This window comes from Streptomyces sp. NPDC006326 (assembly GCF_040612915.1).
Lineage (GTDB): Bacteria > Actinomycetota > Actinomycetes > Streptomycetales > Streptomycetaceae > Streptomyces.
Map to the genome: position 1 here is coordinate 1 of NZ_JBEXRC010000056.1, position 46,431 is coordinate 46,431.

Annotated in this window: 39 protein-coding genes and 1 pseudogene; 11 read left to right on the forward strand and 29 right to left on the reverse strand. The window is 72.6% G+C overall.

Features of this window, described 5'->3' with window-relative positions:
- Window positions 1-94, reverse strand: a pseudogene (locus tag ABZ128_RS30970) (acyltransferase); the annotation flags it as partial.
- 10 nt (window positions 95-104) lie between these two features.
- Window positions 105-674, reverse strand: a complete 570-nt coding sequence (locus ABZ128_RS30975; protein ID WP_356852630.1) for a dienelactone hydrolase family protein — start codon at window positions 672-674, stop codon at window positions 105-107.
- A 50-nt stretch (window positions 675-724) separates the two neighbouring features.
- On the opposite strand from ABZ128_RS30975, the gene ABZ128_RS30980 reads away from it, so the two are divergent.
- Complete coding sequence (locus ABZ128_RS30980; protein WP_356852631.1) at window positions 725-1,798, forward strand: mechanosensitive ion channel domain-containing protein; 1,074 nt, start codon at window positions 725-727, stop codon at window positions 1,796-1,798.
- A gap of 48 nt (window positions 1,799-1,846) precedes the next feature.
- Here the strand turns inward: ABZ128_RS30980 and ABZ128_RS30985 are convergent, their stop codons facing one another.
- From ABZ128_RS30985 to ABZ128_RS31005, 5 genes are all read right to left on the reverse strand, one after another.
- Window positions 1,847-3,439, reverse strand: a complete 1,593-nt coding sequence (locus ABZ128_RS30985; protein ID WP_356852633.1) for a Na+/H+ antiporter — start codon at window positions 3,437-3,439, stop codon at window positions 1,847-1,849.
- Between the two features lie 80 nt (window positions 3,440-3,519).
- A complete protein-coding gene (locus ABZ128_RS30990) occupies window positions 3,520-4,005 on the reverse strand; it encodes a GNAT family N-acetyltransferase (RefSeq protein ID WP_356852635.1) in 486 nt (161 codons plus the stop codon).
- A complete protein-coding gene (locus ABZ128_RS30995; RefSeq protein WP_356852637.1) occupies window positions 4,002-4,943 on the reverse strand; it encodes an RluA family pseudouridine synthase in 942 nt (313 codons plus the stop codon). The genes ABZ128_RS30990 and ABZ128_RS30995 overlap by 4 nt, the downstream gene beginning before the upstream one ends.
- 75 nt (window positions 4,944-5,018) lie before the next feature.
- Window positions 5,019-5,561 carry a signal peptidase II gene (gene lspA, locus ABZ128_RS31000; RefSeq protein ID WP_356852695.1) on the reverse strand — a complete coding sequence of 181 codons (543 nt, stop codon included), beginning with the start codon at window positions 5,559-5,561 and terminating at the stop codon, window positions 5,019-5,021.
- A gap of 163 nt (window positions 5,562-5,724) precedes the next feature.
- Window positions 5,725-7,356 (reverse strand): TraR/DksA family transcriptional regulator, encoded by a 1,632-nt coding sequence (locus tag ABZ128_RS31005; protein WP_356852639.1) that lies wholly within the window; start codon window positions 7,354-7,356, stop codon window positions 5,725-5,727.
- A gap of 543 nt (window positions 7,357-7,899) precedes the next feature.
- Between ABZ128_RS31005 and ileS the strand changes: the two genes are divergently transcribed.
- Window positions 7,900-11,046 (forward strand): isoleucine--tRNA ligase, encoded by a 3,147-nt coding sequence (gene ileS / locus ABZ128_RS31010; RefSeq protein ID WP_356852641.1) that lies wholly within the window; start codon window positions 7,900-7,902, stop codon window positions 11,044-11,046.
- 292 nt (window positions 11,047-11,338) lie between these two features.
- On the opposite strand, the gene ABZ128_RS31015 is transcribed toward ileS, so the two are convergent.
- The 16 genes from ABZ128_RS31015 to rsmH form a co-directional block, all read right to left on the reverse strand.
- Window positions 11,339-12,520: a DivIVA domain-containing protein gene (locus ABZ128_RS31015; protein WP_356852642.1), complete on the reverse strand. Its 1,182-nt coding sequence runs from the start codon at window positions 12,518-12,520 to the stop codon at window positions 11,339-11,341.
- A gap of 82 nt (window positions 12,521-12,602) precedes the next feature.
- The gene (locus tag ABZ128_RS31020) at window positions 12,603-12,899 is read right to left on the reverse strand and encodes a YggT family protein (RefSeq protein ID WP_356852644.1); all 297 of its coding nucleotides are present in this window, start codon (window positions 12,897-12,899) and stop codon (window positions 12,603-12,605) included.
- A gap of 60 nt (window positions 12,900-12,959) precedes the next feature.
- Complete coding sequence (sepF, locus tag ABZ128_RS31025) at window positions 12,960-13,568, reverse strand: cell division protein SepF (protein ID WP_356852646.1); 609 nt, start codon at window positions 13,566-13,568, stop codon at window positions 12,960-12,962.
- Between the two features lie 152 nt (window positions 13,569-13,720).
- Window positions 13,721-14,440, reverse strand: a complete 720-nt coding sequence (locus ABZ128_RS31030; RefSeq protein ID WP_356852647.1) for a YggS family pyridoxal phosphate-dependent enzyme — start codon at window positions 14,438-14,440, stop codon at window positions 13,721-13,723.
- A gap of 3 nt (window positions 14,441-14,443) precedes the next feature.
- A complete protein-coding gene (pgeF, locus tag ABZ128_RS31035) occupies window positions 14,444-15,175 on the reverse strand; it encodes a peptidoglycan editing factor PgeF (RefSeq protein ID WP_356852649.1) in 732 nt (243 codons plus the stop codon).
- Window positions 15,172-16,380, reverse strand: coding sequence for a cell division protein FtsZ (ftsZ, locus tag ABZ128_RS31040; RefSeq protein ID WP_356852651.1), 1,209 nt, complete (start codon window positions 16,378-16,380; stop codon window positions 15,172-15,174). Before ftsZ ends, pgeF begins: the two co-directional genes overlap by 4 nt.
- 279 nt (window positions 16,381-16,659) lie before the next feature.
- The gene (locus tag ABZ128_RS31045; RefSeq protein WP_356852697.1) at window positions 16,660-17,361 is read right to left on the reverse strand and encodes an FtsQ-type POTRA domain-containing protein; all 702 of its coding nucleotides are present in this window, start codon (window positions 17,359-17,361) and stop codon (window positions 16,660-16,662) included.
- 190 nt (window positions 17,362-17,551) lie between these two features.
- Window positions 17,552-18,646 carry an undecaprenyldiphospho-muramoylpentapeptide beta-N-acetylglucosaminyltransferase gene (gene murG / locus ABZ128_RS31050; protein ID WP_356852652.1) on the reverse strand — a complete coding sequence of 365 codons (1,095 nt, stop codon included), beginning with the start codon at window positions 18,644-18,646 and terminating at the stop codon, window positions 17,552-17,554.
- Between the two features lie 6 nt (window positions 18,647-18,652).
- Window positions 18,653-20,077 carry a putative lipid II flippase FtsW gene (gene ftsW, locus ABZ128_RS31055; RefSeq protein ID WP_356852654.1) on the reverse strand — a complete coding sequence of 475 codons (1,425 nt, stop codon included), beginning with the start codon at window positions 20,075-20,077 and terminating at the stop codon, window positions 18,653-18,655.
- 72 nt (window positions 20,078-20,149) lie between these two features.
- On the reverse strand, window positions 20,150-21,577 hold the full coding sequence (gene murD, locus ABZ128_RS31060) for a UDP-N-acetylmuramoyl-L-alanine--D-glutamate ligase (protein WP_356852656.1): 1,428 nt from the start codon (window positions 21,575-21,577) through the stop codon (window positions 20,150-20,152).
- Window positions 21,559-22,629, reverse strand: a complete 1,071-nt coding sequence (gene mraY, locus ABZ128_RS31065; protein ID WP_356852658.1) for a phospho-N-acetylmuramoyl-pentapeptide-transferase — start codon at window positions 22,627-22,629, stop codon at window positions 21,559-21,561. Before mraY ends, murD begins: the two co-directional genes overlap by 19 nt.
- Window positions 22,626-24,044, reverse strand: coding sequence for a UDP-N-acetylmuramoyl-tripeptide--D-alanyl-D-alanine ligase (gene murF, locus ABZ128_RS31070; RefSeq protein ID WP_356852660.1), 1,419 nt, complete (start codon window positions 24,042-24,044; stop codon window positions 22,626-22,628). The genes mraY and murF overlap by 4 nt, the downstream gene beginning before the upstream one ends.
- A complete protein-coding gene (locus ABZ128_RS31075) occupies window positions 24,045-25,760 on the reverse strand; it encodes a UDP-N-acetylmuramoyl-L-alanyl-D-glutamate--2,6-diaminopimelate ligase (RefSeq protein WP_356852662.1) in 1,716 nt (571 codons plus the stop codon).
- Window positions 25,761-25,805: 45 nt separating this feature from the next.
- On the reverse strand, window positions 25,806-27,800 hold the full coding sequence (locus ABZ128_RS31080; RefSeq protein ID WP_356852664.1) for a penicillin-binding protein 2: 1,995 nt from the start codon (window positions 27,798-27,800) through the stop codon (window positions 25,806-25,808).
- 222 nt (window positions 27,801-28,022) lie between these two features.
- Window positions 28,023-28,556: a hypothetical protein gene (locus ABZ128_RS31085; protein ID WP_356852666.1), complete on the reverse strand. Its 534-nt coding sequence runs from the start codon at window positions 28,554-28,556 to the stop codon at window positions 28,023-28,025.
- Complete coding sequence (gene rsmH, locus ABZ128_RS31090; protein WP_356852668.1) at window positions 28,553-29,512, reverse strand: 16S rRNA (cytosine(1402)-N(4))-methyltransferase RsmH; 960 nt, start codon at window positions 29,510-29,512, stop codon at window positions 28,553-28,555. Before rsmH ends, ABZ128_RS31085 begins: the two co-directional genes overlap by 4 nt.
- A gap of 311 nt (window positions 29,513-29,823) precedes the next feature.
- Here rsmH and ABZ128_RS31095 point away from each other — a divergent pair, with 311 nt between their 5' ends.
- The 4 genes from ABZ128_RS31095 (at window position 29,824) to ABZ128_RS31110 (ending at window position 35,312) form a co-directional block, all read left to right on the forward strand.
- A complete protein-coding gene (locus ABZ128_RS31095; RefSeq protein WP_356852669.1) occupies window positions 29,824-30,375 on the forward strand; it encodes a carbonic anhydrase in 552 nt (183 codons plus the stop codon).
- A 136-nt stretch (window positions 30,376-30,511) separates the two neighbouring features.
- Window positions 30,512-31,522: a MoxR family ATPase gene (locus ABZ128_RS31100; protein ID WP_356852670.1), complete on the forward strand. Its 1,011-nt coding sequence runs from the start codon at window positions 30,512-30,514 to the stop codon at window positions 31,520-31,522.
- On the forward strand, window positions 31,522-32,889 hold the full coding sequence (locus ABZ128_RS31105; RefSeq protein WP_356852672.1) for a DUF58 domain-containing protein: 1,368 nt from the start codon (window positions 31,522-31,524) through the stop codon (window positions 32,887-32,889). Before ABZ128_RS31100 ends, ABZ128_RS31105 begins: the two co-directional genes overlap by 1 nt.
- Window positions 32,886-35,312: a transglutaminaseTgpA domain-containing protein gene (locus ABZ128_RS31110; RefSeq protein WP_356852674.1), complete on the forward strand. Its 2,427-nt coding sequence runs from the start codon at window positions 32,886-32,888 to the stop codon at window positions 35,310-35,312. The genes ABZ128_RS31105 and ABZ128_RS31110 overlap by 4 nt, the downstream gene beginning before the upstream one ends.
- Before the next feature lie 339 nt (window positions 35,313-35,651).
- Here the strand turns inward: ABZ128_RS31110 and ABZ128_RS31115 are convergent, their stop codons facing one another.
- From ABZ128_RS31115 to ABZ128_RS31125, 3 genes are read right to left on the reverse strand one after another with little or no spacing between them, the layout of a single operon-like run.
- A complete protein-coding gene (locus tag ABZ128_RS31115) occupies window positions 35,652-36,275 on the reverse strand; it encodes a TetR/AcrR family transcriptional regulator (RefSeq protein ID WP_356852676.1) in 624 nt (207 codons plus the stop codon).
- A gap of 28 nt (window positions 36,276-36,303) precedes the next feature.
- Entirely contained in the window at window positions 36,304-38,394 is a 2,091-nt protein-coding gene (locus ABZ128_RS31120; protein ID WP_356852678.1) for a YhgE/Pip domain-containing protein, read from the reverse strand.
- Complete coding sequence (locus ABZ128_RS31125) at window positions 38,366-39,238, reverse strand: ATP-binding cassette domain-containing protein (protein WP_356852680.1); 873 nt, start codon at window positions 39,236-39,238, stop codon at window positions 38,366-38,368. Before ABZ128_RS31125 ends, ABZ128_RS31120 begins: the two co-directional genes overlap by 29 nt.
- A 212-nt stretch (window positions 39,239-39,450) precedes the next feature.
- On the opposite strand from ABZ128_RS31125, the gene ABZ128_RS31130 reads away from it, so the two are divergent.
- From ABZ128_RS31130 to ABZ128_RS31150, 5 genes are all read left to right on the forward strand, one after another.
- On the forward strand, window positions 39,451-39,945 hold the full coding sequence (locus ABZ128_RS31130; RefSeq protein WP_356852681.1) for an SAV_6107 family HEPN domain-containing protein: 495 nt from the start codon (window positions 39,451-39,453) through the stop codon (window positions 39,943-39,945).
- A gap of 73 nt (window positions 39,946-40,018) precedes the next feature.
- On the forward strand, window positions 40,019-40,777 hold the full coding sequence (locus tag ABZ128_RS31135) for a methyltransferase (protein ID WP_356852683.1): 759 nt from the start codon (window positions 40,019-40,021) through the stop codon (window positions 40,775-40,777).
- A gap of 327 nt (window positions 40,778-41,104) precedes the next feature.
- Window positions 41,105-41,506, forward strand: a complete 402-nt coding sequence (locus ABZ128_RS31140) for a DUF3040 domain-containing protein (RefSeq protein WP_356852685.1) — start codon at window positions 41,105-41,107, stop codon at window positions 41,504-41,506.
- A 115-nt stretch (window positions 41,507-41,621) separates the two neighbouring features.
- Window positions 41,622-42,254: a DUF4126 domain-containing protein gene (locus ABZ128_RS31145; protein ID WP_356852687.1), complete on the forward strand. Its 633-nt coding sequence runs from the start codon at window positions 41,622-41,624 to the stop codon at window positions 42,252-42,254.
- A gap of 22 nt (window positions 42,255-42,276) precedes the next feature.
- On the forward strand, window positions 42,277-43,692 hold the full coding sequence (locus ABZ128_RS31150; RefSeq protein ID WP_356852688.1) for an NAD(P)/FAD-dependent oxidoreductase: 1,416 nt from the start codon (window positions 42,277-42,279) through the stop codon (window positions 43,690-43,692).
- Between the two features lie 44 nt (window positions 43,693-43,736).
- Here ABZ128_RS31150 and ABZ128_RS31155 read toward each other — a convergent pair whose 3' ends face one another.
- The 3 genes from ABZ128_RS31155 to thiE all read right to left on the reverse strand — a co-directional run bounded on the left by ABZ128_RS31155 (window position 43,737) and on the right by thiE (window position 46,388).
- Window positions 43,737-44,684, reverse strand: a complete 948-nt coding sequence (locus tag ABZ128_RS31155) for a hypothetical protein (RefSeq protein WP_356852690.1) — start codon at window positions 44,682-44,684, stop codon at window positions 43,737-43,739.
- Between the two features lie 51 nt (window positions 44,685-44,735).
- A complete protein-coding gene (gene metF, locus ABZ128_RS31160; protein WP_356852692.1) occupies window positions 44,736-45,653 on the reverse strand; it encodes a methylenetetrahydrofolate reductase [NAD(P)H] in 918 nt (305 codons plus the stop codon).
- Between the two features lie 90 nt (window positions 45,654-45,743).
- Window positions 45,744-46,388 carry a thiamine phosphate synthase gene (gene thiE / locus ABZ128_RS31165; protein WP_356852693.1) on the reverse strand — a complete coding sequence of 215 codons (645 nt, stop codon included), beginning with the start codon at window positions 46,386-46,388 and terminating at the stop codon, window positions 45,744-45,746.
- Window positions 46,389-46,431: the final 43 nt, after the last annotated feature.

Consider the following 46,431-nt stretch of genomic DNA (forward strand, 5'->3'; position numbering starts at 1 on the left):
ACGTCACGCCCCGGGCGACGACGAGCGCGAAGAGCGCGTAGAACTTCAGCTCGGCGAACAGGGTCCAGTAGGCGTCGTCGAGGTCGGGGATCCCGGGCGGGCGGTTACAGGCTGTCGAGGAAGGCGAGCGCCGCCTTCCAGGCCTGCTCCGCGGCCTGCGCGTCGTAGTCGTCCAGGTCCGGGTCGGTGAACAGGTGCCCGGCACCCGGGTAGCGGTGCACCTCCACGTCGGCGCCCGCCCGCTGCATCCGCAGGTACCAGGCGGTCAGCCAGTCGTGCGGCTCGAACGGGTCGGGGTCCGCGACGTGCAGCTGGACCGGCAGTTCGTCCACCGCGGCGTCCTCGTCGAGGTCCGCCGTCCCGTGCAGGAGCAGCAGCCCGCGCGCCTTCTCGTCGGCCAGGGCCAGGTGCTGGGCGACGGAACCGCCGAAGGAGAAGCCCGCGTAGACCAGGCCCTGGTCCGAGTACGGGGCGGAGGCCAGCACCGCACGCCTGAGCAGTTCGTCGCGGCCGATCTCGTCCCGGTGCGCCATGCCCTCCTCGACGGTGTCGAAGGTGCGTCCCTCGAAGAGGTCCGGCACCTGCACCTGGTGCCCGGCCGCGCGCAGCCGGTCGGCCGCCGCGTGCACCGCGGGCCGCAGCCCGTACGTCGAATGGAAGAGCATGATGTTCATCCCACCATCGTGCCAGTTTTCGCAGGCGGCTTCCGGTTACGTTGAAGTGCATGGACACAGAGACCTTTCTGCGCCCGACCGCCGTCATCGGCGGCTCCCTCCTGGTCACCCTCTTCCTGGGGTGGCTGCTCGACGTGCTGCTGCGCCGCGCCGATGCCCGGCACCACGAGACCCCGCTGTGGGGGCAGCTGCGCCACTGCCGCCTGCCCTTCCAGGTGGTCCTGTGCACGACACTCCTGAGAGGCTCGTACCGCGAGGCCCGGATCCTGCCGGAGCACGCGTTCGCGGTGGGCCGGGTGCTGACGCTCGTCCTGATCGCCTCGGCGGCCTGGCTGCTGGTGCGCATCGCGACGGCGATAGTCGACTCCTCGTACGCCCGCTACGCCGCCGGGAGCTCCAACGACGACCGGGTGCGCCGGGTGCGCACCCAGGTCACGCTGATCCAGCGGGTGGTCACGGCGGTGGTCGTGGTGGTCGCGGTCGCCGCCATGCTGCTCACCTTCCCGCAGATGCGCACGGTCGGTACCTCGATGCTGGCCTCGGCCGGCGTGCTCGGCATCGTGGCGGGCATCGCCGCCCAGTCCTCGCTGGGCAATCTCTTCGCCGGACTGCAGATCGCCTTCGGCGACACCGTGCGCATCGGCGACACCGTGGTCGTCGACGGCGAGTGGGGCACCGTCGAGGACATCACCCTGACCTTCCTGGTGGTCCTCACCTGGGACGAGCGCCGGATCACAATGCCTGTGTCGTATTTCACAGGAAAGCCGTACGAAAACTGGTCCCGCGGCGGCGCCCAGATGACGGGAACGGTCTTCTGGCACCTGGACCACAGCGCGCCCCTGGACCTGATGCGGGAGCAGTTCCAGCGCATCCTGAAGGAGATCCCGGAATGGGACGGCCGGGCCGGCGGCCTGGCGGTCACCGACACCACCCCGCACACGATCCAGGTCCGAGCGGTCGTGACGGCGAAGGACGCCTCCGACGTGTGGACGGTCCGCTGCGAGGTCCGCGAACGCCTGCTGAACTGGCTGGTGGACCACCATCCGTACGCCCTGCCCCGGATCGCCACCTCCCCCGCGCTCCCGTCCCCCCGGCCCCGGCGCTCCGGCCCCGCCGACTGGTGAGGCGTCCCTGCCGGGCGGCCCGCGCCGCCCGGCAGGGTACGGGTACCGCTACGCCCCGCGCAGGCTGCGGACGTCCAGGTGGCGCAGCACCCGGTCCACGATCTCCGGGTCCGCTCCCGGCTCGCTCCGGGCGGCCAGCACCTCGTGCCGGGCCGCCGACATCATCTCCCGCTGGATCCGCTGGACCTCCCGGATCCGCTCCACCCGCTTCGCGTACGCCTCCCGGCGTTCCTCGTCCACCATCTCCGGGCTGATGCGGGCGCCCACGTCGTACGCCCGCCGGTACAGCTGCTCCACCAGGTCCGGCGGCAGGTCCTCCGCGACCTCGATCTCCTTCAGGCGCCGCTTCGCGGCCTGCGCCGCGCGGATCGCCAGCTGCCGCTCCGTCTCCCGCTCCGCGTCGACGTCGGGCTCCACCCCCAGCCGGCGCACCAGCGCCGGCAGCGTGAGCCCCTGGCACACCAGCGTCACCATGATCACGGCGAAGGCGATGAAGACGATCTGGTCGCGCGCCGGGAACGGCGCCCCGCCCTCCACCTTCAGCGGGATCGCCAGCGCCAGCGCCACCGAGGCCACCCCGCGCATCCCGGCCCACCACATGACCACGCTCTCCCGCCAGCTCAGCGGGATCTCCTCGTCGTAGTCGCGCCGCTTGTGCAGCCGCTTGGCCAGCCAGCCGGCCGGGATCAGCCAGAGCAGCCGCACGCCGACCACCACCGCGGTGACCACCGCCGCCCAGCCGGCCATCTCCCACTCCCGGCCGCGCGCGACCCCGAACACGTGGTGCAGTTCCAGCCCGATCAGCCCGAACGCCACGCCCGTGACCAGCGTGTCGACGACCTCCCAGAAGGTGTGGCCGGCCAGCCGCCCCAGGACGTCGTCGGCGTCGGTCGCGTACTCCGCGAGGAACAGGGCCGTCGTCAGCACGGCCAGCACCCCCGAGCCATGGAACTCCTCGGCCAGCACGTACGCCACGAACGGCACCAGCAGGGTCAGCCCGATCTGCAGCGTGGCGTCGTCGAGCCGCCCCATCAGCGCATTGGCGGCCCACCCCAGGCCCAGGCCGACGGCCACCGCGACGACCGCCGAGAGGACGAAGTCCCCGAGCGCGTCGGGCCAGGAGAAGCTGCCGCTGACGGCGGCGGCGATGGCCACGTGGTAGAGCACGATGGCGGTGACGTCGTTGAACAGGCCCTCGCCCTCCAGGATGGAGACCATCCGGCGGGGCAGTCCGAGCGATCCGGCGACCGCGGTGGCCGCGACGGGGTCGGGCGGTGCCACGAGCGCCCCGAGGGCGACGGCGGCGGCGAGCGGCAGACCGGGCACGACGGCGTGCGCCACGGCGGCGACGGCCGCGGTCGTGACGAACACGAGGGCGACGGCCAGCAGGAAGATCGGCCGGACGTTGGCGGCGAACTGCCGCCAGGAGGTGCGCTGCGCCGAGGCGTACAGCAGCGGCGGCAGCACCAGCGGCAGGATGTACTCGGGCGGGATGTCGACGTTCGGCACGACCGGCAGCAGCGCGAGCGCCACCCCGCCGAGGGTCATCAGCACGGGCGCGGGCAGCCGGAGCCGGTCCCCGAGCGGAACGGTGACCACGGCGCCGAGCAGCAGCACGAACAACAGGGCAAGCTGATCCACTCCTCCACCCTGCCAGTCCGCTGCGCCCGGCCGGTGAGGGGGGAAGGCGTGTCGGCGCCGACGCGACCCGCCCCCGGCGGCTACGGCAGGGTGCGGCGCATGGAGCGGTGGGGGATGCCGGCCTCTTCGAACTCCGGGCCGTAGGCCACGTAGCCGAGCCGCTCGTAGAAGCCCAGGGCGTGCGTCTGCGCGCCCAGGTCGACCGCGGTCAGGCCCAGCCGGGCCGCCTCCGCCTCGATCGCCCGTACCAGGGCCACGCCGACGCCCAGCCCGCGGGCGGACTTGAGCACGGCCAGCCGGCCGAGCGCGCCGACGCCCTCGGCCCCGGTCTTGGCCAGGGCCACGCTGCCGTGCAGCAGCCGGCCGGCGCCGAGCGGCTCCCCGTCCGGCCCGACGGCCAGCACGTGCACCGCGTCCGCGTCGTACGCGTCGTACTCGATCGACTCCGGCACGGACTGCTCGACCACGAACACCTCCCGCCGCACCGCGAAGCAGAGCTCCCGGTCCTCCCGGGAGGTGGCGACGCGGGTCTCGAAGCGGGGACGGCCTGCGGCGGCGGGGCTCACTCGCTCTCGGCCCGGATCACGTCCAGCGCGTGCTGGAGGTCCGCCGGGTAGCTGCTCTCGAACTCCACCCACTGGCCGTCCGCCGGGTGCTCGAAGCCGAGCCGCACCGCGTGCAGCCACTGCCGGGTCAGGCCCAGCCGCTTCGCGACGGTCGGGTCGGCGCCGTAGGTCAGGTCGCCGACGCAGGGGTGGCGGTGCGCGGACATGTGCACGCGGATCTGGTGCGTACGCCCCGTCTCCAGCTTGATGTCCAGCAGGGACGCGGCGCGGAACGCCTCGATCAGGTCGTAGTGGGTGACCGACGGCTTGCCGTCCTGCGTCACGGCCCACTTGTAGTCCGCGCTGGGGTGCCGCCCGATCGGCGCGTCGATCGTGCCGCTCATCGGGTCGGGGTGGCCCTGCACCAGGGCGTGGTAGCGCTTGTCCACGACGCGCTCGCGGAACTGGTTCTTCAGCGAGGTGTACGCGCGCTCGGACTTCGCGACGGCCATCAGGCCCGACGTGCCGACGTCGAGGCGGTGCACGATGCCCTGGCGCTCGGCGGCACCGGAGGTGGAGATCCGGTAGCCGGCGGCGGCGAGCCCGCCGATGACGGTGGTGCCGGTCCAGCCCGGGCTCGGGTGGGCGGCGACGCCGACCGGCTTCATGATGACCACGACGTCGTCGTCGTCGTGGATGATCTCCATGCCCGGCACCGGCTCGGCGACGACCTCGACCGCGCGCGGCGGGGCGGGCATCTCGACTTCGAGCCAGGCGCCGCCGTGCACCCGCTCGGACTTCCCGACGACGCTGCCGTCGACCGACACCTTCCCCGCGGCCGCGAGCTCGGCCGCCTTCGTCCGGGAAAATCCGAACATGCGGGCGATGGCGGCGTCGACGCGCTCGCCTTCGAGGCCATCGGGAACGGGCAGGGTGCGGATCTCGGGAATCGTACTCACCCGTCGAGTATGCCGGACTCCGCTGCGGGGCCTTCCCGCGATCGGCCGTCGGCCGGCCGGGAACCGGCCGCCGGGTCAGTCCTTGTGGACGGTGCCGTCCGGGTCCAGGCCCCGGAACGACAGCAGGACGATCAGGATGCCGCCGCACACGATCGCCGAGTCCGCGAGGTTGAACACGGCGAAGTGGGCGGGCGCGATGAAGTCGACGACGGCTCCCCGGAACACCCCGGGCGACCGGAAGATCCGGTCGGTCAGGTTGCCGAGCGCGCCACCGAGCAGCAGGCCGAGCGCGATGGCCCAGGGCAGGCTGTAGAGCTTCCTGGCGAGGCGGACGATCACCACGATCACGGTGGCCGCGATGCAGGTGAAGATGATCGTGAAGGCCTCGCCGAAGCCGAAGGCCGCGCCCGGGTTGCGGATCGCCTCGAACTTGAGCAGATCGCCGATGATCCGGATCGGCGGCTGGTGCTCCAGCCTCGCGACGACCAGCATCTTGCTGCCGAGGTCGAGCAGGTAGGCGAGCACCGCCACCACGAGCAGCGCCACGATCCGCCGACGGCCCGTGGGCCCGGCGGACTCGGGCTGGGCGTCGTCCCCGACCTCCGGCGTACCGATGATGCGCTCCGCCTCTGTCACGTGAGTCCCTCGAACTAGCTCGAACCAGGTTTCCGGCGGCAACGGCACCGCCTGCCAGGCTCCTGGACCCTGACGAGACACGAGAGTACGTCAGGGCCCCCGCGGACCGCCGCCCGGCCCGGTCCGCGACCTGCCCTCCCGGCGGCTAGTGCCGGCGCTCCTGCTTCTGCTTGCAGTCGACGCAGAGGGTGGCCCGGGGGAAGGCCTGCATCCTGGCCTTGCCGATGGGCTGCCCGCAGTTCTCGCAGAGCCCGTACGTGCCGGTCGCCAGGCGCTCCAGGGCGCGTTCCGTCTGTTCCAGCATTTCGCGGGCGTTCGCGGCGAGGGCCAGCTCGGACTCGCGGGTGATGTTCTTGGTGCCGGTGTCGGCCTGGTCGTCCCCGGCGCCGTCGCCCGAGTCCCGCATCAGCCCCGAGATCGCCAGCTCGGAGGCCTCCAGCTCGTTGCGCAGCCGCAGTACCTCCTGACTCAGCTCGGTACGGGCCTCCGCGACCTCCTCAGGGGTCCACGGATCCTCACCGGGCCGTACGGCGAGCTCGCCGGGCTCGGTGGCCACCGCGGTGACCCGCGCCTTCGGCAGCCCGCTGGTGGCGGCCGCAGCCGTCTTCCTGGCCGTGCCGGTGCTCTTCTTGGCAACCACTTTCCGGGCTCCCGTCTGTTGCGCGGCCTGCGCCGCCCCCTCGGCCCCGGCCGCCTTGGCCGTGGCCTCCTTCGCGGTCGACGTCTCGACGGCGGCCGCCTCCTTGGCGTCCCCCGACTTCGCGGTCGTCTTCCGGCCAGCCGCCGACCGGGCGGCGGCTGTCTCCACGGGCGCCTTCCTGGCCGCCGTCTCCTTGGCGGGCGCCTTCCTGCCCGCCTCGTCCTGTACGGACGCCTTCTCGCCCGCCGCCGTCTCGGCGGACACCGCCACCTCGGCCGCAGCCTTCCTGGCGGACGCCTTCTTCCCGGGCGGAGCCTTCCCGGCCGCAGCCCTCTTGCCGGCCGCGCCCTGCCCGCCCGTGGCCCTCTCGGCGGCCACCGCCGGCTCGGCCGCAGCCTTGCCGACGGACGCCTTCTTCCCGGGCGCAGCCTTCTTGGCGGCCACGGCATCGCCGGCCGCGCCGCGCCCGGCCGAAGCCTTCTCCGCGGGCGCCGCCTTTTTGCGGGGCACCTCCTTCGCAGCCGCAGCCTGCTTGCCGGACGCCTTCGTACCGGGCGCAGCCTTCCCGCCCGGCGCCTTCTTGCCGGCCGCGGCACCGTCGGCCGCGCCGTGCCCGGCCGTGGCCTTCTCCGCGGCCACCGCCGGCTCGGCCGCAGCCTTGCCGGCCGACGCCTTCACCGCGGGCGCCGCCTTTTTGCGGGGCACCTCCTTCGCAGCCGCAGCCTGCTTGCCGGACGCCTTCTTGCCGGCCACGGCATCGCCGGCCGCGGCCTTCTTCGCAGACACCGGCTTGACCGCAGCCTTCCCGGCCGACACCTTCTTCGCGGGCGCAGCCTTCTTGGCGGCCACCGCCTCCTTGCCCGCGGCCTTCTTCTCCGCCGTCGTCGCGATCACCGACTTCTTCGCAGGCGCCTTCGTGACCGCTTCCTTCCCGGCGGGCCCCGCCTTCTCGGCCGCCGCCTTCTTCGCGGGCCGGGCCGTCGCCTCCTTCGCCCGGACGGAGTCCTCGGCCGCCGCCTTCTTCACCGGGACGGAGTCCTTGGCCTTCCTCACCGGGACGGAGTTCTTCCCCGGGCCCTTCTTCCCCACGGCGGCAGCGCCGTGGGCGGTACTCCCGGCGGTCTTGTTCGCCACCATGGCCGCGGCCCCTTCACATACTGTGATCTTGCTCGCGAATCGTGCCGGAACGATAAATCGGCTCCAGCCCCGCGGCAACGGGGCACGCATCCGGCGAGGCCAACCTGCATCCGTTGTGCCCAGCGGAGAGCCCGGTAATCCGCCACTCCCGTCACACCAGCGCCAAGAGCGACATATCAGAGCATTCGGGCCATACCGCCGCCCCGTCCCCGCCTCCCCCGCCCGCCGTAAACCGGTCTGCCGAGCTCGCCCCCGCCCCGTACACTGGGCCCAGCGAAAGGCATGGATGGGGACGAGTAGCGTCGGACGCAGCCAGGAGCGACCCGGGGACGGTGAGAGCCCGGGGGCGAGCGCGATGTGAAGGATCACCCCGGAGCCGCCGGAAGAAAGCCGTCACGACGGCCAGTAGAACCGGCTTCGCACCCCAATGAGGGGGCCACCGGCGCTGTCCGGCGGCCAAGGAGGGTGGTACCGCGGGAGCAGCAGACGGCTCTCGTCCCTCCGGACGGAAGTGACACCCCGCCGGAGGAAGAGTTCAGCCTCATGACCACACCGCCGCAGTACCGCCCGGTACCCGCCCAGGTCGACCTGCCTGCCCTTGAGCACGCCGTCCTCGACTTCTGGCGCGAGAGCAAGACCTTCGCGAAGACGCTGGAGCAGTCCGAGGGCCGCCCCGAGTGGGTCTTCTACGAGGGCCCGCCCACCGCGAACGGCATGCCCGGCGCCCACCACATCGAGGCCCGCGTCTTCAAGGACGTCTTCCCCCGCTTCCGGACCATGCGCGGCTACCACGTCGCCCGCAAGGCCGGCTGGGACTGCCACGGCCTGCCCGTCGAGCTCGCCGTCGAGAAGGAGCTCGGCTTCAACGGCAAGCAGGACATCGAGGCGTACGGCATCGCCGAGTTCAACGCCAAGTGCCGCGAGTCCGTCACCCGCCACACCGACGCGTTCACCGAGCTCACGACCCGGATGGGCTACTGGGTCGACCTGGACGACGCGTACCGGACCATGGACCCCGAGTACGTCGAGTCCGTCTGGTGGTCGCTGAAGGAGATCTTCAACAAGGGCCTGCTGGTCCAGGACCACCGCGTCGCCCCCTGGTGCCCCCGCTGCGGCACCGGCCTGTCCGACCACGAGCTGGCCCAGGGCTACGAGACGGTCGTCGACCCCTCCGTCTACGTCCGCTTCCCGCTGACCTCCGGTCCGCTCGCCGGCCAGGCCGCCCTGCTCGTCTGGACGACGACCCCCTGGACCCTGGTCTCGAACACCGCCGTCGCCGCCCACCCGGACGTCACCTACGTCGTGGCCACCAACGGCGAGGAGAAGCTGGTCGTCGCCCAGCCGCTGCTGGAGAAGGCCCTCGGCGAGGGCTGGGAGGCCACCGGCGAGTCCTTCACCGGCAAGGAGATGGAGCGCTGGACCTACCAGCGCCCCTTCGAGCTGGTCGACTTCCCCGCCCCCGCCCACTACGTCGTGAACGCCGAGTACGTCACGACCGAGGACGGCACCGGTCTGGTCCACCAGTCCCCCGCCTTCGGCGCCGACGACCTCGCGGTCTGCCGTGCGTACGGCCTGCCGGTCGTGAACCCGGTCCGTCCCGACGGCACCTTCGAGGAGGAGGTCCCGCTCGTCGGCGGCGTCTTCTTCAAGAAGGCCGACGAGAAGCTGACCGCCGACCTCGACGCGCGCGGCCTGCTCTTCAAGCACATCGCCTACGAGCACAGCTACCCGCACTGCTGGCGCTGCCACACCGCCCTGCTCTACTACGCGCAGCCGTCCTGGTACATCCGCACCACCGCCGTCAAGGACGCGATGCTGCGGGAGAACGAGAAGACGAACTGGTTCCCGGAGTCGGTCAAGCAGGGCCGCTTCGGCGACTGGCTGAACAACAACATCGACTGGGCGCTGTCCCGCAACCGCTACTGGGGCACCCCGCTGCCGATCTGGCGCTGCGAGGAGGACCACCTCACCTGCGTCGGCTCGCGCGCGGAGCTGACCGAGCTGTCCGGCACCGACCAGTCCGCCCTGGACCCGCACCGCCCCTACATCGACGACGTCACCTTCACCTGCACGCACGAGGGCTGCTCCCTGACCGCCGTGCGCGTGCCGGAGGTCATCGACGCCTGGTACGACTCGGGGTCGATGCCGTTCGCGCAGTGGGGCTACCCGTACAAGAACAAGGAGATCTTCGAGAAGCGCTACCCGGCGCAGTTCATCTCGGAGGCGATCGACCAGACCCGCGGCTGGTTCTACACGCTGATGGCCGTCGGCACGCTGGTGTTCGACAAGTCCTCGTACGAGAACGTGGTCTGCCTGGGCCACATCCTCGCCGAGGACGGCCGCAAGATGTCCAAGCACCTGGGCAACATCCTCCAGCCGATCCCGCTCATGGACCAGCACGGCGCGGACGCGGTCCGCTGGTTCATGGCCGCCGGCGGCTCCCCGTGGGCGGCGCGGCGCGTCGGCCACGGCACGATCCAGGAGGTCGTCCGCAAGACCCTCCTCACGTACTGGAACACGGTCGCCTTCCAGGCGCTGTACGCCCGCACGTCGAACTGGGCGCCGTCCGCCGCCGACCCGGCCCCGGCCGAGCGCACCGTGCTGGACCGCTGGCTGCTCTCGGAGCTGCACGCGCTGACCGCCGAGGTCACCGAGGCGATGGAGTCGTACGACACCCAGCGCGCCGGCAAGCTCCTGTCCTCCTTCGTGGACGACCTGTCCAACTGGTACGTCCGCCGCTCGCGCCGCCGCTTCTGGCAGGGCGACGCGGCCGCGCTGCGGACGCTGCACGAGGTGGTCGAGACGGTCACCCGCCTGATGGCGCCGCTGACCCCCTTCATCACGGAGCGGGTCTGGCAGGACATGATCGTCCCGGTCACGCCGGACGCCCCCGAGTCGGTGCACCTCTCGTCCTGGCCGGAGCCGGACGCGTCCGCGGTCGACCCGGTGCTGTCCCAGCAGATGCAGCTGGTGCGCCGCCTGGTCGAGCTGGGCCGGGCCACGCGTGCGGAGTCCGGGGTCAAGACCCGCCAGCCGCTGTCGCGGGCCCTGGTCGGCGCGGCCGGTTTCGACGCCCTGTCGGCGGAGCTCCAGGCGCAGATCACCGAGGAGCTGAACGTGTCCTCGCTGGCCTCGCTGTCCGAGGTGGGCGGGTCCCTGGTGGACACCACGGCCAAGGCCAACTTCCGGGCGCTGGGCAAGCGCTTCGGCAAGGGCGTGCAGGACGTGGCGAAGGCGGTGGCCGCGGCCGACGCGGCGGCGCTGTCGCTGGCGCTGCGGGCCGGCACCGCGGTGGTCCCGGTGAACGGGGAGGAGGTCACCCTCACCCCGGAGGAGGTCATCATCACGGAGACCCCGCGCGAGGGCTGGTCCGTGGCCTCGGACTCGGGCGCCACGGTCGCCCTGGACCTGGAGATCACTCCGGAGCTGCGGCTGGCGGGCCTGGCCCGTGACGCGATCCGGCTGATCCAGGAGGCGCGGAAGAACTCCGGGCTGGACGTCGCGGACCGCATCGCCCTGCGGTGGTCCTCGTCGGACCCGGAGGTCGTGACGGCCCTGACGGACCACGCGGCGCTGATCGCGGACGAGGTCCTGGCCACGGACTTCGCGTCGGGCGACGCGGACTCCACGTACGGTGACCCGTTCACGGACGAGTCCCTGGGCCTGACCTTCCGCCTCCGCAAGGCGTAGCCCCTCCGCCCCTGTGGCCCGGCCCCGCTCCACGGGGTCCGGGCCACAGCTGTTCTCGCTTCCGCCGCCCAGCCACGCCGGCGTTTGAGGCGCGGGGGTCCGGGGGCGGAGCCCCCGGGAACGCGGCCGGGGCGGAGCCCCGGTTTCGGGAAGGGGCGGGGCGGGGAGAGGCCCGCGCAGCGGCACCCGCACCCGCCGTACGCCGTACGCAAACGGGCCGGGCCCGGTGCCCCCGAAGGGGAACCGGGCCCGGCCCGTGACTGCTGCCGACCGCCGTGAGGCGAGGCGCGGCCTAGTTGTCGTCCTCGTCGATCAGGAAGCCCCGCATCGGCGACGGCGCCTGCATCGGCTGCGGCGCGGCCGGCCGCACCGGAGCCATCGGCTGGGTCATCGCGGGAGACATCTGCTGCTGACCACCGTACGAGGGTCCGCCCATCGGGGAGGGACCGCCCATGGGCGACGGACCGCCCATCGGGGACGGGCCGCCCATGGAGTGACCCATCGCACCGGCCGGAGCCATCGAGGGCGACGGCGACGCCGGCAGCGCGGGACCGGCCGGGTTGCGCGGCGGGGCCAGCGAGTCGTCCGCCTGGGTCTCCAGCTGGCGCAGCTGCGACTCCAGGTAGGACTTCAGACGCGTGCGGTACTCACGCTCGAAGCCCCGCAGGTCCTCGACCTTGCGCTCCAGCGTGGCGCGGGCGGACTCCAGCGACCCCATGGCGACGCGGTGCTTCTCCTGCGCGTCCCGCTCCAGCGCGTCGGCCTTGGCGCGGGCGTCCCGCTCCAGGCCCTCGGCGCGGCTGCGGGCCTCGCCGACGATCTTGTTGGCCTCGGAGCGGGCCTCCGCGATCGCCTGGTCGGCGGTCTGCTGCGCCAGCGACAGGACGCGTGCGGCGCTGTCGCCACCGGGGCCCTGCTGCGGGAGCTGCGGCTGCTGCTGGTGCATCGGCTGACCCATGGGCTGCATCTGCTGGCCCGGGCCCATCTGCTGCATCTGCTGGCCCATGGGCTGCATCTGCTGTCCGAGCGGGTTCTGGCCGCCCATGGACTGCTGGCCCATCTGCTGCTGGCCGCCCATGGTGTGCATGGGGCCGCCCATCGGGCCCGGACCCTGCGGTCCGTGTCCGCCGGGGCCGGCCGGCAGCTGCGGCTGGCCGCCCGGCAGCTGGGGCGGACCCATCTGCGGCGGGCCCTGCTGCACCGGCGGGCCGGATATGGCCGCGGGCACGGGGGCGCCGGGGCCGCGCTGGTCCTGGGGCTCGGGCTTGCGCATGCCCTGCTGCTGCTGGTTCTGCGCGGCGGCACGCGTGGCGGCGGCCAGCTTGGCGCGCAGGTCCTCGTTCTCGCGCAGCAGGCGCGTCAGTTCGGACTCGACCTCGTCGAGGAAGGCATCGACCTCGTCCTCGTCATAGCCTTCTCGGAGGCGGACGGTCGTGAACTGCTTGTTCCGCACGTCCTCGGGAGTCAGCGGCATGTCTTCTTCACCTCTACGTAGTCGTCGGCAGTCGGCAAGACCGTATCGGGACTGTCCCCGCGCGCGCGGAGAAGCTCATCGTTCACACGCTTCTCGCAGCGGTGCTCACGAAACTGATGAGGATGTAAACGATGATCATCAGAACGAAGAAGGACAGGTCGAGTGCCACGCCCCCGAGACGCAACGGCGGGATGAAGCGCCGGAGAAGCTTCAGCGGTGGATCGGTCACAGTGTAGGTGGCCTCCAGTACGACCACCATCGCCTTGCCGGGTGTCCATGAACGTGCGAACTGAAAGACGTAGTCCATGACCAGCCGGAAGATCAGCACGATAAGGAAGCACATCAGAGCGATGTAGACCACCTCTAGTGCGACGCCCATCCCGCGCTTCCCTCTCCCCTGCTCTCGCTCATTTCCCGGTCCCCCGTCTGACGGATCGGTCTAGCTTTGGTTGAAGAACCCGCCCTCCGCGATGCGGGCCTTGTCCTCCGCCGTGACATCGACGTTAGCAGGCGACAGCAGGAACACCTTCTGTGTCACGCGTTCAATGCTGCCGTGCAGGCCGAAGACGAGGCCGGCGGCGAAGTCGACGAGACGCTTCGCATCCGTGTCGTCCATCTCCGTGAGATTCATGATCACCGGAGTGCCCTCACGGAAGTGTTCCCCGATGGTACGGGCCTCGTTGTAGGTCCGGGGGTGCAGCGTCGTGATGCGGTACGGCTCCCGCTCGGAGACGACCTTGGGCATGATCACGGGGGCGTTCTTCTCCAGGTTCGAGCGTTCGGGTGTGATGGATGCCACGGGGGCAATTCGCGCGGGACGTCCGTTTTCCACGGGCAAGGGGATGGGATCCCGTTGCGCGGGAGGCTGGGCGACTCGCACCGGTTCGTCCGTTACGGGCGTTTGGTGTACGGGCTGGCGGCTCCGGCGGTCCCGCTCCGGCTCCGGCTCGGGTTCGAACTCGTCATCGGGGTCGTACCCCGGGTTGTCGTACCGGTCGTCCTCCACGAGGCCGAGGTAGACCGCCATCTTGCGCATCGCGCCGGCCATTCTCTGAGTCCTCCGCTCTGTGGTGGATCGCCCTGTCGCAGGTGTGTCGCTGTGTCACCAAAGTCACCAACTGCCCGCGATCCACGTGGTCTGTCCGCCCATCAGCGGGAATGACCATATTTTCTGCTGTGGTCCGACTTTTCTTCGCGACGTTACCCGAGCCGGGGTCTCGCGCCGAGTACCGCAGTGCCGACGCGTACATGTGTCGCACCGGCCGCAACGGCCTGTTCCAGGTCTGCGCTCATCCCGGCCGACACCATCGTGGCAGCCGGATGAGCCTCGCGCAGGCTGGATGACAATTCCATCAACCGCTCGAAAGCGGCCTGTTCGCGACCCGCGTACGGTCCGGCCAGCGGTGCGACGGTCATCACGCCGTCGATCCGCAGTCCGGGCGCCCCGGCCACGAGGTCAGCGAGTCCGGCGAGCTGCTCGGGGGCGGCTCCGCCCCGGGTCCCGCGCTCCCCCGACTCGGCGTCGAGGGCGATCTGCACGAGGCAGCCCAGTTCCCGCTCCTGCTGCACCGCCGCCGCCGAGAGGGCGGTGACGAGCCGGGGCCGGTCGACGGACTGCACCACATGCGCGTATCCGGCCACGGAACGGACTTTGTTCGTCTGCAACTGGCCGACGAAGTGCCAGGTGAGCGGCAGATCCGCGCAGGCCGCGGCCTTGGGGGCCGCATCCTGGTCCCGATTCTCCGCAACATGGCGGACCCCCAGGTCCGCCAGCAGTCGTACGTCGCTCGCCGGATAGGTCTTGGTGACCACGATGAGCTGCACCTCGTCCCGCCCGCGCCCCGCGGCGGCGCAGGCGGACGCGATGCGTTCCTCCACCCGCGCCAGGTTCTGCGCGAGCTCCGACTTACGATCCGTCATTCCTCAGTCCAACCAGACATATCCGGCGAGCCGCCCGGTCACCCGGTCGCGGCGGTACGAGTAGTGGTCCCGCGACTCCAGTGTGCAGACCGCCGAACGGTGCCGGTTCACCACCCCCGCCTCCGCGAGCTGGGCGTGCACCCCGGCCACCACGTCGACCGCCGGTGTTCCCCAACTGGTCTCGGCGCGGGCCGCCGGAACCACCTCGGCGACGGCGTCCCGCATCTGCGCCGGCACCTCGTAGCAGCGCCCGCAGACCGCGGGTCCCGTACGGGCGGTGATCCGGCCGGGTTCGGCGCCGAGGGAGACCATCGCCTCCACCGCGGCGGGCACCACTCCGGCGACCAGTCCGGGCCGCCCGGCGTGGGCGGCGGCCGCGACCCCCGCCACGGGGTCGGCCAGCAGGACCGGGGTGCAGTCGGCGGTGAGCACCGCGAGGGCCAGCCCCCGCCGGGCGGTCACCACGGCGTCCACCGACGGGATCGCGGCCTCGCTCCCCCAGGGACCGGAGACCACCGCCACGTCCTTGCCGTGGACCTGGTTCATCCAGACCACCTGGTCCGGGTCGATGCCCAGGGCCTTCGCCGCGATCGCCCGGTTCGCGCGGACGGCGGCGGGGTCGTCGCCGACCGCGCCGCCGAGATTGAGCTCCTCGTACGGAACGGCGCTCACCCCGCCCCACCGGTCGGTGAAGGCGAAGTGGGCGCCGCTCTCGATGTGCTGCCCCAGCGTCACTTCAAGAAGTCCGGGACGTCCAGTTCCTCGGCCGGGCTGTCCTGGTAGGGCCGGGCCGTCGGGACCTGGGCGGGCGCCGGGGCCGCGGCCTCGGCGGGAGCCGTTTCGACCGGGGCCGGCGGGTCCTCGCGCGGGGTGACCGTACCCAGGCCGCCGAAGGCGGGGCGGACCGGCTCGGCGGCGCGGACCGGGGTGGGGGCCGGCTCCTCGCGCTTGCTGGACGCGGCGCCGATGACGTTGTCCCGGCGGGCCGGGGGCTGTCCGCCGTCGAACCCGGCGGCGATGACGGTGACGCGCACCTCGTCGCCGAGCGCGTCGTCGATGACGGCACCGAAGATGATGTTCGCCTCGGGGTGCGCGGCCTCGCTGACCAGCTGCGCGGCCTCGTTGATCTCGAAGAGGCCGAGGTCCGAGCCACCGGAGATGGAGAGCAGCACGCCACGGGCGCCGTCGATGGACGCCTCCAGCAGCGGCGAGGAGATCGCCATCTCGGCGGCGGCCACCGCGCGGTCGTCGCCGCGGGCCGAGCCGATGCCCATGAGGGCCGAGCCGGCCTCGGACATCACGGACTTCACGTCGGCGAAGTCGAGGTTGATCAGACCCGGGGTGGTGATGAGGTCGGTGATGCCCTGCACGCCGGAGAGCAGGACCTGGTCGGCCGACTTGAAGGCGTCGAGCACGCTGACCTGGCGGTCCGAGATGGACAGCAGCCGGTCGTTGGGGATGACGATGAGGGTGTCGACCTCTTCGCGGAGTTCGGCGATGCCGTCCTCCGCCTGGTTCGCGCGGCGCCGGCCCTCGAAGGTGAACGGGCGGGTGACCACACCGATCGTCAGGGCGCCCAGCGAGCGGGCGATGTTGGCGACGACGGGCGCGCCGCCGGTGCCGGTGCCGCCGCCCTCGCCGGCGGTGACGAAGACCATGTCGGCCCCCTTGAGGACCTCCTCGATCTCCTCGCGGTGGTCCTCTGCCGCCTTGCGACCGACGGCCGGGTTCGCTCCGGCGCCGAGGCCCCGGGTGAGTTCACGGCCGACGTCGAGCTTGACGTCGGCGTCGCTCATCAACAGGGCCTGGGCGTCCGTGTTGATGGCGATGAACTCGACACCCTTGAGACCGACCTCGATCATTCGGTTGATGGCATTGACACCACCGCCGCCGACACCGATGACCTTGATGACTGCGAGGTAGTTCTGCGGTGCTGCCACGTCGAAGGCCTCTCGCCTCGATTACGTGTCGCCGCCTCGCGGGCCTGCGTTGCGACGACTGATGCCGAAATGTGGGACGGTCCGAACGCGCCGACCCGAACCCTAACCCTGAAGTTTAGGGTTAAGTGTGTGTCTGTTCCCTGGACTCTTCCGAACAGGACACTAAGTCGACAAGTAGCGCGTGTTCAACGAACACGCCGAACCTCCCGTTTTTCTTTTCACCCTATGTGATCACCCATATCGGTGGCCAACCAGGGTGCGTCGCCGTTCGAGCCGACGTCAACTCCCGGACACCGCAGGGGCGGTGGGGACGCTCACGTCAAAGTGGTCAGCCTTGGGCGCCGCTTTCAGCAGGGCGGTCAGCGCGCGGCCCTTGGCCTCGCCCTGTTCGCCGCTGCCCCACATCACCGTGCGGCCGCGGGTCAACTCCAGTACGACCGAGTCGTACGAGCCCACCGTGACCTGCGCCGTCTCCCTGGCCACGGCCTCGGGGAGGTCGCCGGCGACGCCCACCGCCTCGCGCAGCAGCCGCTGCTCGTCGAAGCGGCGGCCGCTCGGCGACTGTGCCGCCGTCAATTCCAGGACCGGAACGCCCCCGGGTGCTTTCGCAACCGTGTCGAATCGCACACCCGAAGCGTCCACTTCCACGAAGTTGGCGCCCTTTTTGATGAGCAGGACGGGTTTGCGCTCCGTCACCTTCAGCCCGATTCCGTGCGGCCAGGCCCGCACCACGTCGACCGAGTCGACCCGGGGCAGCCTGCCGCGGACCCGGCTCTCGATCTCGTCGGTGTCCACGCTCACCATCGGGGCTCCGACGGGCACGGCAGCGGCGGCCAGCACCTGCGCGGGGGTGAGGACCCGCGTTCCGCTGGCGGTCACCTTCTCGACCCGGAGCCAGGAGGAGCCGTAGAGCGCCCAGGTCCCGCCCGCCACGAGGAGGACCGCCGCGATGAGCGGGAGCAGCACCGGGCCCCGGCACACACGCCTGAGGAAGCGCCGTGTGCCGGGGCCCGGCAGGCCGGATGTCCGCGCCGCCCGGGGCTTCTTGGGGGACTTGGGGGACGTCGCGGGGCCGGAGCCCTGGCCGGGGCCGGCGGGCCGGTCGGACCCGTCGGAACCCCGGCTCCCGCGCGGTGCGGTCTTCGCTCCGGCCACTCCTGTGCCTCCTGCGCTAGCGGTTCCTGTGGGCGGCGATCGCCTCGTACACCATCGCGACCAGCAGCTCGTCGGCGTCCCGTCGGCCGAACTCGGCGGCGGCGCGGGACATCTCGTACAGGCGGTGCGGGTCGGCGAGGACCGGCAGGACCTGGCCGAGCACCCAGTCGGGCGTCAGTTCCGCGTCGTCGACGAGCAGGCCGCCGCCGGCCTTGACCACCGGCTGGGCGTTGAGCCGCTGTTCGCCGTTGCCGATCGGCAGCGGGACGTACGCGGCGGGCAGCCCGACGGCGGAGAGTTCGGCGACGGTCATCGCGCCCGCCCGGCACAGCATCATGTCGGCGGCGGCGTACGCGAGATCCATCCGGTCCACGTACGGTACCGGCACATAGGGCGGCATCCCGGGCATGTTGTCGACACGCGGCAGTTCGTTCTTCGGGCCGACCGCGTGCAGGATCTGGATCCCGGAGCGCTGGAGGGTCGGCGCGACCGCCTGGATGGTCTCGTTGAGGCGGCGGGCGCCCTGCGAGCCGCCGGAGACCAGCAGCGTCGGCAGGTTGGGGTCCAGGCCGAAGGCGGCGCGCGCCTCCGGGCGGGCCGCGGACCGGTCCAGGGTGGAGATGCTGCGGCGCAGCGGGATGCCCACGTAGCGGGCCCCGCGCAGCTTGCTGTCGGGGGTGGAGACCGCGACGGCGTGCGCGTACCGGGAGCCGATCTTGTTGGCCAGTCCGGGCCGGGCGTTGGCCTCGTGGACGATGATCGGCACGCCGAGCCGCTTGGCGGCGAGGTAGCCGGGCAGCGCCACGTAGCCGCCGAAGCCGACCACGCAGTCGGCCTTGGTGCGCTCCAGGATCTCCTCGGCGGCCTTGATGGTGCCGCGCAGCCGTCCGGGGACGGTGATGAGCTCGGGGGTGGGCTTGCGGGGCAGCGGAACGGCGGGGATCAGCCCCAGTTCATAGCCGCGCTCGGGCACCAGGCGGGTTTCGAGCCCGCGCTCCGTGCCGAGGGCGGTGATGCCCACGGAAGGGTCCTGCCTGCGCAGGGCGTCCGCGAGGGCGAGCGCCGGCTCGATGTGGCCGGCGGTCCCCCCACCGGCGAGTACGACATGCACCGAAATTCACCGCTCTCCGGACGGACGCCTCTTGACGCGCCGTCTCATCGACTTCCATCTCTGCCCGGTCCGCTTCCAGCCGGTCTTCGGCTGGCGCATCGCGAGCGCCGCGCGCGCGGCCGGCTCCTCCCGCGCGAAGGCGATGAGCAGTCCGACCGCGAACATGGTCGGCAGCAGCGCGGAACCTCCGTACGAGAACAGCGGGAGCGGGACACCGGCGATCGGCAGCAGGCCGAGCACCGCACCGATGTTGATCACGGCCTGGGCCGTGATCCAGGTGGTCACGCCTCCCGCGGCATAGCGTACGAAGGAGTCCTCCGTGCGTCCGGCCACGCGGATACCCGCATAGCCTAGAGCCGCGAACAGGGCGAGTACCGACAGCGTCCCCGCCAGACCCAGTTCCTCCCCGGTGATGGCGAAGATGAAGTCGGTGTGGGCTTCGGGCAGTTGCCCCCATTTTTCCACACTGGCACCCAAACCGGAACCGAACCATCCGCCCGATGCGAGAGCGTAGATTCCGTGGACGGCCTGCCAGCACAGGTCGTTCTTGCCCGGATCCGTCGCGCCGATGCAGGCGAGCCGGTCCATCCGGTGCGGGCTCGTCTTGATCAGCAGGGCGACGACCACGCCGGCTGCGGCCAGCACCCCCACGAACATCCGCGTCGGGGCGCCCGCCAGCCACAGCAGCCCGAACAGGATGGCCCCGAGGATCATCGCGGTGCCCATGTCGCCGCCCAGCATGATCAGCCCGAGCAGTACGAAGGCCACGGGGACCAGCGGCACCAGCAGGTGCTTCCACTGGCTCAGCAGGCCCTTGCCGCCCTTGCGGGCCAGCAGGTCGGCCCCCCACAGGATCAGGGCCAGTTTGCCGAACTCGCTGGGCTGCAGCATGAACGGACCGCCCAGGGAGATCCAGTTCTGGTTGCCGTTGATCGCGACTCCTATCCCGGGGACCTGGACCAGGACCATCAGGAACAGGGTTCCGGCGAGCACGGGGTAGGAGAGCGCCCGGTGGAGCTTGACCGGCATCCGCGAGGCGACCAGCAGCAGCCCCGTACCGATCAGGGCGGCCACGAACTGCTTCTTGAAGAAGTACGCGTCTCCCAGGCCCAGCTGGAGGGCTTTGATCATCGAAGCCGAGTAGACCATCACCAGCCCGAGCACGGTGATGAGCAGGGAGCTGCCGAAAATCAGGTAATACGCGGTGAGGGGGCGGTCCCAGGCCCTGCGCAGCTGCCGCTGCGTCCGCCGCACCCGGTCCAGCGGCCCGCGCCCGGACGGCCTCTTCAGGCCGGGCACGGGCCGCCGCCGGCCCTGCGGCCGGACGGCGCGGACCGCGCCGGCGGCCCTGGCCGCCTTCGCGGGCTTCGCTGGCTTCGCGGTCTTCACGGCGGACGGCCGCCGCCCCGGGAGCACTTGCTTGGCCGGCATGTGTGACCTTCCCCTCCACTCGTACGAGGCGAGCAGCCCGCGGGCCGGTCGGGGAGGAACCTCCTGCCGGACCTAGGCCTTTCCGGCGGCCAGTTCGCGCACCGCGTCGGCGAATGCGTCCCCGCGCTCGTTGTAGTTCGCGAACATGTCCATCGAGGCACAGGCCGGTGCCAGCAGGACCGTGTCGCCGGGCTCGGCGAGCCGGGCCGCTTCCCGGACCGCTGCGAGCATCGCCCCAGTGTCGGTCCGGTCGAGGTCGGTGACCGGGACCTCGGGGGCGTGTCGCGCCAGCGCCTCGGCGATCAGCGCCCGGTCGGCGCCGATCAGGACCACCGCGCGCAGCCGCTTCGCGGACTTCTGCACGAGCTCGTCGAAGGTCGCTCCCTTGGCGAGGCCGCCGGCGATCCACACGACGGGCTCGAAGGCGGCGAGGGAGGCCTCGGCGGCGTGGGTGTTGGTGGCCTTGGAGTCGTCGACGTAACGGACCCCGGCGACCTCGTCCACGAAGGCGACGCGGTGGGCGTCGGGCCGGAAGTCGCGCAGTCCGTCGCGGACCGCGCGCGGCGGGACGCCGAAGGCCCGGGCCAGCGCGGCCGCGGCGAGCGCGTTCGCGATGTTGTGCGGGGCCGGCGGGTTGACGTCGGAGACCTCGGCGAGCTCCTGGGCGTTCTTCTGCCGGTTCTCCACGAAGGCCCGGTCGACGAGGATGCCGTCGACGACGCCGACCATGGAGGGCCCGGGGGCGCCGAGGGTGAAGCCGATCGCCCGGCAGCCCTCCTCGACGTCGGCGTCCTCGACCAGCTTCTCGGTGGCGGGGTCGGCCACGTTGTACACGCAGGCCACCGTGTTGCCCTCGTAGATCCGGCCCTTGTCGGCGGCGTAGGCCTCCATCGAGCCGTGCCAGTCGAGGTGGTCGGGCGCCAGGTTGAGGACGGCCGCGGAGTGGGCGCGCACCGACGGCGCCCAGTGGAGCTGGTAGCTGGAGAGCTCCACGGCGAGTACGTCGTACCGCTCCTCGCCGAGCACCACGTCGATGATCGGGGTGCCGATGTTGCCGACCGCGGCGGTCTTCAGACCGGCCGCCCTCAGGATCGAGGCCAGCATCTGCGTGGTGGTGGTCTTGCCGTTGGTGCCGGTGATCGCGAGCCAGGGGGCCGCGTCCTCGCCCCGCAGCTGCCAGGCGATCTCGACGTCGCCCACGACGTCCACGCCGGCCGCGGCGGCGGCCGCGAACAGCGGGCTGTCGGGCTTCCAGCCCGGCGAGGTGACGACCAGGTCGGTGCCCTCGGGCAGGGTCTGCGCATCCCCGAGGCGTACGGAGATGCCCAGCGCGCCGAGCTCGGCGGCCCGTGCGCGGTGGCCCTCGCCGTCGCCGCCGTCCACGACGGTCACCGAAGCGCCGAGGCCGGCCAGGGCGCGGGCGGCGCTGATGCCGCTCACGCCGAGACCGGCGACGGTGATGTTCTTGCCCTGCCAGGAGGTCACTTGTCCGCTGCCCATCCCGCGTAGAAGAGTCCGAGACCAACGATGACGCACATGCCCTGGATGATCCAGAAGCGGACCACCACGAGGACTTCGGACCACCCCTTGAGTTCGAAGTGGTGCTGGAGCGGCGCCATCCGGAAGACGCGCTTGCCGGTCAGCTTGAAGGAGCCGACCTGGATGACGACCGACATGGTGATGAGGACGAACAGGCCGCCGAGGAGGGCGATCAGGAACTCCGTGCGGGAGCAGATCGCCAGGCCGGCGAGGGCGCCGCCGAGGGCCAGCGAGCCGGTGTCACCCATGAAGATCTTGGCGGGCGAGGTGTTCCACCACAGGAAGCCGAAGCAGGCGCCCATGAGGGCGGACGCGACGATCGCGAGGTCCAGCGGGTCGCGCACCTCGAAGCAGGCGTTGGGGTTGGTCAGGGTCTGCGCGTTGGCGCAGGACTCCTGGAACTGCCAGACGCCGATGAAGGTGTAGGCGCCGAAGACCATCACGGCGGCACCGGTGGCCAGACCGTCGAGGCCGTCGGTCAGGTTCACGCCGTTCGACATCGCGAGGATCATGAACAGCGCCCAGACCACGAACAGCACCGGGCCGATCGACCAGCCGAAGTCCGTGACGAACGACAGCTTGGTGGAGGCCGGGGCGTTGCCGCGGATGTCCTTGAACTGGAGCGCGAGCACCGCGAAGGCGATGCCGACGATCAGCTGCCCGGCCATCTTGGCCTTGGCCCGCAGACCGAGCGAGCGGCGCTTGACGATCTTGATGTAGTCGTCGAGGTAGCCGACGAGGCCCATGCCGGCCATCAGGAAGAGCACCAGCACGCCGGAGAACGTGGGCTGGCTGCCCGTGATCACCTTCGTCAGGGCGTACGCGATGAGCGTGGCCAGGATGAAGGAGATGCCGCCCATGGTGGGCGTGCCCTTCTTGCCGGCGTGGCCGCGCGGGCCGTCGTCGCGGATGAACTGGCCGTAGCCCTTGCGGGCCAGCAGCTTGATCAGCAGCGGAGTGCCGACCACGGTCAGGAACATGCCGATGACACCGGCGAAGAGGATCTGCCTCATCGGTCGGCGACCTCGCCTTCGAGCAGGGCCTGTGCGACCCGCTCCAGACCGGCCGACCTGGAAGCCTTCACCAGCACGACGTCCCCCGGGCGCAGTTCACTGCGCAACAGGTCGATCGCCGCCTGCGCGTCGGACACGACCACCGACTCCTCACCCCACGAACCCTCGTTATATGCGCCCAGTTGCAGCCAGGACGCTTCCCTGCCCCCGACTGCGACCAGCTTGCTCACGTTGAGCCGGACGACAAGCCGCCCCACCGCGTCGTGCTCGGCGAGCGAGTCGTCACCGAGCTCGGCCATGGGACCGAGCACCGCCCACGTGCGCCCCCCGCGTGCCTGGGCGGCACCGCCCATCGCGGCAAGTGCGCGCAGAGCGGCCCGCATGGACTCGGGATTCGCGTTGTAGGCGTCGTTGACGATCGTCACGCCGTCCGCGCGTTCGGTGACCTCCATCCGCCAGCGGGACAGCGTGCCCGCCCCGGAGAGCGCGGTGGCGATCTCCTGGGCGGACATGCCCAGCACATGGGCGACGGCGGCCGCGGCAAGCGCGTTCGACACGTGGTGCTCACCGTACAGCCGCAAGGTCACGTCGCTGCACCCGGTCGGTGTGTGGAGTGTGAAGGAGGGCTGTCCCTGGGGCGTCATCCGGACTTCCGTCGCCCGGACGTCGGCGTCCTCCGCCTCGCCGAACAGCACGGTGCGGGCCTTGGTGCGCGCCGACATGGCGCGGACGAGGGGGTCGTCGGCGTTGAGGACGGCGACGCCGCCCTCGGCCTCGGCCGGCAGGGCCTCGACCAGCTCGCCCTTGGCCAGGGCGATGGCCTCGCGGCCGCCGAACTCGCCGATGTGGGCGGTGCCGACGTTCAGCACCAGGCCGATGCGGGGCGGGGTGAGCCCGGTGAGGTAGCGGATGTGGCCGATGCCGCGGGCGCCCATCTCCAGCACCAGGTGCCGGGTCTCCTCGGTGGCGCGCAGCGTCGTGATCGGCAGTCCGATCTCGTTGTTGAGGTTCCCCGGCGTCCACACGGTCGGTGCGTGGTGCTGGAGGACCTGGGCGATGAGGTCCTTGGTGGAGGTCTTTCCGGCCGAGCCGGTCAGCGCCACCACGTCGGTGCCGATACGGGCGACGACGGCGCCGGCCAGCGCTCCCAGCGCGGCGACGACATCGGGGACGACGACGGCCGGCACGCCCACCGGTCGGGTGGCCAGGACGGCGACGGCGCCCGCGGCGACCGCGCGCTCGGCGAAGTCGTGGCCGTCGACCCGTTCGCCGACGAAGGCGGCGAACAGGCTGCCGGCCTCCACCTCGCGGGAGTCGAACACGACGGGGCCGGTGACCCGGACGGACGGATCCGGTATGCCGGTCAGCTGCCCGCCGGTGATGTCGGCGATCTCGGCGAGCGAGAGGGGGATCACTTAGTTCACCTCGGCCTGTCGGGCGTGCGCTTGCGGGTCGCGGGGCCGGGCGGCCTCGATCGCCGCGCGGAGCACCGCGCGGTCGTCGAAGGGCCGTACGACGCCCGCGGTGTCCTGGCCCTGCTCGTGGCCCTTGCCCGCCACCAGCACGGTGTCGCCGGGCTCGGCGCGCGCGACGGCGGCGGCGATGGCCGCGGCCCGGTCGGCGTCGACGAGGACGGTGCCCCGCTCGGCGGGCGGTACGGACACGGCCCCCTCGAACATCGCGGCGAGGATTGCCAGGGGGTCCTCGGAGCGCGGGTTGTCGGAGGTCAGGACGGCGGTGTCGGCGAAGCGGGCGGCGGCGGCGCCCATCGGGCCGCGCTTGGTGGTGTCGCGGTCGCCGCCGCAGCCGAGCACGATGTGGAGCTTGCCGGTGGTGACTTCGCGCAGGGCGCGCAGCACCGATTCGACGGCGTCGGTCTTGTGCGCGTAGTCGACGACGGCGAGGTACGGCTGGCCCGCGTCGACCCGTTCCAGCCGGCCGGGCACCCCGGGGACCGCGGCGACCCCGTCGGCGGCGGTCTGCGGGTCGAGGCCGGCGGCGGCGAGGGTGGTGATCGCGGCGACGGTGTTGGCGACGTTGAACGGTCCCGGCAGCGGGGCCGTGGCCCGTACCCGCTCCCCGGCCGGGCCGACCACGGTCAGCGTGGAGTCCATGTGCCCGAACACGACGTCCTCGGCGCGCCAGTCGGCGGCCGGGTCGCCGGCGGCGGAGAAGGTGACGACCGGGATCGTCGCCTCCTTGGCGAGGCGGCGGCCGTACTCGTCGTCGATGTTGACCACCCCGAGGCGGGCGCGGCGCTCGGTGAAGAGCTGCGCCTTCGCCTGGAAGTAGTCCTCCATGTCCGAGTGGAACTCCATGTGTTCCGGGCTCAGGTTGTTGAAGACCGCGACGTCGAAGACGCAGCCGTCGACCCGGCCCAGCACCAGGGCGTGGCTGGAGACCTCCATGGCGAGGGCCTCGACGCCGCGTTCGCGCATGACCGCGAAGAGCGCCTGGAGGTCGGTGGCCTCGGGGGTGGTCCGCTCGGACTTGATGCGCTCGTCGCCGATGCGCATCTCGACGGTGCCGACGAGTCCGGTGCTGCGTCCGGCTCCGCGCAGGCCGCCCTCGACGAGGTACGCCGTGGTGGTCTTGCCGGAGGTGCCGGTGATGCCGATCTGGAGCAGGTCTTCGCCCGGGTGGCCGTAGATCTCGGCGGCGAGCTCCCCCATCCGGCCGCGCGGGTCGGCGACGGCGAGCACCGGCAGGCCGGTCGCCGCGGCGCGTTCGGCGCCGCTCGGGTCGGTCAGCACGGCGGCGGCGCCTTGCGCTGCGGCCTGGGCCGCGAAGTCGGCGCCGTGCAGCCGGGCCCCGGGCAGGGCCGCGTAGAGGTCGCCGGGGCGCACGGCGCGGGAGTCGTGCGTGATGCCGGTGATCTGCGGCAGCTCCGGCGCGTCCGGTGCGGGGACACCCAGCAGGGTGGCCAGCCCGGCGAGCGGGGTCGGGCGGACGGCCGTGGGCCGGGGCGCTCCCGGCGGCGCTGCCGGGGCGTCTTTCTGGGTGGTTCTGGGCTGATCAGCGTGGGGCACGGCGGTGAGCGTACCGGGCGCGGCGGGCCGGTCGCGAAGTGAGGGCCCGGCCGGGGAGCCGGTGGCGGACTGGTTCCCGGGTTCCGGGGTGATCGTTGTCACTGGTGGTGCCTCACGTGTTTCTGGCGGGCCGGCCGGGCTGCCGGGTCACCGGCCGGGCTGGGGGCTGGTCTGCTGAGCGGGTGGCGGGGCCTGCTGCGGTCCGGCGTCGAAGGTGACGGGAAGCCCTGCGGGGGCGGTTCCGGTGGGGGCGACCTGGAGGGTCTTGAGCGCGAACTCCATGACCTTCTTGTAGATGGGGCCGCAGATCTGGCCGCCGAAGTAGCTGCCCTTGGTGGGGTTCTGGATGGCGCAGTAGACGGTGATGCGGGGGTTGTCGGCGGGCGCGAACCCGGCGAAGGAGGCGGTGTAGCCCTTGTAGCGGCCGGTGGCCGGATCCACCCGGTTGGAGGTACCCGTCTTGCCGCCGACCCGGTAGCCGGGGATCCGGGCCTTGGTGCCGGTGCCGTCCTGGTCGTCGACCACGGATTCGAGCATCTCGGACAGCGTCTTGGCGGTCTCCTTGCTGATCACGCGGGTCTGCTCGGGGGCCGGCGCCGGGGTGAAGCGGCCGTCGGGGCCCTTGGTGCCGCGGATCAGGGTCGGGGTGATGCGGACCCCGCCGTTGGCGATGGTCGAGTACACGGAGGCCGCCTGCATGGCGTTGAGGGAGAGTCCCTGGCCGAAAGGGATCGTGTACTGCTGGGAGGTGGACCAGTCCTCGGGCCGGGCGAGGATGCCGCGGGACTCGCCGGGGTAGTTCAGGCCGGTGGGGCGGCCGATGCCGAACCTGGTCAGGTACGAGTACAGGACCCGGTTGGCCTCGGGCTGGGTGGCGCCGAGCTGGCCGGTGGCCAGGATGGTGCCGATGTTGGAGGACTTGGCGAGGACCCCGTTGAGGGTGAGGTACCAGGTCGGGTGGTCGATGTCGTCCTTGAACAGCCGGTCGCCGCGGTGGAGGCGGTTGGGGACCTCGACGTGGGTCTCGGGGGTGGCCTTCTTCTCCTCCAGTACGGCGGCCATCGACATGACCTTGGCGGTGGAGCCGGGCTCGTACACGTCCTGGAGCGCGGCGTTGCCCATGGCGGCGGAGCGGGCGCGGCCGAGGTCGTTGGGGTCGAAGCCGGGGGCGTTGGCCATCGCCAGCACCTCGCCGGTGCGGGTGTCCTGGACGATGACGTAGCCGCGGTCGGCCTCGGACTTCTGGACCTGCTCGGTGATGGCGCTCTGCGCCGCCCACTGGATGTCGCGGTCGATGGTGAGCTCGATGTCGTCGCCGGGCACGGCGGGCTTCTCGCTGGACCCGGCGGTGGGCACGCGGCGGCCGCCGGACTGGGCGTAGGTGATCGCCCCGTCCTTGCCGGCCAGCTTCTTGTCCAGGGCGGACTCCAGGCCGCCGGCGCCCTTGCCCTCGGCGTTGACGTAGCCCAGTATCCCGGCGGCCAGGTCCCCGCCGGGGTACACGCGCTTGCTGCTGTCCTCGTTGAACACGCCGGCGAGGACGTTCGCGCCGGGGCCGTTGTTCTTCTTGTCGGCGGCGGCCTTGTCGGCGAAGACCCGCTTGAGGTCCTTGATCTGGTTCCAGACCTGGGGGGTCTGGCGGCGGGCCAGGACGACGTAGCGGGTGTTCTTGGTCTTGAGCAGCCCGGTGAGCTCTTGGGCGTCCTTGCCGAGGATCGGCGCGAGGAGGGCGGCGGCCTGCTCGGGGGCGTCAGGGGCCTTGCTGTCCTGCGGGGTGAACATCTTGGGGTCGGCGGTGATGTCGTACGCGTCGACGCTGGTGGCGAGGGCGACGCCCTTGCGGTCGGTGATCTCCCCGCGCTCGGCGGCCAGGGTGTAGCTGGTGAAGCGGTTCTCGGAGGCCTTGGCGGAGTAGGCGGAGGCATCGACGGCCTGGACCTGGAGCAGCCGTACGACGAAGGCCAGCATGACGAGGGTCAGCCCGACGCTCACCAGGCGCAGCCGGGGCTTGGGGCTGCCGAGGCGGATGGTGTGGGCCTGCCTCGCGGGGGCGGGCCTGCGGGTCGCGGGGCGCGAGTTCGCCCGCGCCCGCTCGCCGCCGCCGGGCCGCGCCCTCCCGGGCCCGGGCACCCGCGGGCTCATGCGCCCACCGCCCGCACGAGCACCCGGTCGACGGCGCCCGGCCCGGCCGCGCCGGCCGGGTGGGGGGCGCTTCCCGACGCCTTCCGGGGGAGGGAGAAGGGCTGCCGGCCGTGGGGCCGGGGAGGGGCGGGCAGCGGGGCGGGGACGGAGGATCCGGTGCAGGGGGAAGGTCCCGCCGGGGTGGCCCCCGGCGGTGGCTGGGGGAGGGTCCGCGTCACGACGTCACCTTCCGGGGGTCGGGTTGGGCTGAGGGGCTCCGCCCGGCTGGGGCTGGCCGCCCTGGGAGGAGCCGGGGGCGCCGGGAGCGCCGGCCGGGGGCGCGCCCTGGTCCGGGCCCGCCGGGGCCGGCGCCGGGGAGCCCGCGAGGCTGGGGACGGCCGCGGGGTTCGGCGCGGCCGGCGGGGCCGACGGCGCGGGCGGGGCCTCCGCGGGGGCTCCGGTGCCCGTGACCTTGCCGTCGGGGCCGATGAAGACCGGGCTGCCCCCGGGGACCAGGCCCAGTTCCTGCGCCCGTCGCTGCAGTGCGTCCGGCGCCGAGTAGCCGTCCACGTCCCGCTGGAGCGCCTGTTCCTCGTCCGTCAGGGCGGTGGTCTCCTTCTTCAGCCTGGACAGCTGGAAGGAGCCCTCGTTGAGCGCCGAGTTCAGCAGCAGCAGGCTGATCAGCCCGCCGGCGAGCAGCGCCACTACCAGCAGGACGAACGGTGTCAGCGCCGCCTGCCCCGAGGGGCTGCGCAGCCGTCCCCCGGCTTTGCTCACAGTCGCGCCTCCCGGATGCGCTCGACCCCGCGGAAGCGGGCCGGTGCGGCCCGCCGGTTCTCGGCGATCTCCTCCTCCGTGGGCAGCTCCGCGCCCCGGGTGAGCAGCTTCAGCTTCGGCTGGTACTTCTCCGGCACCACCGGCAGCCCCGGCGGGGCCGTCGACGCGGCACCCGCCGCGAAGACCTGCTTGACGAGGCGGTCCTCCAGCGAGTGGTACGACAGGACCGCGATCCTCCCGCCCACCGCGATCCGGTCCACGGCCGCCGGAATGGCCCGCTCCAGGACCGACAGCTCTCCGTTGACCTCGATGCGCAGGGCCTGGAAGGTCCGCTTGGCCGGGTTGCCCCCGGTGCGCTTCGCCGCCTGCGGCAGGGCGTCGCGGATCAGCTCGACCAGTCGCGCGCTGTTCGAGAACGGCTCCTTCTCGCGCTCCCGCACGATCGCCGAGACGATCCGCTTGGCCTGCTTCTCCTCGCCGTACTGGCGCAGGATCCGTACGAGCTCGCCCGCCGGGTAGGTGTTGAGCACCTCGGCGGCGCTCATCCCGGTCGTCTGGTCCATCCGCATGTCCAGCGGCGCGTCCTTCGCGTACGCGAAGCCGCGGTCGGCCTCGTCCAGCTGCATGGAGGAGACGCCGAGGTCGAAGAGGATGCCCTGCACGGTGGGCAGGCCGAGCCGGTCCAGTACGTCCGGCAGCTCGTCGTAGACGGCGTGGACGAGGGTGGCGCGGTCGCCGAAGGGCGCGAGGCGCTCCCCGGACAGCCGCAGCGCCTCCTTGTCGCGGTCGAGGCCGATTAGGCGCGCCTCGGGGAACCGGGTCAGCAGGGCCTCGCTGTGGCCGCCGAGGCCGAGGGTGCAGTCGACGACGACGGCCCCCGGCCCCTCCAGCGCCGGGGCCAACAGGTCCAGGCACCGCTGGAGCATCACCGGGACATGTCGGGACTCGCTAGTCAAAGCGCCCTCTCAGATAACGGCGCGGCAGGCATACGCCGCGCCGCGCACGCGGAGTGTTACCAGGGGGCCGGTCGGCCGGTGAGGGCCGGGCTCCGGCCGGTTCGCGCCACTTTAGTGCAACGGTCGCCGTGATCAACGAACCACCCCGCGCGCCGTGCGCCCCTGTCGTACGGAACCCCCGAAAGCCGCGAACCACCCGGATGGCCGCCTCCCTCTCACCTCTGTGGGTTAGCTCACAACAAGGCAGGTTGACGTTCTTTGTCCACCCTCACTCCATGCCTTTACCAGCCGTGACCACTAACGTCTTAGGCATGACGACTTCCGCATCCCTGCCCACCGAGTCCACCCCCCAGGCACCCAGCGGCGGCTCCGTCACGGACCGGCTGGTGGCGGCGAACCGGCGGTACGCCGAGAAGTTCCAGGATCCCGGCATGGACGCCCGCCCCGTCCTGCAGGTGGCCGTGGTGGCGTGCATGGACGCCCGCCTCGACCTGCACAAGGCCCTCGGCCTCGAACTCGGCGACTGCCACACCATCCGCAACGCCGGCGGCGTGGTCACCGACGACACCATCCGTTCCCTCACCATCAGCCAGCGCGCCCTCGGCACGCGGACGGTGATACTGATCCACCACACCGGCTGCGGCCTCGAAAGCCTGACCGAGGACTTCCGGCACGAGCTGGAGGACGAGGTCGGCCAGCGTCCCGCCTGGGCCGTCGAGGCCTTCCGTGACGTGGACCAGGACGTCCGCCAGTCCATGCAGCGGGTCCGGACGAACCCCTTCCTCCCCCACCGCGACGATGTGCGAGGCTTCGTCTTCGACGTGCACACCGGGCTCCTGCGGGAGATCGATCCCGCCTCGTGAGTGACACAGCGCCGTAACGCCGTCAAGAATGCGGGAAGACGCCGCCCGGAAACCCTCCGGGCCGGCGTCCGTGTCGGGGTTGGGGCCGGAGTACGCCAAGGGCGTCGGCCCTGCGGAAAGGGCCGAGGAGAACCAGGTGACGACGTATGACGACCGAGCGAGCCTCGCGGATCTGACGAGCACGGCCGAGCGGGTGCGCCGCTCGGTCGAGACCGTCATCGAGGGCAAGCCCGAGGTCGTACGCCTCGCGCTGACCGTGCTCCTCGCCGAGGGGCACCTGCTCATCGAGGACGTGCCCGGCGTCGGCAAGACCATGCTCGCCAAGACCCTCGCCAAGTCCATCGACTGCTCGGTCCAGCGCATCCAGTTCACACCGGACCTGCTGCCCTCCGACATCACCGGCGTCAGCATCTACGACCAGCAGCGCCGCGAGTTCGAGTTCAAGCCCGGCGCGATCTTCGCCCAGATCGTCATCGGCGACGAGATCAACCGCGCCTCGCCCAAGACCCAGTCCGCGCTGCTGGAGTCCATGGAGGAGCGCCAGGTCACCATCGACGGAACCACCTACGCGCTGCCGAGCCCCTTCATGGTGGTCGCCACCCAGAACCCCGTGGAGATGGAGGGCACCTACCCGCTCCCCGAGGCCCAGCGCGACCGCTTCATGGCCCGCGTCTCCGTCGGGTACCCGAGCCCCGAGGCCGAGCTCCAGATGCTGGACGTCCACGGCGGGCTCTCGCCCCTCGACGACCTCCAGGCCGTCGCGCACGCCCACGACATCACCAAGCTCATAGAGGCCGTACGCGAGGTGTACGTCGCCGAGCCGGTCCGCCGCTACGTCGTCGACCTGGTCTCCGCCACCCGCAGCCACCCCGACCTGCGCCTGGGCGCCTCGCCGCGCGCCACTCTGCACCTGCTGCGCGCCGTGAAGGCCTCGGCCGCCCTGTCCGGCCGCGAGTACGTCCTGCCCGACGACGTGCAGGCGCTGGCCGCCCCCGTTCTCGCGCACCGGCTGCTGCCCACCGCGCAGGCCCAGCTGAACCGGCGCAGCGCCGAGCAGGTCGTCCACGACATCCTCCAGCGCACCCCCGTCCCGGCCGCGCACGTCCGCGGCGAGATGCCGCCCGGCGCGGGCGTCCGGGGCTTCTGATGAGCGCCGGTGCCCCGCGCGGCGCCGGCGGCGGGAGCCAGGGCGGCGCCGGACTGCGCGCCTCGCTGTCGGGCCTGACCACCCGCGGCCGGTCCTTCCTGGCCGCCGGGGTCGCCGCCGCCCTGTGCGCGTACGTCCTCGGCCAGGGCGAGCTGCTCCGGGTCGGACTGCTGCTCGCCGCACTGCCGCTGATCTGCGTCCTCGCCCTGCACCGCACCCGCCACCGGGTCGCCGGCAGCCGCCGGCTGACCCCGATGCGGGTGGCGGCGGGCGCCGAGGCGCGGGTGCAGCTGCGCATGGACAACACCTCCCGGATGCCCACCGGGCTGCTGATGCTCCAGGACCGGGTGCCGTACGTGCTGGGCCCCCGGCCCCGCTTCGTCCTGGACCGGGTCGAGCCGGGCGGCCGGCGCGAGGTGTCCTACCGGGTCCGCTCCGACCTGCGCGGCCGCTACCCGCTGGGCCCGCTCCAGCTGCGGCTGACCGACCCCTTCGGGCTGGTGGAGCTGACCCGCTCGTTCAGCACCTACGACACCCTCACCGTCGTCCCCCGCACCGAGGCCCTGCCCGCGGTCCGGCTCACCGGCGAGACCGCCGGCTACGGCGACGGCAGCCGCCGCTCCCTGGCCCTGGCCGGCGACGACGACGTCATCCCGCGCACCTACCGGCGCGGCGACGACCTGCGCCGGGTGCACTGGCGCTCCACGGCCCGCTACGGCGAGCTGATGGTGCGCCGCGAGGAGCAGCCGCAGCGCAGCAAGGCCACCGTCCTGCTGGACACCCGTGGCACCGCCTTCGAGGGCGCCGGCCCGGACTCCGCCTTCGAGTGGGCCGTCTCGGGGGCCGCCTCCGTCGTGCTGCACCTGCTGGAGCAGGGCTTCTCGGTGCGGCTGCTGACGGACACCGGCAACGCGGTGCCGGGCGCCGGCGGCAAAGGCTTCTCCTCCGGCGGGCAGGAGTCCGCGGAGGCGGCCGGGCTGATGATGGACGCCCTCGCCGTCGTCGGGCACTCCGAGGGCGCCGGCCTCTCGCGGGCGTACGACGCCGTGCGCTCGGGCGGCGGCGGTGACGGCGGGTTCGGCCCGGGCGGCGGCGACGGACTGCTGATCGCCTTCCTCGGGGAGCTGGACGACGCACAGGCGGACATGGCGGCCAGGATGCGCCGCCTCAGCGGGGCGGCGGTCGCCTTCCTCCTGGACCCGGCGCTCTGGGCCGGGCGGCCCTCGCGGGCGGAGGAGCGGCTGCACCGGCTCCGCGACGCGGGCTGGACGGCGCTGGCGGCCCCGCCCGGGGTGGCCTTCGGGGAGCTGTGGCGGCAGGCCGGGAACGCTCCGCTCGGCACGGGACCTTCCGGAGGTCGGGGATGAGCGGGCGCGCTCGATTGACGCTGTTCGCGGTGCTGGCCACCCTGCTCACCTCCTGGTCGCTGGTCGCGCTGGTGGACTCGGCCGGCTGGCTGCTCCAGGCTGCGCTGCTGCTGGCGGTGCAGAGCGGGGTGGGTGCGGCGGGCCGTCGGGTGCCGCTGGCGCGCCCGCTGACGGTGGCCGGCCAGGCCCTGGTGTCGCTGCTGGTGCTCGCGTTCCTGTTCGCGGGCAAGGGCGAGTCCACCGGGACCGGGCCGGTGGCCTACCTGGTGACGGACTTCGGGGCGCTGTTCCGGCGCGGGGTCTCGGACGTGGGCGAGTTCGCGATCCCGGCGCCGCTGACGGACGGCATCCGGCTGCTGCTGCTGGCCGGGGTGCTGCTGATCGGGCTGCTGGTGGACCTGCTGGCGGTGACCGTGCGGACGGCTGCCGCGGCCGGGCTGCCGCTCCTCGCGCTGTACTCGGTGGCGGCGGGGCTCTCCAGCGGAGCCGGAGCCTCGTGGGTGTCCTTCCTGCTGGCGGGCGGCGGCTACCTGTTGCTGCTGCTCGCCGAGGGCCGGGACCGGCTGGCCCAGTGGGGCCGCGTCTTCGGCGGCGCCCCGGCCGGGCGGGTCTCGGCGGCCTCCGGCTACGGGGGCGGCGGTCCGGGCCCGGGCCAGGCGGTGTCCCCCGTGCGCACCGGCCGGCGGATCGGCGCGGTGGCGCTGGGCATCGCGCTGGTGGTCCCCGCCGGGCTGCCCGCGCTCGGCGGCGGACTGCTCGGCGCGGCCGGCGATTCCACGGGCGGCGGCAGCGGTACGGGCGGCACGATCTCGGCGGTCAACCCGCTGGTCTCCCTCCAGGGCAGCCTCAACGCCCAGGACAACCGGGTGGTGCTCAAGTACCGGACGGACAGCCCGCAGCTCGGCGAGCAGTACCTGCGCATCCTCGCGCTGGACGAGTTCAACGGCGTCAAGTGGGAGGCCTCCGGGCGGACCCTGACGGACGTCCCGGAGCAGCTGCCCAAGCCGCCGGGGCTGAGCGACCAGGTCCGGGCCGACGCGGTCGAGGTCCGTACGAGCATCTCGGCGGCGGACACGTACGCGCAGCGCTACCTGCCGATGCCGTACCCCGCGATGGGCGTGGACATCCCCGGGAAGTGGCGCTTCGAGCCGGCGGGGCGGACCCTGGTCGGCGACCAGCTGGGCAAGGACCGGTTCCAGAACGTCCAGGGCGCCATGTACACCGTACGGAGCCTGCTGCTGCAGCCGACGGCGGTGGAGCTCCAGGCGGCGCCGGAGGCGAACCCGGGGATCCGGGCCGAGTACACGAAGCTGCCGGGCAACCTGCCGGCGGTCGTCGGGGACACGGCCCGCCAGGTGACCAAGGGCGCGAAGGACGACTACACGCGCGCGGTGAAGCTGCAGGACTTCTTCGCCGTGAACGGCGGCTTCCGCTACGACACGAAGGTCGCCTCGGGTACGGGGCCGGAGGCCATCGCCCGCTTCCTGGCGGACAAGGAGGGCTTCTGCATCCACTTCGCTTTCTCCATGGCGGCGATGTCGCGCTCGCTGGGGATCCCGGCGCGGGTGGCCGTCGGGTTCACCCCGGGCGAGAAGCAGTCGGACGGCAGCGTGAACGTGTCGATGCGTGATGCGCACGCCTGGCCGGAGCTGTACTTCGAGGGCGTGGGCTGGACCCGGTTCGAGCCGACGCCGCGCCAGGGCATCACGGTGCCGGACTACTCCCGGCCCCGGGCGCCGGCCGCCCAGCCCTCGGCCCCCGCTCCGCTGCCCTCGTCGAGCGCGGCCCAGCCGTCGACGGCTCCGTCGAACGCCGACGCGTGCCCGCCGGAGCTGAAGAAGCTCGGCGAGTGCGGGGGCGCGGCCCCGCACCAGAACGCCGGCTCCGGCGGTGACGGGCCTTCGGCCGGCTCCGTCCTGGCGTGGACGGCCGGGGTGCTGGCGGTCCTGGGCCTGCCGCTGCTGCCGCTGCTGTGGCGTACCCGGGTGCGCAGCCGGCGGCTCGCGGCCGGGACGGTGCTGCCGGCCTGGCGGGAGCTGGGCGACGCGGCCTGGGACGCGGGCATCCCGCCCGACGAGGCGTTGTCGCCGCGGCGGGCGGCAGGGCGGATCGTCGTGCTGGGACGGCTCGACCAGGAGGCGGCGCAGGCCGTGCACCGGGTCGCCGGGGCGGTCGAGCGGGCGCTGTACGCCCCGCCGGGCGCGGAGGCCGCCTGCGAGTCCCTGGCCGCCGACGTCCTGCTGGCCCGCGCCGCGCTGCTGGCCGGGCTCGGCCGCGGCGCCCGCCTGCGGGCCCTGCTCCTGCCGCGCTCGGCGGTCCGGCTCCAGTGGGCGGCAGCGGCACGCTGGTCGTCCCTGACGGCCCGCACCGCGGCCCTGGCGGCCCGGACCCGGGCCCGCATCCCCGTCCGCGGCCGCGGCTAGGGGCGTTCGGCGCTCGGTGGTCCGGCCGCCCTGGCCGCGGCCGGCCGACGGCCGGTGTGCGGACGCGCGGACGCGGCGAGGCTCGATCCCCCCGAGCCCCGCCGCGTCCGCGTCCTGCGTCACGGAGGAGGCCCCGGCCCGCACCGGCCGCCCCGTGTCGGCGGTCCGGACCGGGTCTCCTGTCCGTTGCCCCCAGTCTGACGTTCGTGCAGGTGGGGGCCCATCCGCGCGCGTACTCATTTCCCCGGCTAGGTACGGGTACTCAGGCGGGCGGCTGCGGCGCCCCACCAGTTCTACGCCGCACGCGCGGTGCAGGGCACCGCCGATCGGGTCACCGCCTCAGCAGTTCCCGCCGACCCGCCCCCGCAGCAGCAGCGACAGCGCCGAGTGCACGTCGTCCAGCGACCGCTCGCTCTGGAAGGACTGCCAGTCCAGCGCGGCCACCAGCACCATCCCCACCATGGCGGCGGCGGTCAGCTGCACGTCGATCTCCGCGCTCAGCTCCCCCCGCTCCACGCCCTCCCGCAGCACCGTCTCCACGACGGCCACGGCCTCCTGCCGGACCACCATCAGCGTGGACTGCCAGGCCCGGTTGGTGCGCCACAGTTCGGCGACGTAGAGCTGGGTGAAGGCCGGGTAGCGGTCGATGAAGACGAGGCCCGCCCGGATCATCGCGTCGAGTGCCTCCACCCGGCTGCCGCCCCGCTCCTCCGTCTCCTGCGCGGCGTCCCGCAGCGAGGCCGTGAGCAGGCCGACGCCGTGCCGCAGGAGCTCCTCGAAGAGCTCGTTCTTGCTCGCGAAGTTGTAGTAGACGGTGCCCTTCGCGACACCTGCCCGCTCGGCGATCTCGTCGACCGTGGTCGCGGAGAACCCCTGTTCGGCGATGAGGGTGACGGCCGCTTCGTAGAGCTTCTGGCGGGTCGCCTGCCGCCGGCCGCCGGCCGCGGTGCTGCTGCTGTTCATGGCGCTGATTGTCACAGGTCACGCGTCCTTACAGGCTCAGTTCCGGGTGCAGACGGTCCATCGTCCACACCTGCTTGCCGCGCGCCGCGAGCGAGGTGAGGACGAGGGAGCCCACCGTGAACGCCGCCAGGACCGCGCAGCCCTGCCAGACCGGCGTGAGGTCCCCGCCGGTGATCAGGCGCCGCAGGCCGTCGACGATGTACGACATCGGCAGGTACGGGTGGATCCAGTTGAAGAAGTCCGGGCTGGTCTGAACGGGGTACGTACCGCCCGCCGAGGTCAGCTGGAGCATCAGGACGGCGAGGACGAGGATCCGCCCGGCCGCACCGAACTTGGCGTTCAGCCACTGGACGATCGCGGCGAAGCAGGCGGTGACCAGCACCAGGAAGCCGATGGTCAGCGCCGGGTGCGCCATCTGGAGGCCGAGGCTCGGGGCCCAGTGCAGTACGGACATCAGCGCGCCCACCTGCGCCACCCCGAGCCCGGCCACGGGCAGCCAGCCGGCGAGGGCGATCCGCCACGGGGAGGCGCCCGCGGCCAGGGCCCGCTTGTTCAGCGGAGCGATCAGCATGTAGGCGACCATTGCGCCGACCCAGAGGGAGAGCGGGATGAAGTACGGGGCGAAGCCGGTGCCGTAGTTGGGCGCCTTGTGCAGCGACTGGTTCGCGAGCTTCACCGGGTCGGCCATGACCTCGGTCCGCGTGTCGCGCTGCTGCTCGTCGTAGTCGGGGATCTTCTCGGCGCCGCTGTGCAGGCCGCCGGCCAGTTCCCCGGTGCCGTCGACGAGCTTGTACATGCCGCCGTCGAGGCGGTGCGCGCCGTCGCCGAGCTTGCCGACGCCCTCGCCGAGCTTGCCCGAGCCGGTGGAGGCCGTACCGAGGCCGGTGTGCAGCTGGGCCACACCGCTCGCCACCTTGTGGGCCCCGGTGTTGAGGGCGTTGACCTTGGTGACGGCCGCGTCGAGGTCGGAGGACAGGCCGGGGGCCGCCTTGGCGAGGTCGCGGGCCTGCTTCTCCAGGTCGGTCAGCTGCCGGCGGAGCTTGCCGAGGTCGCCGTTCGCGTCCTTGACCAGGTTGTTGACGTCACCGGCCAGCGTGGCGCCCTCGGCGGCGTCGTCCTTGAGCTTCTTCAGCTGGGGGCAGGTCGCGGGCACCGGCTTGGCGCCGGCGGTGCAGATCTTGGCGTAGACGTCGGAGGCCTCGGTGGAGACCCGCTGGGTGACGGTGGCGGCGGCCGGGGCCTTCTTGGCGAAGGTGTCCAGGTGGTTGTTGACGACCTTGGCGGTGTCGGCGACCAGTACGGCGGCGTCGGCGACCTGCTTGGGGTCCTTGAGGAAGGGGCGGGCCTTGTCGGCGGCGCCGTTGACCTTGTCGGCGAGCGCCTGGGTGCCGTCGGCGACGTCCTTGGACCCGGTCTCCAGCTTGCCCGCCCCCGATTCGAGCCTCTTCAGCCCGCCGGTGAGCTCGCCGGTCTTCTCCTCGGCGGTGTCCAGGCCGTCGGCCAGGTCCTTGGCGCCCTGCTGGGCCTTGCCGGCGCCGTCCTTGAGCTTGTCGGCGCCGTCGGCGGCCTCGGCCGTCTTGTCGTGCAGGTCGGAGAAGGAGACGAAGATCTTGTCGAGGAAGCCGCGGGAGGCGTTGGTGGACGCCGCCGCGCGCACCTCGGAGAAGACGGTGCGGGAGATCGAGCCGACGATGTAGTTGTTGGCGTCGTTGGTGCGGACCTGGAGGGCGCTGGTGGCCGGGTCGGCGCCGGAGCTGGAGGCGATCTTCGCGCTGAAGTCGGCGGGCATGGTCAGGGACAGGTAGTACGTCCCGTGCTCCAGGCCCTTGGCCGCCTCCTCGGCGCTCACGTCGTGCCACTCGAAGGTCTTGCTGGCGTGCAGCTTCCTGCTGATCTCACCGCCGGCGTCGATGCGGTTGCCGTCGACGGTGGCGCCCTGGTCGGCGTTGACGAGGGCGACGGGCACCTTGTCCAGGCGGCCGTACGGGTCCCAGAAGGAGCACAGGTACAGCGCGCCGTAGAGCAGCGGGAGGAGGAGCAACGCGACGAGAGCGGCGGCGGGCAGCTTCCCCCGCCCGAACCGCTTCAGCTCAAGCGCGGCGAGCTTCGGCGAGCGCATCGTCCGTCCCCTTCTTCGTGTCGTCGGTGTGGTCGGTGGTGCCGGGGTCTTCGGTGGTGCCGGGGTCGCCGGCTTCCTCGTCGGGTGCGCCGCCGGTGCCTTCGGTGCCTTCGGTCGCCCGTCCGGCGCCGGTACGGGCGCCGGCTTCCGCTGCACCCGTACGCAGGACCGTCACGTCGTCAGGGGCCTTGCTGCAGACGGCGAGGACGGTGGTGCCGGCCGCCGCGATGGAGCGGAGCAGCTCCCAGGCCTCGGCCCGCTCGGCCTCGGTGAGCTTGAGGTCGAGGTCGTCCAGGGCGAGCAGGCGGGGCGAGCCCATCAGGGCGATGGCCACGGACAGCCGGAGGGATTCCAGCCGCTCCAGGTCGCGTACGGAGGTGCGCGGGCCCTTGGGCAGGGCGGCGAGGTCCAGTCCGGCGGCGGCCAGGGCGGCGTCGATCCGGGCCGTGGAGCCGGCGCGGCGCTCGCCGCGCGGGCGCAGCAGGGCCCGGACGGGTCCCTCGTAGCGGCGCTGGAGCAGCGCGCCCTCGCGCAGCTGCTCGGCGACGGTCAGGGCCTGGTCGAGGTCGTTGACCCCGGTGACCGGGCCGAGGGCGGCGATCCGGCGGACCGCGGTCATCCGCTTCGGCAGCCGGTGGCCGGCGACCTCGGCGTGGCCCTCGGTGGGCTTCATGCGGCCGGTCAGGGCGAGGAGCAGGCAGGTCCGGCCGCTGCCGGAGGCGCCTTCGACGGCGATGAGCGAGCCGGGTCCCGCGTCGAGACCCACCCCCCGGAACACCCAGCCGCGCGGGCCCTTGAGTCCGAAGTTCTCGGCTTTGACGGCCGCGCCGTGCGGGCTGTCCACGCCCTCCCCCTCCTTTTGAACTGACTGGTCAGTTCAAAAACTAGCACCTTCTGCCGCACCGCGTGTACCCAGCAAGCAAGTTGCCGCCCGAGACATGGCAAAAGTGCAGGTCGGGGCGATTGTCAGTGGGGCACGTCACGATGGGGGCACGTACAGCGGCAACAGAGCAGAAGCAGAGCCACCGCACCGCACGCAACGACAGGAGGTTCGTCATGGCCACACCGTCCCCGTCCCCTGTCCACCCCGTCCCGCGCAGGTCGTCGGCACCGCCGGCCGCGCTCGACCTGCTCGCCAAGGCCCGCAGCGGCCTGGCCGAGGCCGACCGGCTGCCCCGGCCCAACGAGCGGTACGCCACCGCCCACCTCGCCGCGCTGCGCGTCGCCGCGGCCGTGCTCGCCGCGCGCGGACGGCCCGATCCGGTGAAGGGGCGGCGCAGGCCGCGGATCCGCAGCGCGTGGGAGGTACTGCCGGAGATAGCGCCGGAGCTGACGGAGTGGAGCGCTCTGTTCGCCTCCGGAGCGGCCCGACGGGCCCGGGCGGAGGCGGGCATACCGGACGCGGCGACCGCCCGGGACGCGGACGACCTGGTGCGCGCCGTCGCCATGTTCCTGCGGCTGGTGGAGCGGATGCTCGCCCTCCAGCCGGTGGCGCAGACCCTGCCGCAGACCGTGCCGCAGCCCCGTGCGGAGCGTCCGGACGCGGGATGAGCTGCACGACTGCCGAAGGCAATAGGGTGGGGGACGCAGAACCAACCCCTACCGCGCCGAGGAGCCATCAGCCGTGTCGGACACTTCCCGCCCCCGTGCCTCCCTCCGCACCGCCGTGGTGTGGGAGGTGCTCAAGGAGGCACTCGACCGCCGGGTGAAGGCGACCGGGCGGGACGTGCTGGACGTGCTCGACACCGGCGGCGGCACCGGCAAGTTCGCCGTGCCGGTGGCCCACCTGGGCCACCGGGTCACCGTGGTCGACCCCAGCCCGAACGCCCTGTTCGGGCTGGAGCGCCGGGTCGCCGAGGCCGGCGTCGCCGACCTCGTCCGCGGCGTGCAGGGCGACGCCCAGGGGCTGCTGGACGTCGTCGAGCGGGAGGCGTACGACGTGGTGCTCTGCCACGGCGTGCTGGAGTACGTGGACGACCCGGCCGAAGGCGTGGCCAACGCGGTGGCGGCGCTGCGCCCCGGCGGCACCCTCAGCCTGCTCGGTGCGGGCCTCGGCGGGGCCGTGCTCGCCCGCGCCCTGGCCGGCCACTTCACCGAAGCCCGCACCGCACTCGGCGACCCGGCCGGCCGCTGGGGCGCGGGCGACCCCGTACCGCGCCGCTTCACCGCCGAGCAGCTCACCGGCCTGGTCGCCGGAGCCGGCCTGGAGGTCGGGGCGGTGCACGGCGTCCGGGTCTTCGCCGACCTCGTGCCCGGAGTCCTGGTCGACACCGAGCCGGGCGCGGTCGAGGCCCTGCTGCGGCTGGAGGAGGCCGCGGCCGAGCTGCCCGCCTTCCACGCGGTCGCCACGCAGCTGCACGTCCTCGGCGAGAAGCGCGCCTGAGTTCCGCTCGACTCCCTCCACAGGCCCCGCCTGAACTGCCGGGCTTCCGCCGAGGGAGTAACAGCGGACCCCTCCGGACCGGCCGTCGGCCCCGTATGATCGTGCCCAGTGATCGGCATGGGGAACGGGCCAATGGGGAATAAGCGCCTCAGCGACCGCTCCCCGGGCGGTACGGTTTTCGCGCAGTGCTTTCCAAGCAGTGCTTTTACAGGCGATGCTTTTCAGAACCTGGCGTAAGGGGCGGGTGTCATGGGGGCGATTCCCCGCCTATCCTGAAGGGGACCCCTGGTCGCTACCCCCCGCGACCGACGGATGAGGAGGACTCCCGTGCCGCTCTCGGAGCACGAGCAGCGAATGCTCGAGCAGATGGAGCGAGCGCTGTACGCCGAAGATCCCAAGTTCGCGACAGCGCTTGAGGGAAGCGGACTGCGTACGTACACCCGGCGACGGGTCTACCAGGCAGTCGCAGGCATCGTGGTGGGTATCGCGCTCCTCATGACCGGTGTGATCATCCCGAACGTACTCTGGGTCAGCGTGGTGGGCTTCCTCGTCATGCTGGGCTGTACGGTCCTCGTGGTCACCGGCTGGCGCAAGGCACCCAAGCCTGGCGAGCACCCCGTCTCCGGCAGTGCAGGCGGTGCGGCCCACGGCCGCAACCGGCAGCGTCGGTCGATGATGACCCGGATCGAGGAGCGGTGGCAGCGCCGCCGCGACGAGCAGGGGCACTAGCTCCACGCAGACACGGGTGAGGGGACGGCCGCCGCAGGGCGGCCGTCCCCTCACCGTTCCGCCCTCTCCCCGCTCCGCACTGTGCCCGGGCCTGATCGTGCGTCATGATGACCGGGTGAGTGTGCTCCCCCTGGTCTTCACCAGCGGCTGGGCCAGCGGGATCAACGCCTACGCCGTGGTCCTCCTGCTCGGCGTCTTCGGCGCGACCGGACTGACCGACGAGGTCCCCGCGTCCCTGCAACGCACCGACGTGCTGATCGTCGCCGCCGTGCTGTTCCTCTGCGAGGCCGTGGCCGACAAGATCCCGTACGTGGACACCGTCTGGGACACGGCGCACACCGTGATCCGGCCGGTCGCCGGCGGCGTGGTCGGCGCGCTGCTCGCCGGCCAGAGCGGCTCGCTCTCCGACATCACCGCCGGCGTCGTCGGCGGTTCCACCGCGCTCGCCAGCCATTTCGTCAAGGCCGGCACCCGGATGGCGGTCAACACCTCCCCCGAGCCCTTCAGCAATATCGTGCTGAGCACCGCCGAGGACCTCGGTGTGGCCGGCATCGTCACCTTCGCCGTGTTCCACCCCACGGCCGCCGCGATCATCGCGGCCGTCCTGCTGGCCACCGGTCTGGCCGTGCTGGTCTTCCTCTGGAGCAGGATCCGCCGCTTCCTGCGCCGCCGCGCCCAGCGCCGGGAGGAGAAGCGGCTGGCGGACGGCGGCCGGATCCCGGGACGGGCCGGGCCACCGCCCTGGTGACCGCCTCGATAAGGTCATCCGCATGGCACGAATTGCGGTGATCGGCGCCGGGATGGGCGCGATGGCCACGGCGGCCCGGCTGGCCGTGGCAGGGCATCAGGTGACGGTGTACGAGCGGAGCGCCGGCCACGGCGGCTCCCTGGGACGCCACGAACGGGAGGGCTTCGCCTTCGACACCGGTCCCGGCCTGCTGCACCTGCCCGCCGTCTACCGCGACCTGTTCGTCAAGACCGGCAAGCGCCCCCTGGAGGACTGCGCCGAGCTGGTCCAGCTCGACCCGGCACTACGGCACGTCCTCGCCGACGGGACGGAGCTCACCCTCCCCGGGGCCTCCCGCGGCGGGGCCGCCGCCGTCCTCGACCAGACCTTCGGCGCGGGCGCCGGGGAACGCTGGAACGGGGTGCTCGGCCGGGCCCGGGACGCCTGGAACGCCACCCGCCGCCCCCTGCTGGAGGAGCCCCTGCGGCCCGACTGGCAGGTCCTGGGCCGCGACCCCTACCCCGCCCTGCGCAGGAGCGGCCTGCTGCGCCGCCGCCCGCCGACCCTCGCCGAGGTGGCCGCGCGCGAGCTGGGCGGCGGGCTCGGGGAGCTGCTGACCGCCCGGGTGCAGGCGTACGGGATCGACCCCGCGACCGCGCCCGCCTCCGCGGCCGTGCTCCCGTACATGGAGCAGACCTTCGGCAGCTGGTACGTGCGCGGCGGGATGCGCGCGCTGGCCACCGCCGTGTACGAGCGCTGCCTGGAGCGGAAGGTGGCCTTCGTCTTCGGCGCGCCGGTACGGGAGGTCCTGGAGCGGGAGGGCCGCGCGGCGGGGCTGCTGCTGGCCGACGGCACGGAGGCGGCCGCCGACTTCGTGGTCTGCGGTGTCGACCCGAGGCCGCTGCGGGTGCCCCTGCCCTCCGGCGGGGTCCCGGCGGACGGACGGCAGGTGGCGAGCCGGTACACGCTGCTGCTCGCGCTGCGCGGCGCGCGCCCCGCGGACGCCGTCCACCGCACCCTGGTCCACTCCCCGGACACGCTGCTCACCGTCCTGCGCCCCGACGACCCCGCCACCCGCCCCGACGCGGACCACGAGGCCGTCACCCTGAGTGCGGTGTGCGGTGCGGCCGGCACGGACGAGGCCCCCGACCCGGAGGCGCTGCTCGCCCTCGCCGCCCGGGCCGTGCCGGGCCTGCGCGAGCGGCTGCTGTGGTGGGAGGCCCGTACGCCGGCCGATGTGGAGGCCGCCACCGGCGCCCTGGGCGGCGCGGTGCCGCCGCCGGCGCTGGCTGGGGCCGGGGGCCGGCTGCTCCGGCCCGCCAACACCACCGCCCTGCCCGGCCTGTTCCTGGCGGGCGGCTGGGCCCACCCGGGCGGCGGGCTCGCGCACGCCGGGATGACCGGGGCGCTGGTGGCCGGGCTGATCGTGGAGGGCGCGGGCTTCAAGGGCTCGCAGTGAGCGGCCCCCGCTGCTCCGCTCCGGCGGAGCAGCGGTGACGGGCCTCAGTAGCGGTACTGCTCGTACTCCCCGGTGCCCTGGTAGGGGTACTGCTGCGGCTGCTGCTGGGGGTACCCGCCCTGCTCCTCGCCCGGGTACGGCTGGGCCACGTCCCGCTGCTGCGGTACCCACACCCCTCCCGGCGGGGTGTCCATCGAGTAGGACTGCTGGCCGCCCGCGCTCGCGTAGGGGTCCGGCGTGTAGCCCGAGCCGTACGGGGTGTAGTCGTACGGCTGCGGCGGGATGACCGCGCCGCCGGTGCCGATGTACGGGTCGGAGTAGGCGGCGTAGACCTGCTGCTCCCCGCCTCCCGGGTAGCCGGAGTAGTCGTAGCCGCCCTGGGACTGCGGGTCGTAGGCCTGCGCGTCGAAGTAGGGGGCGTACTGGTGCGCGTCCGGCTCGGCCGCGCTGAACGCGGGGGTGAAGGCGGCTGCCTGCCCCGCGTCCGCGGTGGGGGCGAAGCTCTGTATCCCGTAGGAGCCGGTGTCCTCGGGCAGCGGCTCCGGGCTGTAGAACTCCTCGGTCGCGGCCTGGAACTGCGGCTGCGGGGAGCGGTCGGAGTCCTCGGAGTCCTCGTCGGCCTCCACGCCGGCCCCGTCCGGCCCCTCGGCCCCGTATTCCAGCGCGGTCACCTCCAGCGCGGGTTCCGGTCGCGGACCGCCCGCCCGGCGCCGCCGGGTCTGGCGTACGGGCTGACCGCCGCGGCGCAGCGCCCAGCCGGCCACGAAGCCCTTGCGGAACGACAGCGTGACCAGGGTCTGCCCCACGGCGAAGGCGGCCGCGCCCACGGCGATGACCAGCACCGAGGGCAGCACCACCCCGGCGACCACGCCGAGGAACCCGGCGAAGGCGAGCAGGCGCCAGCGCAGCCGGGCCTTGTACTGCATCAGGACCTCGGCAAGCAGCCACAGCGCGACGAAACCGAACGCGATGTAGAGGACCGTCATTCCCATGCGTGGCACCTCTCGGTACGGCCAACCGCCCAGGAAAGGGGGGCCGGCCGATCAGGCCCGCTGGTGCAGGCCCAGGTTCTCGTAGATTTCGAGAGTCGCCGTGGAATTGTTCAGCGTGATGAAGTGCAGCCCTGGGACACCCTCGGACAGCAGCCGCGCGCAGAACTCCGTGGCGAACTCGATCCCCATGGAGCGTACAGCGGCCGGATCGTCCTTGACGGCGAGCATGCGTTCTTTCACGGCCTGGGGGAAGACCGCGTTGCTGAGTTGGGGCAGCCGGTCGAGCTGCCTGATGTTCACAACAGGCATGACCTCGGGGATGATCGGGGTCTCGCAGCCTGCCTTTTCGACGCTGTCGCGCAGCCGCAGATAGTTCTCCGGATCGAAGAACATCTGGGTGATCGCATAGTCCGCCCCGGCGCGGCATTTGTCCACGAAGTGCCGGATGTCCGTGCTCCAGTCCTCCGAGCGCGGGTGCATGTCGGGGAAGGCCGCGACGCCGACGCAGAAGTCGCCGGACTCCTTGACCAGCCGGACCAGGTCGGCGGCGTAGTGGACGCCGTCGGGGTGCGCCACCCAGGGGCCCATGGGGTCGCCCGGCGGGTCTCCGCGCAGGGCCAGCATGTTGCGGATGCCCGCGTCCGCGAACTGTCCGATGACGTGGCGCAGCTCGGCCACCGAGTGGTCGACGGCGGTCAGGTGGGCGACGGGGGTCAGGGTGGTGTCCGCGGCGATCTGCTGGGTGGCCTTGACGGTGCCGCCGCGGGTGGAGCCGCCGGCCCCGTAGGTGACCGAGACGAAGCTCGGGGAGACCGCCTCGATGCGGCGCAGGGCGTTCCAGAGGTTGCGCTCGCCCTTCTCCGTCTTGGGAGCCCAGAACTCGAAGGAGTACGAGGGATCCCCGGACGCCAGAAGGTCACGGACCGTGCGTGCACGATCCGTCCAGGTGGAAGCGGTACCAAGGGCCATACGGGCAGGTTAGACGGGGGGTCGCGGACGCCGAAGCGGCGTCCGCAGTGTGGACACGTTTTTGGACACCCGCCGCCGGGGCCCTGCGTGTCAGACGCGCGCCCGGACCCGCTTGGCCAGCTCGGCCGCGGCGGCGCCCGGGTCGGAGGCCTCGGTCAGGGCGCGGACGACCACGACGCGGGTGGCTCCGGCGTCCAGGACCTCGTCCAGGTTGCCGGCGTCGATCCCGCCGATGGCGAACCAGGGCCGGTCCTGGGCGAGGGAGGCCGTGTACCGGACGAGCTCCAGGCCGGGGGCGTGGCGGCCGGGCTTGGTGGGGGTGGGCCAGCAGGGGCCGGTGCAGAAGTAGTCCACGCCGGGCTCCGCGACGGCGGCGTCGACCTCGGACTCGGCGTGGCAGGAGCGCCCGATGAGCACTCCCCCGCCGAGTATCGCGCGGGCGGCGGGCACCGGGATGTCGCCCTGGCCGAGGTGCAGTACGTCGGAGCCGATGGCGTGGGCGACGTCGGCGCGGTCGTTCACCGCGAGGAGCTTGCCGTGCCGGCGGGCGGCCTCGGCGAAGACCCGGAGGTGTTCGAGCTCCTCGCCCGCCTCCATGCCCTTGTCGCGGAGCTGGACGATGTCCACCCCGCCGGCCAGGACGGCGTCGAGGAACTCGGGGAGGTCCCCCTGCCGCTTGCGGGCGTCCGTGCACAAGTAGAGCCGGGCATCGGACAGCTGGGCGTTCGCGGACATGGGTACCCCCCGTGGTGGCGCGGTGTGCGGGCCGCCCGGCCCG

What these genes read in the sequence shown, in the direction of transcription:
- ABZ128_RS30975 (WP_356852630.1), bottom strand. Translation starts at nt 674, where the DNA reads ATGAACATCATGCTCTTCCATTCGACGTACGGGCTGCGGCCCGCGGTG.
- ABZ128_RS30980 (WP_356852631.1), top strand. Translation starts at nt 725, where the DNA reads ATGGACACAGAGACCTTTCTGCGCCCGACCGCCGTCATCGGCGGCTCC.
- ABZ128_RS31005 (WP_356852639.1), bottom strand. Translation starts at nt 7,356, where the DNA reads ATGGTGGCGAACAAGACCGCCGGGAGTACCGCCCACGGCGCTGCCGCC.
- ileS (WP_356852641.1), top strand. Translation starts at nt 7,900, where the DNA reads ATGACCACACCGCCGCAGTACCGCCCGGTACCCGCCCAGGTCGACCTG.
- ABZ128_RS31015 (WP_356852642.1), bottom strand. Translation starts at nt 12,520, where the DNA reads ATGCCGCTGACTCCCGAGGACGTGCGGAACAAGCAGTTCACGACCGTC.
- ABZ128_RS31020 (WP_356852644.1), bottom strand. Translation starts at nt 12,899, where the DNA reads ATGGGCGTCGCACTAGAGGTGGTCTACATCGCTCTGATGTGCTTCCTT.
- sepF (WP_356852646.1), bottom strand. Translation starts at nt 13,568, where the DNA reads ATGGCCGGCGCGATGCGCAAGATGGCGGTCTACCTCGGCCTCGTGGAG.
- ABZ128_RS31030 (WP_356852647.1), bottom strand. Translation starts at nt 14,440, where the DNA reads ATGACGGATCGTAAGTCGGAGCTCGCGCAGAACCTGGCGCGGGTGGAG.
- ftsW (WP_356852654.1), bottom strand. Translation starts at nt 20,077, where the DNA reads ATGCCGGCCAAGCAAGTGCTCCCGGGGCGGCGGCCGTCCGCCGTGAAG.
- murD (WP_356852656.1), bottom strand. Translation starts at nt 21,577, where the DNA reads ATGGGCAGCGGACAAGTGACCTCCTGGCAGGGCAAGAACATCACCGTC.
- mraY (WP_356852658.1), bottom strand. Translation starts at nt 22,629, where the DNA reads ATGAGGCAGATCCTCTTCGCCGGTGTCATCGGCATGTTCCTGACCGTG.
- ABZ128_RS31080 (WP_356852664.1), bottom strand. Translation starts at nt 27,800, where the DNA reads ATGAGCCCGCGGGTGCCCGGGCCCGGGAGGGCGCGGCCCGGCGGCGGC.
- ABZ128_RS31095 (WP_356852669.1), top strand. Translation starts at nt 29,824, where the DNA reads ATGACGACTTCCGCATCCCTGCCCACCGAGTCCACCCCCCAGGCACCC.
- ABZ128_RS31105 (WP_356852672.1), top strand. Translation starts at nt 31,522, where the DNA reads ATGAGCGCCGGTGCCCCGCGCGGCGCCGGCGGCGGGAGCCAGGGCGGC.
- ABZ128_RS31110 (WP_356852674.1), top strand. Translation starts at nt 32,886, where the DNA reads ATGAGCGGGCGCGCTCGATTGACGCTGTTCGCGGTGCTGGCCACCCTG.
- ABZ128_RS31115 (WP_356852676.1), bottom strand. Translation starts at nt 36,275, where the DNA reads ATGAACAGCAGCAGCACCGCGGCCGGCGGCCGGCGGCAGGCGACCCGC.
- ABZ128_RS31120 (WP_356852678.1), bottom strand. Translation starts at nt 38,394, where the DNA reads ATGCGCTCGCCGAAGCTCGCCGCGCTTGAGCTGAAGCGGTTCGGGCGG.
- ABZ128_RS31130 (WP_356852681.1), top strand. Translation starts at nt 39,451, where the DNA reads ATGGCCACACCGTCCCCGTCCCCTGTCCACCCCGTCCCGCGCAGGTCG.
- ABZ128_RS31150 (WP_356852688.1), top strand. Translation starts at nt 42,277, where the DNA reads ATGGCACGAATTGCGGTGATCGGCGCCGGGATGGGCGCGATGGCCACG.
- ABZ128_RS31155 (WP_356852690.1), bottom strand. Translation starts at nt 44,684, where the DNA reads ATGGGAATGACGGTCCTCTACATCGCGTTCGGTTTCGTCGCGCTGTGG.
- metF (WP_356852692.1), bottom strand. Translation starts at nt 45,653, where the DNA reads ATGGCCCTTGGTACCGCTTCCACCTGGACGGATCGTGCACGCACGGTC.
- thiE (WP_356852693.1), bottom strand. Translation starts at nt 46,388, where the DNA reads ATGTCCGCGAACGCCCAGCTGTCCGATGCCCGGCTCTACTTGTGCACG.